Origin of the sequence: Dialister sp. (assembly GCF_036343215.1) — a bacterium.
Classification (GTDB): domain Bacteria; phylum Bacillota; class Negativicutes; order Veillonellales; family Dialisteraceae; genus Dialister.
The window spans coordinates 1-51,408 of the sequence record NZ_JAZASU010000006.1; the positions used below are offsets into that span (position 1 = coordinate 1).

Below are 51,408 nucleotides of genomic sequence, written 5' to 3' on the forward strand. Positions count from 1 at the left end.
AACGCATACGTATAAGCTAACGATTTCTGCACCGATTGAGCCGCACATACGGAAACCTGGCAAAATGCCATCCAGATGTTTCAAAAGGAGGGTTTTCTTATGCCCAAAAGCCCGAACCGAAAGGTCCGGGCTTTTTTTGTTGAAGGGATCACTCTGCTTACCGCTTCATTCCGGTATTTCCGGAGAGTTAAAGAGCCAGTACCATGATTTAAATACATGATCACAAGTCATTATGCCAAAAATGAAAATATGTTGCAAAAGCTATTGACAAAACAATGTCCATCCTGTATCATGACAGTCACATCAAACAAGTACATGCTGTGAACGAGAAGGAAACAGATGGGATGCTCCAGAGAGCCGGCGTATGGTGAAAGCCGGTGCGGAAAATCTGCGGACTATCACTCGCGAGCTTCCTGATTGAACTTTAGTAAATCAGGACGGAAGTCACCGTTACAGGACCATGCCTTCAGAGTATAATGCAGGGTGGTACCGCGAATTCGCCCCTGTCCCATAGTGGACAGGGGCTTTTATATGATCAGGTACCCGCATAGATTCTGGCGGCGGGAGTGATAAACCGGAGTGGTACCGCGCACTGCGCCTCTGTCTGCAATTGCAGGCAGAGGCTTTTTTATACCCCGGCAGAGTGAAGATTGCACATGTGCTATTTCATCAAAGGAGAAATCAATATGAAAAACTGGAAAAAATTACTGAAACTGGCAGGCGTCGGCTTTATGATGACAGCAGCATGTGCAGGTCTTGCAGGCTGCGGCGGGGGAAATAAATCTGCTGCGCCCGCAGGAGACAAAGTGGCCAAAGTAGGCTTCATCAATGGTGTCACCGGAGGGGTCGCTTCCTATGGCATCGCAGAAAAAGAAGGTCTCGATCTGGCCGTGGAAGAAATCAATAAAGAAGGCAAAGTCAAAATGGATGTGGAAATGGTGGATACCAAAGGAAATGTCCAGCAGGCTGTGGCAGCTGCTCAGAAAATGATTGCCGCCAAAAAAGTCCTGGTCGTAGGACCTTTGATTTCCGGCGAATATAAAGCCATCGGACCCCTCTTCCAGCAGGCAAAGATTCCGCTTCTGGGCTCTGCCACCACGGCGGAAGGACTCATCGAAATCGGGGATTACATGTTCAGAAACTGCGTACCGGAATCCCAGAATATTCCCCAGACCGTCAAGAAGACCCATAAACTTCTGGGCTACAAGAAAGTAGCAGTTCTCTACTCTCATAACAATGAACATCAGGTTTCCGCCTACAAGACTTTCAAAAAAGCCCTGGAGGATGAAGGGGTAGAAATCGTAGGAACCGAAACCTTTGCTGATAAAGATACGGACTTCTCCGCCCAGCTCACCAAGATTCATAACCTGAATCCGGACGTAGTTGTAGTAGCAGGTTACTACCAGGAAGGTGGTCTCATCCTGAAAAAGATGAGAGATATGGGTATGAACCAGCCGGTCCTCGGCGATAACGGATTCGTTTCCCCGGAACTGGTGAAGATTGCCGGCCCTGCTTCCGATAACGTCTACGTTTCCTCCATGTGGTCCCCGGACAGAGATTCCAAAGCCACCAAAGAATTCATCAAGAATTTCAAGGCAAAATACAACCATGATCCGGACAACTTCGCTGCCTGCGCTTACGTTTCCGCAAAGCTCGCAGCCAAAGCCATGGAAAATGCAGGCACCGTCACCGATTCGAAGAAAGTCCGCGACGCCCTGGCCAATATCAAGAATTTCGAAAGTGCCGTAGGCCCCATGACCTTCAAGAATACCGGTGATCCCGAAGTGGACCTGGTCCTCCTCAAAGTACAGGGCGGGAAATATACGGCTGTGAAAGTGTGAGTCATTTCTTCGAGGATTGATTGAGTCAATATCGTTTGTCGTGATTCGTGGTCCGTGGTCCGTAGTCCGTGAAGGCGCCCCGCTTTTTTCCGGCGTCCGGGAGCGGGGGAAGCTCCGCCGAAACGGGTGTTGAGGGGATGGGACTCCAGGGGAGTTCCATGCAAAAGGCCTGTTCATTTTAACGAATGAGACTTATAAATCAGAAACTATTTGCTTTCAATTTCCACCTTCGGGCGGAATTTGAAATAGATGGAGTATGGCAGGTTTTATGGAAGGATGGGAGCGCATGCAGGCTGGTAGGATGGTTTGCAGGATGGGACCGTCATATTGAGCAGAGGAGAATGGAAGGAAAGTAAAAGCAAAAATGGGAATGCCTTCGGGCAGAAAGGCTGAAAAGCCTGGCAGGATAGGAAATAAAAAGGCTGTGGAGCGCTTGCTTCACAGTCTTTTTATTATATACATATATTATAACTGGACATCTATTAGAGCATCAGATCCGATCGCTTCGCCATCCGGGTTCTGTGCCGGGGTGAAGGTCCATTTCTTTACGCAGTCTTCCGCATATTTCCCAAGGATTTTGAAATCGGAAGAAGAAATCCCGGCTCCTTCCGGTTTCACCGCTTCCGGCTTTCCTTCCATTTTTCCTTCTCCATTGATGTATGCGTTCACCTGAATGATGGGGTGGCCATTTCTTTCGGAAGCAGCTCGTACATCCTCATTCATGTCCTTCATCAACGGATTGACCGGAGAGGCAGGGATGGAAACCATAGCGGAAATAAAGTGAATCGGTACGGCAGCCCGGGAAACCACTGCTTTTTCGCCCCGCATGGCCGGCTTGAAAGACCAGGTTTCTACGGAAGAAGCGGCATACTGGTCCAGAATGAGGGAAGTGGAGCTTTCAATCAGTTCCGTATGAGTGACAGCTCCATCTTCATTGATGGTGAGCTGTAATACTGTATCGGAAGAGTGGGAGAGCATTTTCAAAGCTTCATGGACATTGGTATCCTCGGGAAGCATTTTTGCTTTTAAAAGCTGCGGGGGCTGTTCCTGCTCAGCGGTGACGGGAGAGCCGTCTTTATTGAGCCAGGTCCCCTCTTCCGGAAGGGGAGCGGCCAGGGCCGTATTTCCTAAAGCAAGAAGAAGGGTGAGAGAAGCAATCAGTTTTTTCATGGCATTTCCTTTCTGATTTCCAGTATTTATATTTTATTTTAATTGAAATTCAATGAAACATCAATGGTCATGACGAAGAAATTACAATACGTTCTGCAGGCTCGTGGTACAATAGGAAAAAGGAGGGCCTATGGTAACGGAAGAAAACTGGAAATCATTGGAAGAACTTGCCCTTTCCTCCGGCGCATCGGCCGTGAAACGGGTGGACGTGACAAAGGTAAAACGGGGCCAGTGGCCCCGAATGAAGTGCCAGTACGGCTGTGCCCAGTATGGAAACAGTCTCTGCTGTCCGCCTTACACGCCCACACTTTCAGAAATGAACCGGTTCCTCGATGAATATAAAGATGGCCTTCTGGTGCAGTACTCCATGCCATACCCGAAGGAAAAAGGACTGGACTGGCAGCAGTTCGATATCGACATCACCAATGGCCTTCACAAAGTCCTTCTGAAAGTGGAAAAAGCGGCCATGATGAAAAATTACTACAAAGCCTTCGCCCTGAAAGCAGGAAGATGCCGCCTCTGCAAAGTATGCAATCTCAAAAAATGCATCCATCCCGAAGAAGCCAGGCCGTCGCTGGAAGCCTGCGGCATCGACGTTTTTGCCCTGGCAAAAGACAATGGCTTCGATGCCGGCATGTTTACGGGAATCGTGGACAAAGTCTCTGTCTATGGGATGGTGCTGATCGAATGAGTCACTTGAGGCGCATGGGATAGGATAAACAATGAGGAAATAGTTATCAGTTCTCAGTTGGCAGAGCCTGAAGGCAGGCTGTATTTTTAATCGATGCGATGATATGGTCATCCGGGAATCCTGACTTAACTGAGAACCGATAACTGATAACTGAGAACTGATAACTGAGAACTTTTAAATGATTGGGAGAGAGTTATGACGACTATATATTTCGTCCGCCATGGCGAGACGCCCTGGAATGCGCTGCACCGGATGCAGGGGCGGGCAGATATTCTCTTAAGTGAAAGAGGGAAAAAGCAGGCCTCTTTTGCAGCGGAATATTTTAAAAACATTCATATCGATACCATCTATGCCAGCCCCCTGAAGCGGGCCTTTGAAACGGCTTCCATCATCCGGGGCTGCCGGAAAATCCTTCTCATTCCGGAAAAAGGCCTTCTGGAAGCGGCTCTGGGCCGCTGGGATGGGCATACGCCGGAGGAAATCGATGAGCTTTATCCCGAGGAATATGATATCTGGCGAAATGCGCCGGGGGAAGTCAGGGTAGACGGGGGAGAGACCTTTCAGCAGGTCCAGGACCGGGCCTGGGCGGCTTTTCAGAAAATCCTCGCCAGGGAAGAGGGCCATACGGTGCTCCTCGTGTCCCACATGGGCTGCCTTTCCACCATTCTCCTCAAAGCGGCAGGTCTTCCGCTGAACGATCTCTGGAAACACCCCATTAATAACTGCGGCCTGGCCCGGGTGGATGTGGAAAATGGAAAAATGACCATTTCCGACTGGGGAAAGGACGATTATATTCCAGAGGAATGGAAGATGAGTCAGCCTTTTGGCCGCGTTCAGAAGAAGAAAAATAATTGATACCTGACTTTTGAATCGGGGTTGTCGGGAATCTCGGGAAGGTGTGCCGCTGATGCGGTGAAAGACGGATTTCGGAAGGCGGATTGCGGATTGCGGGAAGGCGGCGGCCTGATGACCGCAGAATATATGGGGCCAATTCTCACATGGCACGGGCTCCATTTCCAAATGGTCAGCTCCCCGGCATACGGGACCTTTAAAGAACATAGCGATTAGCTATTACCCATTACCCATTAACCCCAATGTACAGTTTCCCGATGGACAGTTTCCTTTCGGACCAGAGTATTGTGGTCGATTACCCATTACCCCCAATGTACAGTTTCCCGACGGATAGTTTCCTTTCGGGCCAGGGTATCCCGGACGGAACCAATTAACTCCAACGTCCGGTTTCCTGCCACGAACGACTTCCTGCGAACTGCGAACTGATAACTGATTAACCAAAAAAGACCATGCCGATATCGACATAGTCTTTTTATTATGCTTTTTTTCCGGCTATCCCCGTCCGTTTGACGGTGAAGTTTTTCAGTTTCTGGCCTGTCATTTTCATGAGTTCTTCGATGGAGGGGGCTTTTGTTTCTTCCAGCGCTTTCCGGACGATGTATTCGCAGGCCCTGGCATCATCCAGTGCCTGATGGTGGTTAAAGTCAAAGCCCAGTTGTCCGGCTACGGTATTCAGTTTATGGTTGGGCATGTCTTTCCAGAGCTTTCTGGAAAGGACCACCGTATCTCCATAGCGGAAATGGATGTCCGGGAGATAGTATGTATCGAGGGCCGAGGAGAGGACGCCCATATCGAAATGGGCATTGTGAGCAAAAACGATGGTTCCTTCCAACCGGGAAGCGATCTCCTTCCAGAACCAGGGAAAGCTCTTTTCACCTTCCACGTCTTTCGGACGGATGTGATTGACCATCATGCAGCCTTTGTCAAATTCCATGGACAGGGGATGAATGAGATGGTACCATTCGTCAATGACTTTTTCTCCGTCGCTTACGACGATCCCCAGGGCGCAGGCATTGGCCGGTCCCCAGTAGGCTGTTTCAAAATCCAGTGCAGCGTATTTCATAGATCAGATGGTTGCGGTAAATTCGTAAGGCTTCACTTCAATCCAGCCTGTTTCCACGGACCGGTCAAAAGCGGTCTTCATGCGGCGGGCCAGTTCATTTCTGGCTGCGGCCACTTTCTTGCGGTTGTCGGCAAAACCGGTAATGAGGACCAGGATGTTTTCAGAATTTTCATCGATCAAAGCGGTATCGCCGTCTTCACAGAACCAGTGGCGGGTGGAAATTCCATTCCCCAGGGATACCACGATTTCATCCCCTTCTTTACGGACCATGAGAGGGGTCTTCCGGTCTCCCATATCGTAGGCATGGATATCCACATGGAATTTCAGCATGCCGCCGCGAACGATATCCATCACCGGATTTACCCGGGGCAGGGCATCGGATCCGGCCAGTTCATCCAGATTGGCTGCTTTCGGGGCGGAAAGGATTTCATATTTCCCTTCTTCCTTTGCTTCCTCTTCTTCCACAATGCCCAGATCTTTCTTGTATTCGGAAATGACGGTTTCCAGTGCGGAAGTCCCCTTCTGGCCCATATGGGTCAGGGCTTTTCTGTATTTGTCGATATCCGGTTCCGCCATGGCAGGATTCATTTTCAGGAGCAGGTTCGCTTCCGTGCAGCAGCGGCGGCGGAAAGCTTCCGCATCCAGATTGATTCCCCGGTTATCCACGGCCCGGATGGCCAGGATTCCGATGCAGAGACCGGGAATGGTATCAAATAAACTTTCATCATAAACGACTTTCATCTTAAAACCTCCGTTTCTCAACATTGATATTATAGCATATGAGTCAAAGAGAGGCTCTTATTATATACATATATATAGCTGTTAGTAGTTAGCCGTTAGCCGTTAGCAGTTAGCCGACAGGGTGGTCTTGATTCGTGGTCCGTGAAGGTGCGGGGCTGATGCGGCACGATTTTATAGGGGGAACAATCCTCAAATGGCGTTGTGAACCATTGCCGAATGTACGGATCGTGGTTCGCACTTTGCCTGCTGACAGCCATCAGCCATTCCCGGCCGGCCATTTTCTATATTGCTTATCAGGGGAGGGAGATGATTTTCGATGGATAGACGGATGCAGAAAAGTCAAAAAAGGGCCCGCTTATTCCACTAAGTGATAGGTTGCGGGAAATTCGTGCCGGGAGAGGGCTGTATTTCCTGTTTCCACAAAAATCGTGAAAAAATCAAAAGTTTAATGAAATTCTAACGTAAATAGGTACACACACGGATACGTGTTTATGTTAAAATAAGGAGCGCCTAAACGTGAAACTCCAGTGTTTATCGTTCATGCGGTATTTTGAAAAATATTTATTAAATTTTAATTAAAGACTTGCTTTTATAGAGCGAAAATAGTATGATTTAAAGGCTGAACGTTTACGGGCCTTTCGTACGAGGGCGAAGGACCCGCAGGAGAGTCAGTCAAAACTATGAAGTGGAAGGTGGCCTGCTTAGCAGGGGAATTTCCACGGAGCAGTTCATTCAGGAAATGAACGTAGGAGGTTTTATTCAATGTCGAAACAGGAAAAAATCAGAATTCGCCTGAAAGGCTATGATCACAAAGCTGTAGATCAGAGCGCAGCGAAGATTGCAGAGACTGCCAAGAGAACAGGCTCTCGTGTCTCCGGTCCGATTCCGCTTCCAACGGAACGGAATGTGTACACCATTCTCCGTTCTCCACATGTCAACAAAGACAGCCGTGAACAGTTTGAAATGCGTATTCACAAGAGACTTATTGACATCCTCGATCCGTCCAAGAAGACCGCGGATGCGCTGATGAGACTGGAACTGCCGGCCGGCGTCAGCATTGATATTAAACTGTAAGGAGGTGCAAAGATGTCTAAGGCTATTTTGGGAACAAAATTAGGAATGTCTCAGGTATTCGCTGAAAACGGCGACCTGATTCCGGTAAGTGTTATTGAAGTTCTGCCAAACGTTGTAGCAGCTGTAAAAACCGTTGAATCCGATGGTTACAATGCTGTTCAGCTCGGTTATGGCGCTGTCAAAGAAAAACATTTGACAAAACCTGTAAAGGGTCAGTTTGAAAAAGCTGGTATTGACCCGGTTAAATATCTGCGTGAATACAGACTCGCTGAAAAGCCGTCTTACACAGTAGGCCAAACTCTGGCTGCTGATATCTTCGCAGCAGGCGAGATTGTAGACGTAATCGGCACAAGCCGCGGCAAGGGTTTTGCCGGCACTATTAAACGCCACAATCACCAGCGTGGTCCGGAAAGCCACGGCTCCAAAAACCATCGTCAGACAGCATCCCTCGGTGCTCGTATGTCCGGCGGCGGCGGAAAAGTATTCAAAGGCAAGAAGATGCCGGGACAGCTGGGCGGCGTAAGAGTCACTGTTCAGCATCTTCAGGTAGTAAGAGTTGATACTGCCCGTAATCTTATGCTTGTCAAAGGCGGGATCCCCGGTGCCAAGGGAAGCCTCGTCATGGTACAGGACACCGTTAAACCTGTAAAATAATATTGTCTGGAACAACAGAAAATTGTTCTGATTAGGGAGGAACATCTCAATGCCGAAAGTAAAGCTGTATAATGTAGCCGGCCAGGAAACCGGTGAAATAGAGCTGAATGACAGTGTATTCGGTGTAGAATACAACGAAGCTGTTATTCATCAGGCAGTTGTGCGTCAGATGGCTAATGAACGTCTCGGCACACATGCCACATTGACCAGAGGCCTTGTTCGCGGCGGCGGCAAGAAACCCTGGAAACAGAAGGGCACCGGTCGTGCCCGTGTCGGATCCATCCGCTCCCCACTGTGGGTAGGCGGCGGTACAGTATTTGGACCGACCCCGAGAAGCCATGCAAAGAATATGCCGAGAAAGGCTCGTCAGCTGGCTGTTAAATCTGCACTCTCCGAAAAACTCCGTGCCAACGAACTGGTTGTCCTCGACGCAATCAACTTCGAAGCACCGAAGACCAAAGAAGTGGTTAAACTCCTTTCCGCATTTAATGCAGAAGGTAAAGCCCTCATCGTTGATGGCGGCGAATCTGTAAACAACACCGTTCTTTCCGCTAGAAACATCCCGGGCGTTAAGGCTTATGCTGCTAACGGAATCAACATCTATGATATCGTTAACTGTGATAAACTGTTCCTGACCCAGGAAGCTGCAAAGAAGATTGAGGAGGTACTGGCATAATGGAAGCACGCGAAATCCTCATGAAACCGATTATTACCGAAAAAACTACAGCTCTCATGGAAGAACGCAAGTACACTTTCCGTGTACCCCTTGCTGCAACCAAGGTTGAAATCCGTCAGGCAGTAGAACAGGTTTTCAAAGTTAAAGTTCAGGCTGTGAATACCATGCGTTATGAAGGCAAGATGAAACGTCTGGGCCGTACCCAGGGTCGTCGCAGTGATTGGAAGAAAGCAGTCGTTACCCTTAAACCGGGCGAAACGATTGAACTCTTCGAAGCGTAAGAGGAGGAGTAAAATAAATGGCTTATAAATCCTTTAAACCGTACACTCCCGGACGCCGTCAGATGACCGTTTCCACTTTTGAGGAAATCACAACAGATAAACCGGAAAAATCCCTTCTGGCTCCTGTTCATAATCATGGCGGTCGTAATGGTTCCGGCAAAATGACTGTTCGTCATCAGGGCGGCGGTCATAAACGTCAGTACAGAATCATTGATTTCAAGAGAAATAAAGACAACATCCCGGCTAAAGTAGCTACCATCGAATATGATCCGAACCGTACCTGCCGCATCGCTCTGCTGCAGTACGCTGATGGCGAAAAACGCTACATCCTCGCTCCGAAAGGCCTGCAGGTTGGCGACGTAGTTACCAGCGGTCCGGAATCCGATATTAAAGTAGGCAACTGCCTGCCATTCACCAATATTCCTCTCGGTACCATCGTTCACAATGTTGAACTGAAGATCGGCAAAGGCGGCCAGATGGTTCGTTCTGCCGGCGCTTCTGCTCAGCTGATGGCAAAAGAAGGGGACTATGCACTGCTCCGTCTGCCTTCCGGCGAACTTAGAAGAGTACACATCCGCTGCCGCGCAACCATTGGTGCTGTAGGCAATGAAGATCATGAAAACATCACCCTGGGCAAAGCCGGAAGAAACCGCTGGCTCGGCGTTCGTCCTGCTAACCGCGGCGTTGTAATGAACCCGAACGACCATCCGCATGGCGGCGGCGAAGGTAAAGCTCCTGTCGGACGTAAGCGTCCGGTAACCCCGTGGGGCAAACCGGCTTACGGCGTGAAGACCCGCGACAACAGAAAAGCGTCTACCAAACTGATTGTTAAGAGACGCAAGTAAGATAAGGAGGAGTAAAAGTGTCCAGATCTGTAAAAAAAGGCCCGTTCGTCGCTTTCTCTCTGGTAAAGAAGATCGATGCCATGAACGCAGCCGGCGATAAGAAAATTGTTAAAACCTGGTCCCGTGCTTCTACCATCCTTCCGAGCTTCGTAGGTCACACCATTGCGATTCACGACGGAAGAAAGCATGTACCGGTATACATCACTGAAGATATGGTTGGCCATAAACTTGGCGAATTCGCTCCGACCCGTACATTCAAGGGCCATAACAAGAGCGATAAAGCTGCTGCGAAATAACAGGGAGGAATAAAATGGAAGTTCAGGCTATTTCTAGGAATGTCCGCATTTCTCCCCGTAAGGTCAGAGTCGTTGCTGACCTTGTCCGCGGCAAAAAAGCGGGAGAAGCAATCTCCATTCTGCGCAACACCCATAAAGCTGCATCCATCGTCGTTGAAAAGACCCTGAGAAGCGCTATGGCTAATGCAGAAAACAACAACAATATGAACATTGACAATCTCTACATCTCCACCATTTTTGTAGATGCAGGCCCGATCATGAAGCGCGTACATCCACGTTCCCGTGGACAGGCTTTCGGGATTATGAAACGTACCAGCACACTGACGGTAAAAGTTTCTGAAAAAGAGTAATCGAAGGAGGGAAACGTTTTGGGTCAGAAAGTTAATCCGCATGGAATGCGCGTAGGCGTAATCAATGACTGGGATTCCAAATGGTTTGCAGAAAAAGATTATGCTGCACAGCTTGTGGAAGATGCCAAAATCCGCCAGTTCTTAAAGAAGCACCTGTTCGTAGCAGGTATTTCCAAAATTGGCATTAAACGTGTAGGCAAGAGAGTAAAGCTCGCTATCTACACTGCTAAGCCGGGTATGGTCATCGGCCGTGGCGGTACGGGCATTGAAGATATTAAAAAAGCCCTTGCTGCTGTTACTGATAAAGAAGTCGACATCGACATCCTTGAAATTAAATCCACTGATTTGAGCGCTATCCTGGTGGGCGAAAACATCGCTTCCCAGCTTGAAAGACGTATCGGTTTCCGCCGTGCTGTTAAGCAGGCTGTCGGCAGAACCATGCGTGCCGGCGCAAAGGGTATCAAAGTAACCGTTTCCGGTCGTCTCGGCGGCGCAGAAATTGCCCGTTCCGAAAGCTACCGTGAAGGTTCCATTCCTCTGCAGACCCTCCGCGCAAACATCGATTACGGTGTAACCGCTGCTCATACCACTTATGGCGCTATCGGCATCAAAGTATGGATCTACAAGGGCGAACTCGCACCGGGACAGATGGTCGATGAAAATGAAAACATCCGCACCGCAAAAGACCGTAATAACCGTCATGAGGGCGGCAACAGAAGAGGCGGCCGTCGTGGAGATCGCAGAGATCGCAGACAGAAATCCGCTGAAAGGAGTGATTCCTGATGTTAATTCCAAAGCGTACAAAATATCGTAAACAGTTCCGCGGCCGTATGAAAGGCAAAGAACATCGTGGAACCACCGTTACTTACGGTGAATATGGTCTGGTAGCTCTGGAACCATCCTGGATCACCAGCCGTCAGATCGAAGCTGCCCGTATCGCTATGACCCGTTACACCAAGCGTGGCGGCAAAGTATGGATCAAGATTTTCCCGGACAAACCGGTTACCGCAAAACCGATCGGCACCCGTCAGGGTTCCGGTAAAGGCGCAGTTGAATACTGGGTAGCAGTAGTAAGACCGGGCCGTGTAATGTTCGAAATGGGCGGCATCCCGATCGAAGCTGCAAAAGAAGCTATGCGTCTTGCAGGTCATAAACTGCCAATCAAGACAAAATTTGTAGTTAAAGGTCAGGAAGTGGCAGGTGAATAAAAATGAAGGTCAATGAAATTCGTAACCTCAGCACTGCCGAATTAGACGAAAAAGTTGCCGGCTTAAAGGAAGAACTGTTTAACCTCCGTTTTCAGCTCGCTACAGGTCAGCTTGAAAATCCGATGCGTATCCGTGAAGTAAAGAAAACCATCGCAAGAATCAAGACTGTTCAGCGTGAAGAAGAATTGAAGGCTGCCAAGAAGGCATAACGGTTTATCCAAAGGAGGATCTCAACGTGGCAGAAGAAAGAAAGTTGCGCAAAGTGCGCCAGGGAATCGTTGTTAGCGACAAAATGGATAAGACCGTTGTTGTTGCTGTAGAACGCAAGGTTCCTCACAAGCTGTACAAAAAATCCATTAATACCACAACCAAGTTCAAAGCGCATGACGAAAACAACGAATGCCGTGTCGGTGATACCGTACGCATCGTCGAAACCCGCCCGCTGTCTCACGACAAGCGTTGGAGAGTTGAAAAGATCGTTGCCCGTCAGAACTGATAAAAGAAAGAATATAGGAGGATAGGCACGATGATTCAGCAGGAAAGCAGACTCAACGTTGCGGATAATACCGGTGCTAAGAACGTCCTGGTTATTAAAGTCCTGGGCGGCAGCTTCCGTAAGAGCGGAAATATCGGTGATATTTGCGTTTGCACGGTCAAAGATGCAACCCCCGGCGGCGTTGTTAAGAAAGGCCAGGTAGTCAAGGCCGTTGTAGTTCGTTCTGTAAACGGTGTAAGCCGTCCGGACGGTTCCCACATCCGCTTTGATGAAAACGCAGTTGTTATCATTAAAGACGACAAGAGCCCGGTAGGAACACGTATTTTTGGACCGGTAGCAAGAGAACTTCGTGAAAGAGATTTCATGAAGATCATTTCCCTGGCTCCGGAAGTGCTCTAATAGGGAGGCAAATGATGAGTCAGAAACTGCACGTAAAGACCGGAGACACCGTAATCGTTATTTCCGGCAAAGATAAAGGCAAGCAGGGCAAGATTAAAGCTGCTATGCCGAAAGAAGGCCGCGTTGTCGTTGAAGGCGTCAACGTAGTCAAGAGACACACAAAACCGACCCAGGCTAACCCGAAGGGCGGCATCATTGAAAAAGAAGCCCCAATTTATTCTTCCAAGGTTATGCTCCTGGATCCGGAATCCAAGAAACCGACCCGCGTAAAGAAAGTCCAGCAGAAGGACGGCTCTTACGTAAGAGCAGCCGTTAAGAGCGGCGCTATCATTGACAAGGCTTAAGCGGGAAGGAGGATAACAAGTGTCCAGATTAAACGATTTGTACAAAGCGCAGATTAAGAACAGCATGCGCGAAAAATTCGGCTACAAGAATGACATGGAAATCCCGAAACTGGAAAAGATTGTCATCAACATCGGCGTAGGCGAAGCTACTGAAAACTCTAAAGCAGTTGATGCTGCTGCATCTGACCTCGCAGCTATCACCGGCCAGCAGCCGATGATCTGCAAGGCTCATAAATCCCTGGCTGCATGGCATATCCGTGAAGGGATGCCCCTGGGCTGCAAAGTTACCCTTCGCGGTGACAGGATGTATGAATTCCTCGATCGTCTGATTAACATCGCTCTTCCGCGCGTACGCGATTTCCGCGGTATCAGCGATCAGAGCTTCGACGGCCGCGGCAACTATGCATTCGGCGTTAAAGAACAGCTGATTTTCCCGGAAGTTGATTATGAAAAAATCGACCGTATCCGCGGCATGGATATCATTGTAGTAACCACGGCTAAGACTGATGAAGAAGCTCGTGAACTTCTGAGACAGTTCGGAATGCCGTTCAAGAAATAAGACGGAGGACAATATGGCAAAGAAGTCTATGTTGGAACGCGAAAAGAAGAGAGAACTCTGCGTTCAGAAATTCGCAGCTAAACGCCAGGCTCTGAAAGAAGCAGGCGACTGGGAAGCCCTTTCCAAGCTCCCGCGCAACGCTTCCCCAACCCGTCTGCACAACCGCTGCAAACTGACTGGCCGTCCCCACGGCTATATGCGTAAATTCGGTATCTGCCGTAACCAGTTCCGTGACCTGGCTTACGCAGGTGAAATTCCGGGTATTAGAAAAGCCAGCTGGTAATACGAAGGAGGATTAAATAATGGTAACAACCGATCCGATTGCGGATATGCTTACCCGTATTCGTAATGCGAACGATGCATATCATGATACTGTTGATATGCCTGCTTCCAGAGTGAAGGCAGCTGTGCTTACAATTCTGAAAAACGAAGGTTTCATCAGAAACGTAGAACAGATCGAAGTAGAAGGCCACCAGGTACTCCGTGTTTCCCTGAAATACGGCGCTAACCGTGAAAAGGTTATTAAAGGCCTGAAGAGAATTTCCAAGCCCGGTCTGCGTACCTATGCAGGCAAGGAAGAACTGCCGAAGGTTCTTGGCGGACTTGGTATCGCAATTATCTCCACATCCCAGGGCATCATGACCGACAAGGCAGCTCGTAAAGCAGGCCTCGGCGGAGAAGTGCTCGCTTTCGTCTGGTAATCACAGGAGGATATAGCATGTCAAGAATTGGCAGAAAACCGATTGCGGTACCGGCTGGTGTGGAAGTCAAGATTGACGGACATACAGTCACCGTAAAAGGTCCGAAGGGTACTCTTACCCGTACACTTAATCCTGAAATGGACATTAAGCTGGAAAATAATGAAATCACAGTTTCCCGTCCTAATGATGATATTAAAGAACGTTCCCTGCACGGTCTTACCCGCACCCTCGTTAACAACATGGTTGTCGGCGTAACCCAGGGCTTTGAAAAGAAACTGGAAATCCAGGGCGTAGGCTACAATGCCCAGATGCAGGGCAAGAACCTGAAACTGGCTCTCGGTTTCTCCCATCCGGTCATCATCACTCCTCCGGAAGGAATCACAATTACTACCCCGTCTTCCGTTGTCATCGTGGTATCCGGCTGCGATAAGGAAAAGGTCGGCCAGATTGCGGCTGAAATCCGCTCCTGGCGTGAACCGGAACCTTACAAAGGCAAAGGTATCCGTTATTCCGGTGAATACGTACGCCGTAAGGCTGGTAAGACCGGCGCAACAAAGTAAGACAGGAGGTAAAAATATATGCGTAAAAATGCAAGCAGAAATGCGGTTATCCGCCGTCATCTGCGTCTTCGTAAGAAAATCTCCGGTACTGCAGCGTGCCCGCGTCTCAATGTATTCCGTTCCCTGGCTAACATCTATGCACAGGTCATTGATGATGAAGCCGGCGTAACCCTGGTATCTGCAAATACCTTAGATAAAGAAATCAAGGCTCAGTTCCCCTACGGCGGCAATGCTGAAGCAGCTAAAGCAGTAGGCGCTCTCGTAGCCAAGAGAGCTCTGGAAAAGGGCATTGAAACAGTCGTATTCGATCGCGGCGGTTATATCTATCATGGCAGAGTAGCAGCTCTGGCTGAAGGTGCCCGCGAAGCCGGACTGAAATTTTAAGGTAAAGGAGAAATCACATGCCAAGATTTGAAAAACAGGAATCCGACTTACAGGAAAACGTCGTTTTCATTAACCGCGTTGCTAAAGTCGTAAAAGGCGGCCGTCGTTTTTCCTTTGCTGCAGTCGTAGTAGTCGGTGATGGCAAAGGCAAGGTAGGAGCAGGCCTCGGCAAAGCAGCTGAAGTTCCGGAAGCTATCCGTAAAGGTGTTGAAGACGCAAAGAAGAACATGATTACCGTGGCTCTGAAAAACGGAACCATCCCGCATCCGATGCTCGGCATCTATGGCGCAGGCAAGGTTATTATGAAACCGGCTGCCGAAGGTACCGGCGTCAAAGCCGGCGGTCCGGTTCGTGCCGTACTCGCCATGGCAGGTATCAGAAATATTCTGACCAAGTCCCTTGGTTCCTCCAACCCGATCAACATGGTTAGAGCTACCATGGATGGTCTCTCCAAACTGGAAAATGCAGAAACCGTAGCAGCTCTTCGTGGAAAGACCCTGGACGAAATTTACAATTAATGAAAGGAGCCCCTCATGAAAGTTATTATTACACTGAAAAAAAGCGTGATTGGCTCCAGACCTGAGCATATCGCTACTATCAAGGCTCTCGGTCTTCACAAGACCCACTCCTCGGTAGAAAAAGAACTTACCCCACAGATTAAAGGCATGATTCACTCTGTCCGTCATCTGATTGACTGCAAAGAAGCAGAATAATTAAGAAGGAGGTGCACTGATGAAACTGCATGAAATGAAACCGGCTGAAGGTTCCACAAGAGCTCGCCGTCGCGTAGGCAGAGGCCTGGGAAGCGGTATGGGCAAACAGGCTACCCGCGGTGCCAAGGGCCAGAACGCAAGAACCGGTGGCGGCACCCGTCCGGGATTCGAAGGCGGCCAGATGCCACTGTACCGTCGTCTCCCGAAGCGCGGCTTTAAAAATGTACTTGCTAAAGAATACGCTGTAGTCAATGTAGAAGATCTGAACCGTTTCGACGATAATGCTGTCGTTGATCCGGCTGCTCTCGTTGAAGCAGGCGTTCTGAAGAACGTTCTCGATGGTGTACGTGTACTGGGAAATGGTGAACTGAAAAAGGCTCTGACTGTTAGAGCCCAGGGCTTCACCAAGACCGCTCAGCAGAAAATCGAAGCAGCAGGTGGAAAAGTAGAGGTGCTGTAATATGGGATCTACTTTGTCAAATCTTTTTGCAAATAAAGAACTCAAAGACCGCATCCTCTTCACTTTCCTGATGTTTGTCATCTTCCGTCTCGGGGTACACATCCCCGTGCCGGGGGTTGATTCAACCGTTATCGAAAGTCTTTTCACACAGGGAAACCTTTTTGGCTTCCTCGACCTCTTTGCCGGCGGCGCACTCAGCAAATTTTCCATTTTTGCCATGAGTATCACCCCGTACATCAACTCATCCATTATTATGCAGCTCCTAACCGCCGTCATCCCCACCCTGGAAGAATGGAGAAAAGACGGTGCCGAAGGATACAAGAGAATCCAGAAAGTCACCAGATATTTCACGGTTTTCCTGGCAGCTGTCCAGGCCTTCGGCATGACCTATGCACTCCGCATCAATAATGCCCTGGTTGATAACAGCTGGCTGTATTTCATCTTCGTTATCGTAGTCCTCTGCGCCGGCACCTGCCTGCTCATGTGGATTGGCGATAAAATTACGGAACATGGTATCGGCAACGGTATTTCCCTGATTATCTTCTGTGGTATCGTATCCCGCTTCCCGCAGGCCCTGACCACTGTATATGATTATCTGAAAGTCGGCACCATTTCTCCCTTCCAGCTTCTCCTTTTCCTCGTGATTGCCCTGGCCATGATTCTTCTGGTTATCGAAATCAACGAAGGACAGAGAAGAATTCCGATTCAGTACGCTAAACGCGTGATCGGACGCAGAATGTATGGCGGACATTCCACCTACCTGCCGCTCAAAGTGAATCAGGCCGGCGTTATCCCCATCATTTTCGCATCCTCCATCCTCATGCTGCCGATTACACTGGCACAGTTCATCCATGTGAGCTGGGTACAGTCCATCGGTTCATTCTTCGGATGGGGCACCTGGCCGAATACCATCTGCTATGGCATCCTGATCTTTATCTTCACCTATTTCTACACAGCTATCTCCGTCAACATCAAAGATCTGGCAGATAACATGAAGAAATACGGCGGATTCATTCCCGGCATCCGTCCGGGGCAGCCGACCATGATGTACGTGGACAAGGTACTCTCCAGAATCACACTGACCGGCGCCGTATTCCTGGCATTCATCGCAATCCTTCCGAACTTCATCGGAAATATCACCGGCATCCAGGGCGTGTACTTCGGTGGTACATCCCTCCTCATTATCGTCGGCGTTGCGCTGGACACCATGAGACAGGCCCAGTCCTATATGGTTACAAGAAACTATCAGGGCTTTATCAAATAAGCTTTTTATAAAAAAGGAGTAAGGGATATGTATATCTTATTAATGGGACCTCCAGGTGCCGGCAAAGGCACCCAGGCAGAAAGACTCATTCGTGATTACGGCATCCCCCAGATTGCCACTGGCGACATGTTCCGTGCCGCAGTGAAATCAGGAACTGCTCTCGGCAAGGAAGCTAAAAGCTATATGGACAAGGGAGCCCTTGTTCCGGATAGTGTAACTGTGGGCATCGTAAAAGAAAGACTGGCCCAGGACGACTGCAAAAAGGGATGGATCCTCGACGGATTCCCCCGCACCACCGCCCAGGCCTCTGCTCTTGATGCCATCCTCCATGAACTCGGCATTCATCTCACCGCTGTCATCGGCATCAAAGCCAACAGGGATGACATCGTGAAGAGAGTTTCCGGCAGACTTGTCTGCCGCAAATGCGGAGCTTCCTTCCATAAAGAATTCCGTCCGCCGAAGCAGGCAGGGATCTGCGATAACTGCGGAGGAGAACTGTATCAGCGCGCTGATGACAATGAGAAGACAATCGGCCAGAGACTGGATGTTTATGAAACTTCCACAAAACCCCTGATTGACTACTATAAAGTCAGCGGCCGTTACTATGAAATCGACGGAGACCAGTCCATGGACAAGGTGTATGAAGATATCGTGGCAGCTCTGAAGAAGGCTTCCAAATGATCATCATCAAAACACCGGAAGAAATAGAGAAAATCGCCGCAGCCAGCCGTCTGACTGCGGATACTCTCTCTATGCTGGAAAAAGCCGTAAAGCCGGGTATGAGCACACTCGACCTGGACCAGATGGCTGAAAAATTCATCAGGGACCGGGGTGGAATCCCCGCGGAAAAAGGATTCGAAGGCTTCACCGGATCCATCTGCGCTTCCGTCAATGACACGGTGGTTCATGGAATTCCTTCAGCGAAAAAAATTTTAAAAAAAGGTGATATCATTTCTATCGATCTTGTGGTAGAATTAAATGGTTACATGGGTGACTCCTGTATCACCGTTCCTGTAGGTCACACGAACAAGAAGAACCTTCAGCTCATCAAGGCTACGGAAGGTGCCCTTTTTGCGGGCATCAAACAGGCAGTAGTGGGAAATCATGTGGGCGATATCGGCCATGCGGTGGAAAGCTATGTCAAGCCTTACGGCTATGGGGTGCTTCGCGAATACGTAGGCCACGGGATTGGTACCGACATGCATGAAGATCCGGAGATTCCGAACTACGGAACGCCAGGTCATGGACCCCGCCTTGAAGAAGGCATGGTTATCTGCATCGAACCGATGATTACCATGGGAAGTCCCGATATCATCACTCTTCGTGATGGCTGGGGTGTAGTCACTGTTGACGGAAAACCCTCCGCCCACATCGAACACACCATTGCCATAACAAAAGATGGTCCGAGAATTCTGACGCTGCGAAACTGATTCCCGGCGGACAGTATATGATAAGCCAAAGGAGGCTCTCATGAGCAAGGCAGACGTTATTGAAGTGGAAGGCAAAGTTACAGAAAAACTTCCAAACGCCATGTTCCGTGTAAAACTGGAAAACGGAGGCCATATCGTACTGGCTACAATTTCCGGCAAAATGAGGATGAACTTCATCCGTATACTGCCCGGGGATAAAGTAACCGTAGAACTGACCCCCTACGATCTGGAGCACGGCAGGATTACCTATCGTTACAAGTAAGTAAGGAGGAACCAAGATGAAGGTCAGACCGTCCGTTAAAAAGATGTGCGACAAATGCAAGATCATCAAACGCAAAGGCCGTGTAATGGTCATTTGTGAAAATCCGAAACATAAGCAGAGACAAGGTTAATTTAAAAGGAGGTTAAAGAGTAGATGGCACGTATAGCTGGTGTAGACTTACCAAGAGATAAGCGCGTTGAGATCGGCTTAACTTATATTTATGGAATTGGCCCCACTCTTTCCAAAGAAATTTTAAACAAGACAGGAATCAATCCTGACGTTCGTGTAAGAGACCTGACAGAAGACGACGTTGCAAAGATCCGCAACGCCCTTGCTGACTACAAAACTGAAGGCGATCTCCGTAGAGAAGAATCCCTCAACATTAAACGGCTGGTAGAAATCGGCTCCTATAGAGGCAAACGTCATCGTGAAGGACTGCCGGTACGTGGTCAGAGAACAAAGACCAACGCTCGTACCCGTAAAGGACCGAAGAAGACCATTGCAGGCAAAAAGACTGCAACCAAGAAGTAATGTTGAAGGAGGGATAGGATAAAATGGCTACGGTAAAAGCTAAAGTTAAAAGAAAAGAAAGAAAACATGTAGAATCCGGTGCAGCTCATATTCGTTCTACTTTCAACAACACGATTGTAACGATTACTGACTCCAATGGCAACACCATCGCCTGGGCATCTGCCGGCGGACTCGGATTCAAAGGCTCCAGAAAGAGCACTCCATTTGCAGCACAGATGGCTGCTGAACAGGCAGCAAAGATTGCTATCGATCAGGGCATGCGTTCTGCTGACGTATTCGTCAAAGGACCGGGCGCAGGCCGTGAAGCAGCTATTCGTGCACTGCAGGCAGCAGGCATTGAAGTCAGCAGCATTAAGGACGTTACCCCGATTCCTCATAACGGCTGCCGTCCTCCGAAACGCAGAAGAGTATAATAGGTATAGGGAATTCCCCTTTGACCCGTATACCATTCTGTACTATATTGGCGCCGCAAGGCGCAGAAGGAGGACTTTCGGATGATCGAAAATACAAGCTTCACTATTAAGACTGTGGAACTCAGTGATGATAAACGTCATGGCAAGTTTGAATGCGAACCGCTCGAAAGAGGCTACGGTATCACACTGGGGAACAGTTTGAGACGCGTGTTGCTTTCATCTTTAGACGGTGTGGCTATTACGTCTATCAAGATCGACAATGTGCTTCATGAATTTACTACAATTGCCGGCGTCAGAGAAGATGTAACAGATATGATCCTGAACTTGAAGAAGATTCGTTTCATCGCCCATGAAGAAGCGGTTTTCCCGATTCAGGTCAGAATCGATATCACTAAAGAAGGTATTTTCCATGCCGGTGATATGCAGTTACCGGCAGAAATAGATGTTCTCAACAAAGATCTGGCCATCTGCACCCTGGATTCCAATGCCCATCTGGGTATGGTAATGACCATCAACCGTGGACATGGCTATGTACCTTTTACAAAGAACAAACGGGAGGACGACGTAATCGGCGTTATCCCGATCGATTCCATTTATTCTCCTGTTGTTAAATGCAATTATACAGTCAGCGATACCCGTGTCGGAAACGAAATGGATTTCGATAAACTGACTCTTGAACTGGATACTGACGGCTCCGTCAATGCGGATGATGCAGTAGCAACTGCTGCAAACATCCTCATCTCCTGCTTCGAAAACTTCAAGAAAATCGGTATCAGCCAGCCAGGCAGTGAACCGGTAGAAGGCCCGGAAGCACAACCGGATCCGGAGCCCCCGAAGGATAAAGTCGATGAAGAAGCAATCCGCAATCTCCCCATCGATGAACTTGAACTTTCTGTCCGCGCATTTAACTGCCTGAAGAGAGCTGAAATCAATACAATCGGCGAACTCACAGACAAGACAGAAGATGAATTGACCCGTGTACGCAACCTTGGTAAGAAATCCGTAGATGAAATCAAAGAGAAACTGGCTAACTTCAGGAGCCTTGGACTTCATCTCAAAGACCCCAGGGATTGATTAATTAGGAGGAAAGAAATGGCTCGTAGTAGATTGAGAAGAATCAGCGGCGCCCGCAAGGCACTGCTGCGCAGTCTCGTAACTTCCCTTTTCCAGTATGGCAAGATTACCACCACTGAATCCAAAGCCAAGGAACTCCGCCGTGTAGCTGACAAAATGATCACCCTCGCCAAGAGAGGCGATCTCCATGCCCGCCGCCAGGCTGAAGCTTTCATCATGGATAAAGCTGTTACAAAGAAACTGTTCGACGAAATCGCAAAGAAATACACAGAACGCAATGGCGGTTACACCACCATGGCTAAACTGGAAGGCCGTCTCGGCGATAATGCACCGCAGGTTATTATCGCTCTGGTTGACTGATAACATCTGAAAAAACTGTGACCCTCGTGGTCACAGTTTTTTATTGTTTTCGACAGGCGTTTTTGTCTATTTCTTCCAGGGAGAATCGTGAATCCTTTTCCGCTCCTTACGGTTCGGTGAGATGGGCCGCTGCATATTTGGACTGTGCACGGGCAGGACAATCATTATTTTCCTCTGAAAAGAGGCAGATGCGAAGTGGAAATTCTTTTTCCGGTTCATTAACCACAATAATAAGTTTTTCACTCTGCCAGAAATACCGTTTCAAGGCCTGTTGATCATTCATTTTAATGTACAATTTCCTGCTTTGAGCGGGAAAGCCCTGTTTCTGACCAGGAAACCATGAATCCTTATGGAAAGTTTTGCATATCCTTTGTTTTGCAGCCTCTCCCTGCTTTATGTTTTTTCTTTTCTATTGTCAAAAGACAGCCAGGCTACTACAATAGGTACATATGAAGGAAGGTGAGCTTATGGAAGGAAAAGGTGGAAGTACTTTGACGGCCGGGATTGTGGCGACGTTCCTGTGCTCCATTTTCTTTACGGCCATGAGCGGGTGCGCCCGGATGCTTTCACCTATGCCTTCGGGGGAGCTCACTTTTTTCCGGGGATTATTCGGGCTGCTTTTTATTCCTCTCATTGCTCATCAGAATGAGCAGAGGATTTTTTCAGGAACTCATGTGGGGCTTTTGACGCTGCGAGGCGTTTTCGGGTCCATTGCGCTGTACCTGTATTTCCTCTCCATTGAGGGATTGACTCTGGGAGACGGGCAGATTCTGGGGCAGCTTTCGGCTTTTTTCATGTGCATCCTGGCGCCTCTGTTTCTGAAGCAGAAAATGCCAAAACGGGTCATTCCGGCTCTTTTCCTCATTGCCCTGGGAGCCATGACGGTGATGCAGGTATGGAATTTTTCGGGCTTTAACCGGTATGCCCTTTATGGGGCCCTGGGAGGGCTTTCCTGTGCGGGAGCTTATATCACGATCGGCATGCTGGGGGAGCGGGGATTCCGGTCGGATACGGAAATTGTCTTTTATTTTCAGCTCTGGAGCCTCATTACGGGTCTTCTGCTTATGGCAAAGGAAGATTTCCTCATTCCCCATGGCATACAGTGGTTTTGGGCTATCGCCATCGGCCTTACCGCCCTGATTGCTCAGATGCTCATGACCTGGGCTTTCCAGCATATTCATTCTGTGATTGTTTCTTTCATCATGTTCAGCCAAATCCTTTTCCATATCCTCATGGGCTGGATTTTCTGGGATGAGGTGATGACTCTCTGGTCCTGGATTGGCGGCGTATCCATTGTGGCGGGGTCCATGCTGCTGCTTCTGCTGAAGCCATCGGGAAATCAATGATTGTAAAAGGCCCTTCGGGGCTTTTTGTCTGGAAAAAGTCAGTTTTTGAATTTTATACGGTATCGGATGAATGCTCTGAACTGAACATTGGTTTATTATTTTAAAAATCATAAAATAAAATAATAAAAAATGTGCAGTAAAGGAGTCTTTCATTTGTATCAGACGAGAATAGCCTACAATCCGCTGGCCCGTTTCAAGATGGCCATCAAATCCCAGAAGCGAAAAAGGAGCAGTATTGCACTGGGCATTATCAGTACTCTGGCGGCCGCTCTTTCTTTTGCTTTCATGAGCGGCTGCGCCCGTCTGCTGGAACCCATGCCCTCGGGGGAAATGACATTTTTCCGCGGACTTTTCGGCATCCTCTTTATTCCTGTCCTGACCTGGCAGAGCGGAGAGAAATTCTATACCGGAAAGCACCGGTTCATGCTATCGCTCAGGGGCCTATTCGGGAGTATCGCGCTTTTCTTTTATTTTGTTTCCATCGAAGGCCTGACCCTTGGGGATGCGCAGATCCTGTCCCAGCTGGCCGCTTTTTTCATGTGTATCCTGTCGCCCCTTTTTCTTCATGACAAATTGCCGAAGGAGGCTATCCCGGGACTTTTTGCCATTGCCCTGGGGACTCTGGTGGTGGTGCAGATCTGGAATTATTCTTCCTTTAATTTATATGCCCTCTATGGCATAGGAGGAGGATTTTTCTCTGCCGCCGCCTACATCGTGATCAGCCGGCTGGCGGAGAAAGGGTTTAAATCGAATACGGAAATCGTCTTTTATTTCCAGATTTTCAGCCTCATTGTAGGGATTACCATGATGCAGAAAGAAGCCTTTGCCATGCCTTCCGGCCCGGAATGGCTCTGGGCGGCGGGCCTCGGCCTCTTTGCCCTGTCGGCCCAGATGTTCATGACCTGGGCTTTCCAGCATGTGAATTCGGTGGTCGTATCGTTCCTCATGTACAGTGAAATATTATTTCATGCCCTTTTCGGGTGGATTTTCTGGGATGAAGTGCTGACGGTATGGTCCTGGATCGGAGGGCTTATGATCGTGGCCGGTTCTATCATGCTTCTTGTATTCAAACCGAAAGGAAATACGGCCGATACCCATCATCATGTCCATCGATCGGCGGGGCTTAATGAAAAAACGGCATAACCATGAAATATATTTCCTTCCGGACCCTGTCCATGATACAATAGAATGGTTAGAACAGGGACGACCCTGAAAAGGAGTATATAAATATGGCCATGGATTTTGAAATACCGGATATTACAGAAAATGCAGGAAAAGCCGCCACTGGCAGGAAGCAGAGAAAGCCCAGAAAAGCGGGAACGCTGCGGCTGGGTGAAACGCTGCGCCAGATTTCCCATAATTACACCGCTACCCGGGAAAGTGAAGACGAAGACAAACATGTGGAATTCTATTCCCTTTCCGAAGGAGAGGAAAAATTTGATTTCTACGGCACGGAAGTCGCTATCGTAGGCGTGTGCATCAGAAATAAAAAGACTGCCGCCATTTACATGGAACTGCCCGTTAAAGACAGAGAAGGTTTTATCAAGACTGCAGCAAAGAGTGAGGGAGAGCCCCAGGATGCGGCAGGCATGACTATTTTTGCGGATACGGTGACATCCATTTTCATCACAAAACCGCAGAAAGGGGAAAATGTGGTGACCATTGCCCTCATGGACAGTGAGGATGCCAAAGCCCTTTCCAACAATGCAGCTATCGAAGAAAGAGAAGCAGAAGAAAAGAAGGGCATCAGTCACAAGATCATCAAGACCTGGTTTGACCCTGTGGGACGGATGAGCCGGAAAACTTACATCAAGAGAATGTTGGGCATGCTCATCCCTTCGGTCATTCTTTTCGTGATTACCGTTCTTCGTCCGGAGCTTTTCATCGGCGAAGCCAATCCCTTCATTGTAGGTTTCCTCATTCTGGGGACTCTCTGCTTTATTTCCCTCATCAGTCTGGGCATGAGACGGCTTTCGGATATCGGGAAATCCCACTGGTATTACTGGATTTTCTTCCTTATCCTTCTGGCCATCAATCAGCTGGGCGGAAATTTCCTGGGCAGCCAGCTCAATGCCACCCGTACGGTAGCCGTGATTTTCTTCATCGCCATCGTAGTCCTTGCTTTCTTCCCGGGAGAGGCAAAGAAAAACAAGTATGGACCAGTGCCGAAAGACTGATCGCTGGTGTCCTGGAGGGCTGAGTTTCACATAAGTGGAAAACTTCAGGTGAAAAAGTTATCAGTTATCAGTTCATAGTTCTCAGTAAAGGTGGCCCGCATCTGTTTAGATGGCGGGCCCTTTTTTATATATGTGTTCCCTATGGAGATATTCATATAAAATACGCCCGAAGGGCGTCACATTCACAGATGACTGATAACTTTAACATCCGGTATTCCGCTTGAATTTCAGTTATTCTCTATATTCAGATTACGTGGATAACTGTATGTGGAAAGTTATCAGTGATCAGTTCATAGTTATCAGTGAAGGTGGGCCCGCATCAGATTGGATGGCGGGCCATTTTTTATATGTATTCATTATGACTGTATTGATATATTGCGCCCGAAGGGCGCCACCTTCACTGTGAACTGATAACTGGTAACTGATAACTTTCGATATCCGGTATTCCGTCCTGGATGGGTTTCAAGTTATTCATAAAAAATCACGCAAAAGAAAAACGCTTTGAGGATTCCTCAAAGCGTTATTTTTATGGAGGCGGTGCCCGGAGTTGAACACGGGGATAAGGGCCTTGCGGGGCCCACGCCTTGGCGCTTGGCTACACCGCCATAAGTGTGACTTCAAATAGTATATCGCATATTTTCGAAAAAGTAAAGGAGGTTTTTGGAGATGATTGGCAGTTACTGTGGTCTGTGTCAGTTACGGTTTTCGGGTTTTAGCCTCACCGCGGCATGCCACCATAGTGTCCATTTCGAGATTTCGGGGAGCGGGGTGCGGGAAGGTGGCGGCCCTGATGGGCCGCGGAGTATAGATTGGGATGGAGACAATTGGCAGTTACTGTGATTTGTGTCAGTTACGGTTTTCGGGTTTTAGCCTCACCGCGGCATGCCACCGTAGTGTCCATTGCGAGATTTCGGGGAGCGAGATGCGGGGTGCGGGAAGGTGCGGGGCTGAGGCGGCACGATTTTTTATGGGGCCAATTCAAACATGGTGCTATTAATTATGAACCTCAATGTACAGCTTTTCATTCTTATATGGCTCATTAGCCCGGCGTCCTACGCATTAATCCGAATGAACAGTTTTCAGGTCATAAAGGTATCTTTTATTGTCCCACATATTGCCATGAACCGTTAGTATACCCCTTTACCCGCTTCGCGGGAGTTTCCCCCCGATGGGGGACACTGGGGCAAGAGTGCCTGGGGAATTTACCGTCGAAAGTGCAGTTCACCCTCACCGGCTGCGCCGGAGCTCCGCTGCCCTTTTCCGCATTCCTTTTGAGGCATTTGGAGTAAAAACGGTATGTCATTAGTCCTGAAATCTGCAAGGCACCTATGAGGCTGATTGATGAAATGTACTTGAGAGGTTGGACTCTATCAGTAAGCAAGAGCCCCCGAACTTCGGGGGCCTGTGAGGGGAGCGTTTCCGCGGGATGTGAGGCATTTCTATCTGTACGGGCTTTTCAATCCCGTTTGTGCTGATTTTCCATAGGAAATGATTGGCGCACCAGCGCCGATACCTTCCCGACAGCCCCGATTTTCCCGATATCCCCGAACCAAAAGTTTTCGAAGAAGAAAGAGATCCTGTTCCGCAAATGGCAAATATTCCCCCTTTATTCTCCTGTCATTTCGATGTATACTAAAAAATACTAATAATAAGAAACTTTCTCAAAAGAATACAAAAGGGGTTTTTATGACGGTATTATCTATTGTATGGAACGACATCATGCCGCTTCTGGTCTTTATCTGGGCAGGCTGGTTCCTGGACAGCAAATTCAAGCTGGATCTTGGAACTTACAGCAAACTCATCGTACTGATTATGCTGCCCTGCTTTATTTTCTTTAATCTGTACCGGTATGAGGGAAGTGAGGCGGATTTGCTGCTCCTTCCGGCGGCCATCATTCTGATTGTTCTGCAGTATATTCTTTCTGCCGGACTTTCCCATGCACTGGGTCTCCGAAAGGAAGTAAGGGATGAATTCAAGGCGGTTTCCACCTTTTCCAATTCCGGCCATATCGGGGCTGCCCTCATCATGCTTATTTTCACCCATCCGCCTTTTGCGGAAGGGGCAAGTCATCCTTATCTTTCGGAAGCCATGGGAGCTATGGCGATTCTGATGATTATCATGAATATCTGTGTCAATGTCTTTGGCGCAGCCCTCATCCGGAGCCATGGCGCTTCTGTTTCCGAATTTTTCCTGTACCTTCTGAAAATGCCTGCCCTTTATGCGGCTGTGCTGGCTTTCATCCTGAAAATGGCGGAAATTCCGCTTCAGCATACTTTCCTCTGGCCTGTCTTTATCCATTTCAATGGAGCTTTCTTTATTCTTGTCACCATCACGATCGGAATCCAGCTTCATCGGAGCCGACTGAAAAAGCCGGATTTTTCCATGATTTCTTCCATGGCCTTAAAGCTCATCGTGATGCCCCTTCTGGCCTTCTGCCTGCTGGAAATACCTGGATCTGCCCTGGGCATCCGGAATGCGGTGGCGGAGCAGGTTTTCTTCCTTTTTGCCGCCATTCCTTCTTCCATGACCCTCATCATTTACGGGGCGGAATACAAGGACGATTCTTCCTATATTACCCAGTCCGTGCTCTTTAATACGGTGTGCGGCATCATTACGGTGACCGGAGCGATTTATATTTCCCGGCTGCTTTTCCCGCTGGGAATGTAAGGAGGGACTATGGCATTTCTTCAGATTATTTCCGATAATATCCTGCCCCTTCTGGTTTTCGTCCTCATCGGATACCTGCTGGACAGGAAATATAAAATGGATGTGGCTTCTTTTACGAAGCTCACTTTCTTCATCGTGCTGCCCTGCTTTATTTTTTACAGTATTTATGTGGCAAAAATCGATATGTCCATGCTCCACGTATTTCTGATTTCCTTCGTGGTTATGGTCTGTATTGGAATTCTGGCCACCATCGTGGGCAGAATGAGGGGATTTTCATCGTCCAAAATCGAAGCTTTCAAGAACGGTACCATGTTTTCAAACAATGGAAATATCGGCATCGCCCTGATTGCTCTTGTTTTTTCCAATGCTCCCTATATTGTGGATGGAAAAACTCCCTATCTGGCAGTAGCTTCTGCGGCAGCCACCATGATGCTTGTCCAGATGAATATGTTCCTGAATACCCTGGGCCTTTACCAGGCAGGAAAGGGGCGCCTCACGCCCAGGGATGCGCTTTCCGTGGTTTTCCATATGCCTGTCATTTATACATTGGTGGCCGTTTTTTCCATCAAGTATTCAGGCTTTGATATGTCTACCACTTTCGTATGGCCGATCCTTCAGAATTCTGCCGCTGCTTTGGTTGCCATAGTCATGGTTGCTTTAGGAATGCAGATTCACCGGAGCAAACTTTCCTTCTCGGATCCCGATGCCTGGCTGGGCTGCGCACTTCGTCTCATCGGGGGACCGGTGATGGCATACATCCTCATCCGGGTATGGGGATTCTTTGGAATCACTTTTGAACCCACCATTTCCCAGACCATCCTCATCATGTGTTCCGTACCGGCAGCAGTCAATTCCGTCCTTTATGCCGTGGAATTTCATAACTGTGAAGACTTTGCTACTGAACTGGTCATGATGAGCACTTTCCTCTCCTGCATCACTATGACAGGGACTATTTATCTGGCCAGGGTGCTTTTCCCGATTATGTGAAGAAGTTATTAGTTATCAGTGCAGGTGGACCCGCTTCAGGATAGGAAAGCGGGTCTTTTCTATGTTTATTTTGGTACAACCGGTATTCTCAAACTTGCAGGAGGAATTGGGGATTAGGAATCAGGGGCGGTGCGGCGCAGAATTGATTTAAAGAGCCGCCTTTTTATACGGGATTTATTCTAACATGTGAAAACCACTGACTGTCGAAAAAACTCAATTACCTATTGCATCGACAGTTGAGGGCCAAAGGCAAAATAAAAAAGCGTCCCGACAGGGACGCTATCTACACGAACAACGAAGAACGATTAACGGATAATGGTTAAAAGCTAACGGCTAACGGCTCTCAAATCCTTTTCCCGGAAATAATATCTCTCACTACCTCGTCCAGTTTCCATTTCCATACGAGAAATGGTCCGAATACAACGCCCAGAAGGGCCTGGAGGATCTGGCAGGGGAGCTTCACCCAGGCATAGGCAGGAGTGCTGTAAATAAAAGCCCGGCCCAGGGAATAGCCGATGACCATAATAGCCGCACCAATCAGGACAGCACCAAGAGTGGTCATTTTTTTATTTTTCCCGACGTGATGGACAAGGTAAGAAATCACGAGAGCCTGCAGGCCGTGGGTGATAAGGGATACGAACATGGGAAGGGGATAGAAGAAGAAATCTCCAAGAAATGCCCCGATGCCGCCTACGATAAAAGCGCCCATAGGGTCTAAAAGTAATGCCGATGCCACAATGATTATATCATTCAGGTATAAATGGCCTCCCGGGACGGGAATTCCGAAGGATGAAAGGCCGATATTCAGTGCCATGAGAAGGCCCGAAAGGGTGAGCCACTGTACGTTATGGGCGGGTAAAGTATATTCTGCCATGGGAAAGACTCCTTTGCTTTTTATTGCAAAAGATTATAATATAAAACTGAGCATATAAAAATAATCAAAAATGAAATAAAAAATATGACCAGTGGCGATGCATAAGAAAGGATGGCTTCAGGGATAAGGACTTTTGAATCGTGGATTTCGGGGATATCGGGGGTATCGGGAATGCGTGCTGCTGATGCGGCATGAAGTTTATATGGGGGATATGGAAAATTGAAAAAACGGGGTGCGGGATGCGGGGTGCGGGAAGGTGTCGGCGCTGATGCGCCGACGAATTTTATATGGGGGATGTGGACAGGCGGGGAAATCGGATTTGGGACTTCGGATTTGGGATTTCGGGAAGGTGTGCCGCTGATGCGGCACGAAATTTATATTGGGAATGAGCAAAGGCAGTGTTGAACCCCTATACAGTTGGAGGCAGCCATGAAAGCTTACATGAATCTTTATATTTCCCTCCGTGAGAAAATCACGGACGGCACCTATCCTTATGGGACGAAAATTCCTTCGAAGCGGCAGCTGGCGGAGGATTATGGGGTGAGCGTCATTACGGCGGAGCATTCGCTGGACCTCCTTTCGGAGGAAGGCTATGTGGAAATGAAAGAGCGGAGCGGCTGCTTTGTCATTTACCGGGAGAAGGAATCCTACCCCGTAGGAAATGGCGGGCAGTCCCTTCCCATGGAGCGGGTGCCTGTGGAAATGCGGGAGCAGGGAGAAAGTGATTTATTTCCATTTTCCGCTTTTGCAAAGACTATGCGCTCCGTCCTTTCCCTTTACGGGGAAAAACTCCTGGCCCCTTCGCCTCACCAGGGCATGAGGGAGCTCCAGAGGGCTCTTTCGGACTACCTGGCCCGGAGTCGGAATATGAAAGTCACGCCGGAGCAGATTCTGATCGGTTCCGGGGCGGAATATCTCTATGGCCTTAATGTGCAGGCCCTGGGGCGGGAGAGACTCTATGCCCTGGAAAATCCATCCTATGAAAAAATCCGGAAAGTCTACGAGGCCAATCTGGCCCGCACGGATTTACTTACGATGGGACCCCGCGGCATCGAAACGGAAGAACTTTCCCGCACGAAAGCGTCCGTCCTTCATGTGACTCCTTTCAACAGTTATCCTTCCGGAATTACGGCGAATGCATCGAAACGGGCGGAATACATCCGCTGGGCCTGTGAAAGAAATGGATACATCATCGAAGATGATTTCGACAGCGAATTCACCCTTCTTTCGAAGCCGGAAGATACCCTCTATTCCCTGGACCGGGAGGGGCGGGTCATTTACATGAACAGTTTCACGAAAACCATTGCGCCTTCTCTCCGTGCTGCCTACCTGGTGCTGCCGGAAAAACTTCTCCCCCGGTATGAAGAAAAGGTGGGTTTTTATACCTGTACCGTTCCGGTTTATGACCAGCTGGTACTGGCGGAATTCATAGACAGTGGACTTTTCGAACGGCATATCAACCGCGTACGCAGGAGGCGCAGGGCTGCCTTGAAGAGAGAAGAGGAACGGTCCGGGAAATAAGAAATCCATATTTCCCACAAATTTTCCCTGTTCCCCATACAGGGGAAAAACTGGTTTAACCATGGATTAAAAAGGAATATAATATAGATAGAAAAGTATTTTTCAGTCAAGGAGGCCATTATGAAAAAAGCAGCGCTTCTCATTTTATCCGCCCTGTTCTTTGCCTTCGGCGGACTTTGTGCCCATGCGGCAGGGCCCATCAACAGTGACGGTTATTTCAAAAATATCCGCCTGGCCGGGCGGGTGAAGGTGGTGGATTCCTTCCCGGATATCAAAGTGCGGGTGGTTTCCTCCTTCCCGGACCTCAAGGTGAAAACCGTTTCTTCCTTCCCTGATGACATCGGAGAGTGGCAGTTTGTGGACTATGGTGAAGATTTTACCGTGAAATTCGTGGATTCCTTCGAAGATATCCGCATCGAATTTGTGGATCACTTCCCCGGAGTCTGCTAGAAATATTTCTAAAGGAGGAAATATGGCTAAGAAACAGGTACTCTTCGTAGTCGCAGAAATGCCTGACTCCGGCCTGGCCAATGAAATCCTCCATCTCATTCGGGAGGAGGAAAAGAAAAAAGCCGATGTGGAAGGCCATTTCCAGGTAGTCACCATGAATGAGGAACAGTGGCAGCTGAACAAGAGCGCATTCCTGTCCGACGGGCGGGTCCTTTTTCTGGGACCGGTGCTTCGAAATAACCTTTTTCCCAACCCCCTTCCCGTGAAATTTGAAAAATACGGAATCTGTTACGGCTGGGAAGGGCCTTATGCCTACCTCATGGCAGACCGGAACAGTCTGAAAGATGAAAAGGTATATAATGAATTCCTGAAGGAAATGAAAGTACTCTGCACGGAAGATGATCTGACACAAGGTCCCCGTCGTCTCGATATCCTCCAGATACTGGGCATGCTCTGTGTGGCTCTCCTCGTTCCCTTCGGAAGTGTCCTCGTGGGAGGAAAACTGCTGGCCGACTGGTATATGAACGATAGCTATACGGAAAAACAGCAGTACCTCTATGGCATCCTTCATCTCTACAAATATCATCTGAAAGAATTCATGACGAGCCCTCTGGAAAGAGAAGGGGAGTAAAAGAAAGGAAAAACAAATGACTGATTACGAATTCACACCAAAAGGCGTATGCTCCAGGAAAATCACGCTGTCCCTGGACGATGAAAACAAAATCCATAACCTGAAATTCCGGGGCGGCTGCCCGGGAAATCTCTCCGCCATCGGGCGGCTCCTCGAAGGAAGAGATGCGAAAGAAGCGGCTGACATCTTACGGGGTAATGACTGCGCCGGAAAAGGAACTTCCTGTGCCGATCAGCTGGCAAGGGGACTGGATGAAATTTTAGCGGCAAGAGAGAGCCGGTGAACCCAGTCACCTTCGGCTTTCGGGTCTTGGCAAACCATGGCACGCTCCGCCCGAGCCTTATTCGAAATTTCGGGGTGCGGGAAGGCGGCGGCACTGATGGGCCGCTCATTTTTTATGGGAATTCCGGACAGACGGGGGATTCGTACTATGTCTGAAATCCACAGGCCCGGCCGGCATAAAAGGGCAGAATAAAAGCAGAAATAAAACCAGTGGCTTTATTTCTGCTTTTTGATTTCCGGTTCAGGGACAGGACTTTAAACCGGTAAGACTTCCGGAATACGATTCCTTAAAGATGGATGAAAACTGACAGCTGATGGCTCCCTTATTTCCCAAAGGGCTTATATCCGTTTTTGAAAAGGCTCATCATCTCGTTGGTCAGCGAAAAGTCGTCGCTCTGGAGGATGATTTCTTCTCTTTTGGCCCAGAAGGCGTGGTCCAGTTCCATGCCGTCCACATGGATTTCCGGATTTCCATGGACCTCACACCAGAAACCGGAGAGGATATCTGCTGCCGTGGCCCAGGGCTGGGATTTGTAGTATTTGAGGTTTTTGACGGAAAGGCCTGTTTCTTCCATTACTTCCCGTTTCGCCGTTTCTTCCAGGGTTTCCCCGATTTCCGTGTACCCGGCCACCAGGGCATACTGTGCCTGCGGTCGATTGGCATAATGGGTGAGGAGGAGTCTGTCTTCCCACACTACGGCGGCAATGATGGCAGGATTGAGGCGGGGGTATATCGTATTTCCACAATGAGGACAAATTCTTGCCCTTTCGATGGGGGAGGGCTCCGTCTCACATCCGCAGGCGCCGCAGAAACGGGTATTTCTCATCCACCTTTCGATGTGCCCCGCCGTCCAGACGGCATAGATTTCCTCTTTGGGGAGATTTTTCCGGCTCCGAAGGTTCCGGAGGGTCAGCCATTCCCCTTCCGGGAAGACCTGCCGCTCGCTTTCAGCAAGAAAACAGGAAATGCCGTCCAGGGAAAAGAGGTAAGTCACCTTTTCCGAGGGAAGCTCATTATACAAAGGCAGCATGGAAGGGCGGCGGGTCTGGAGGAATATTTTATTTCCATGAAAATAAAAAATCCGGCTCCTGTCATCGGGCATGGCCTTTGGGTTATAATGATTATCGAGATGATGAGGGAAAATGTCCTGTATCATGGCTGGTCCTTTCGTTTTTTCTATAGTCTACGGGAGAAACCGCTCCCCTGCAAGGAGGAAATATGAAATCTTTCAAGAAGACCATTCTTGCTTTTGCCGCCCTTTTGGCCCTGTCCGTGCCTTCCGCCTTCGCCTGCACCCTCTGGGGCGCCAATGGAAGTGAAGTAGAGGGAGGAGGGACCATTCTCGTCAAGAATCGGGACTGGGTGCCCCAGTATCAGGAAATGAAGTATGGCAAAGGGGAAAAATACCGATACTACGGCCTTTATGGGGGAGACGAAAAGAAAATGTTCCTCCGCGGCGGGGTCAATGAAAAAGGACTTGCCGTCTTCTCGGCGGCTGCCAGCGTGATCCCGAGAAAAGAAAGAAAGGAAATGGGACATTCGAAGAAAAGCGCCCTCCGCGAAATCCTTGGCTCCTGCGCCACGGTAGAAGAAGCGCTGGAAAAGACAGGGTATTTCAAAGGACCGAAATTCCTCATGATCGGCGACGCCCATTCCCTGGTCTATGTGGAAATAGGGGCTGACGGCGCCTATCAGATCAAACGGGTGGAAAACGGGACTCTCGCCCATACGAACCACTACCTTTCCCCGGACTTCGGCGCATTGAACAGAAGACTCCGTCCCTCCACCACGAAGCGCCTTTCCCGTATTTCCGAACTTCTTTCTGAAAATCATGAACCCTGGGCCCTCTGGGACATGACCGCCTTCGGCGCCGATCCCGTCCTCTGGCGGAAAGGAGAAAAAGTGGAAACCCTCGCCACCATCGGCGTGTGGCTCCATGAAGACGCATTGCCCGATATTTACGTGAAAGTTCGCTACAACCCCTGGGACGAAACAGAAGACGTCTACGAACTGGAAGGAAAAGATTTATTCCCTGCGGAATGAGATTCTTTCGGACCTGTGATAAAATAAAGAAAAACATATTTTAAATGGAGGATATGATGGACGCAATTACCTGCCTCATTTCAAGAAGAAGCATCAGAGAATATACAGCAGAAAAGCTGACCGAAACGGATATCGAAAACGTAGTGGAAATGGCCCAGATGGCCTCCTGCTGGGAAAACACCCAGCCCATCCGCTATGTAGCCATCCTGGATGAAGACCTGAAAAACCGGATTGCCGACGAAGCCGCGAAGAAATACCCCTGGAACCGGGAAAATATCCATGCCGCCCCGGCCCTGGTCATTCTCTGCTGTATCAAAGGCCTCTCGGGCTATGAACCGGACGGAAAACCATCCACGAAAAAAGGCACCCACTGGCAGTCCTTTGACGCCGGCGTGGCGTCGGCTCATTTCTGCCTCGCCGCCACAGCTCTGGGACTGGGGACTCTCATCATGGGACGATATGAAGAAGATAAAATCAAGGAAATACTGGACCTCCCCGAAAATTACGACGTCTCCGCATTAATCGCCATCGGCCACCCCGAAGTCATTCCGGCAGCCAACGAAAGAAAACCGCTCTCTGAAGTGCTTTGCTTTAAGTAAACATTGTCCTGATCATGACCTGAGTCAGTTACGGTATTCGTGAGTTAGCCCCGCCACGGCAAGCCCCGCTTGAGTCTTATTCGAAATTTCGTGATTCGTGACTCGTGGTTCGTGAAGGTGGCAGCCCTGATGGGCTGCCGATTTTTTATGGGAATGTACACAGGCGAGTGGAAAGCGGATTTCGGACTTCGGATTTGGGACTTCGGGAAGGTGGCGCTGCTGATGCAGCGCGAAATTTATATGGGGACTGTATACAGACGAGTTTGAAAATCTCGTACAAGTCGAAAATCATCTGCCCCCTTGGCCAGGGGGCGGCGAGCGGAGCGAGCAGGGGGGTACTATCGCTGCACAGCACATATGAGGCTGACTGATGAAAGGTACCAGAGATCATTGACTCTATCGGAAAAAGCGGGCCCTCCTCGATAGGAGGGCTCCGCGAAGCGGTGGGAGGACGAACTTGTCGAAACCATTCATGGCTGTATCGACGGAAAACGTTCAGAATGATAATCGCCAGGAACTATGATTACGTAACGCATGAAGCTTCTGTGAAACCTGGTATTCTAGCGATAGATAGCCCCCTTCACCGCCTTTGGCGGAGCTTCCCCCGATGGGGGCAGGACATTATCGAGGGCACCATTTTTTAGACATAGTGCCGTTCGTCCCCTCACCGGCTTCGCCGGAGCTCCCCTTTCGAGGGGGCCTTTTCGCGTACCGTTTTCGTCAATTCCGAAGAAAACCGTACGGCATAAGTCTCATTTTCTCCACGGCACATACGAGGCTCATTGCCAAAAGTTACCAGGGATCATTGACTCTATCGGAAAAAGCGTGGCCCTCCTCTCAGCCTCCCCGAAGTTCGGGCAGTCGCCGAAGGCGACGGAGGGGCTGTACTATCGTACAAGTCGAAAATAAGATAAAAGGTACAAGCATCTCGGAGGGCTCCAAGTGAAGCGGTGGGAGGGAACAAGTCGAAAAGATTCAAGGCTGTATCGACGGAAAAAGATCAGAATGATAGTTACTAAGGGATTCATTGTTACGTAATGCATGAAACTTTCGAATCACTTCCCGTTTATGTGATAGACAGCCCCTTCCGCGCCGAAGGAGATCTAGTGGGTCCATGACAGGTCAAAAGGGGATTGAAAGAAAGGGCCCATAAAAATTTCCACTGTATGAGACTTACGATATATGATAAAATATGAAAAATATTAAATTAATTTTGGGAGAGGAAAGTATGGATCTGATTTCTATCGTGGTGCCTATGGCTATAACGGATAATCTTCCTGTCGGTGTAAGTCTGCCGAAAAAATCGGGGGGGTAGCGCATAACTTTTCCTCTGCCCTCTATGGGAGAAAATCAGAATTTCATGGCAGCCGGACTTCTACAAGTGACTATCTGCGGGATGGGCTGTCTTTATTGTTCGAATTCAATAAAAAAGAGGCAGACTGTGAGTCTGCCATAAAAAGGCGTGTGAAACGAGCCGGATCTTCGGTACGTTCTGTGTTCACAAGCCTTTTTTATCGTGCAATGAACATTGCCTTCGGGAAGGAGGCAGTGATTCCGTGAATTACGATAAAGTCATCATTGGTGCGGGACTTTATGGTCTCTATGCTGCTTTGCAGAGTGCCAGGCAGGATGAAAGGCAGCGGATTCTGGTTCTGGAAAAGGACAGCGCTCCTTTTATGCGGGCCACTTTTATCAATCAGGCCAGAGTACATATGGGCTATCACTATCCCCGTTCCCTTTCTACGGCTTCCAAGTCAGCCCATTATTTCAAGCGGTTTATGCATGACTTCGCTTTCTGCTGTCTCACGACTTTTGATCAGGTCTATGCGACAAGCAGTCAGTTTTCCTGGACCAATGCCGAGGAGTTCAGGAAATTCTGCTGGGCAGCAGGGATTCGGTGTGATGATATCAGCCCAACGAAATATTTCCGCCCTGGCATGTGCGATGGCACTTTTCTGACGGAGGAATATACCTATGATGCCCATATCCTTCGGGATTATCTGCTATCTGAAATTTCCAATTATCCCGGGATCGAAATCGGTTATGGCGTAAGGCCGGAAATGATTGAGCAAAAGGGAAATGTGTACAGCATCAGGATTGGAAATGATGAAATCTGCACACCCTACCTTTTGAATGCCACTTATGCAAGTACCAATGAAATCAATACCATGCTGGGCTTTGAACCTTTCAAGATCAAGTATGAACTTTGTGAAATCATCCTTTGTACGGTCAATGATGCACTTCGGAATGTCGGACTGACTGTGATGGATGGGCCCTTTTTCTCCATTATGCCCTTCGGCAAAACAGGTTATCACTCATTGACTTCCGTCACTTTTACCCCTCATGTGACCAGTTATGATACACTGCCGACTTTTGACTGTCAGAAAGCTTCCAACGGTTATTGCTGCCCAGAATGTCTGGGCAACTGCAATGAATGTCCGGCGAAACCAAAGAGTGCCTGGCCCTATATGAGCAGCCTGGCAAGGAAATACATGAGGCCGGAGTATGAATTCCACTACGATCATTCCCTGTTTTCCATGAAGCCAATCCTTAAAGCTTCGGAAATAGATGATTCCCGGCCCACCGTTGTCCGAGTCTTTTCCACGAATCCGACTTATGTCGCGGTTTTATCAGGCAAAATCAATACGGTCTATGATCTGGATGAGGTGCTGTCAATATGAAAGAAAAGAATTTCGTTTCCGCAGTAGTTTATGCACGAAACTGTGAGACAAATATTAAGCCGTTTCTGACCCATATCTGCGATTATCTCGATTCCAATTTCCTGAATTATGAAGTGGTATGTGTCAATGATGCGTCAGAAGATAAGACGGCAGAAGAAATAAAATCTTTCGCTTCAGAAGGGCATGGGACAGTCACCCTGCTCACCATGAGCTATTTCCAGGGACTCGAACTGGCCATGGATGCCGGTGTCGATCTGGCTATAGGCGATTTTGTATATGAATTTGACAGTACCATTCTTTCCTGGGGAGAAGGGCTGCTGCGAAAAGTTTATGATCACTCTCTAACCGGATTTGACATCGTTTCAGCCTGCCCTGAAAACAGCGGGCATAAGGAAGCAGCTCTCTTTTATCAACTGTATAACAAGTATTCCCGTTCGCAGTATAAAATCCGTACTGAAAGTTTCCGTCTGTTGTCCCGCCGGGCTATCAACAGAGTCCGTGCCATGAGTCGTACATTACCCTATCGTAAAGCAGTCTATGCAAATTGCGGCCTCAAGACAGACGCTATCATGTATGCTCCTCTCTGCCCGATTCCAAAGGCAACTGATGTGGAACGAACTAAACAGAAAGAAATCGCTGTAGACGCATTAATCCTGTATACAGATACTTTTTATCGTCTATCCCTTGGCTTTTCAATTTTCATGATGCTTGTGGCGATACTGACGGGCCTTTATACGGTAGTACTTTACCTCACGGCTCATCCTGTAGCCGGGTGGACGACCACCATGTTATTTCTGGCGGTAGGATTCTTTGTACTGATTTTGACATTAACCATCGCTATTCGCTATCTGTCACTGATTTTAAAAACAGTCTTTACCAGACAGAAATATGTGGTGGAATCCATCGATAAATTATCATGAAGATATTAAATAACCGGCTCGCTGAAATCATTCGGTTCTGTATCGCAGGGGGCATAGGGTTTATCGTTGATTATGGCGTTCTCTACCTTGCCACAGAATATCTGGGGATACCGTATCTCGTTTCTGCAGCTATATCATTTACACTGGCAGTCATACTGAACTACTGGCTTTGCCTCGTTTTCGTTTTCAAATCATCCGGCAGGCAGACTGTAAAACAGATACTCGCATTCTTCATCGTCAGTGTGATCGGCCTGGGACTGAACCAGCTTTGCATGTGGTTCCTCGTAGAGCAATGCGGACTGTGGTATATGATTGCAAAATTGGTGGCAACAGCAATAGTAACAATCTGGAATTATGTGATGAAACGAATCACCATAAAAAGCTGATGATTGAAATAAAAGGAGTTTCCACGATGACTAAATTCTTGGTAGGATCAACAGGTTTTGTCGGGCAGAACATTGCCAGTGCGACGGATTTTGATGGCTTGTTCCATTCCACAAACATTACTGATGCCTATGGCGCTAAACCGGATTTGCTCGTTTATGCAGGAGTCAGGGCTGAAAAGTTCCTGGCGAATCGGGATGTCAATGCCGATTGGGCTGAAGTGAGCAAAGCAGTAGAAAATATACGTCAGATTGCACCCCGGCAGCTTGTACTTATTTCCACAATCGATGTATGGAAAGATCCTGTCAGGGTCTATGAGGATGACGCCGTCACTACCGAAGGACTTCATCCTTATGGCCTGAATCGATATAAACTGGAGCTGGCTGTCCGTGAACTGGTGCCGGACTGCCTGATTGTTCGCTTGCCGGCACTTTACGGGAAAGGCCTCAAAAAGAATTTTCTCTATGATATGATGACGCTTGTTCCATCGATGCTTAAGAATGAAAAATATCAGGAGTTGAGTAGCGAATCAGTACTTATTTCGAAAAGTTATACTCCGCAGAACAATGGCTTTTGGAAATGTCTCTATAAATCCGGGGATCCAACCAATGCGGAATTGAAGAAAGAGTTTGAAAATCTTGGCTTTACTTCTTTAGCATTTACAGACAGTCGGGCTCAATACCAATTTTATAATTTGTCTCATTTATGGAAAGATATTCAGTTTGCTCTGGATCATCATATCCGTTTGCTTCATTTGGCAACAGAACCGGTTAAAGCTGCCGAGATATTCAAGTATGTATATGGGAAAGAATTTACTAATCAATTATCTGGTCCGGTTCCCTGCTATGATTATCGGACCCGGTATGCGTCAGGCTTTGGTGGCAGGGACGGTTACATAGAAAATAAAGAGTCCGTTTTAGCTGGGATTCTTGGTTTTGTAAAATCACAGGGAGGTAAAGAGTCATGAAGCTGGCAGCATCAAATATTGGATGGCTGGCAAAGGATGATCATGAAGTATTGTCCTTCCTGCAGGCTCAGGGATTTTCAGGACTCGAAGTGGCTCCCGGCCGTGTGGTAGAGGGGAATCCATACGACCATTGGCAGGAAGCATCTGATTTCGCAAAGAAAGTTCATCGGGATTTTGGATTGAAAATCGCCTCCATGCAGTCCATCTGGTTTGGTCGACAGGAAAATATATTTCGCAGCAAAGAGGAACGGGAAACTCTTTTGAAAGTAACTTTCAAAGCTATCGATTTTGCTTCGGCTATGGAATGTACCAATCTTGTTTTCGGCTGCCCGGGACAGAGAAATATGGAACCTCTGGGACAGGAAGAAATAGCAAAAGAATTTTTTCTTAAAATTGGTGATTATGCAGCTTCTCATGGTGTGGTTTTTGCGCTGGAAGCGAATCCGCCTATTTATCATACCAATTTTATGAATCATACAAAGGATGTGCTGGAATGGGCATCCATGCTGAATCATCCGGGAATTGCAGTCAATCTGGATATTGGGACTATGGTAGAAAATAAGGAATCTGCAGAGCTCCTTCAGGGGAAAGTCAATCTGATTCATCATGTTCATTTAAGTCATCCTTACCTGGAACCAGTGCCTGCTTTGGAACTGCATAACGAAGTCAAAGAAGGGCTTCAGGCAGAAAATTATAAAAATTATGTATCTCTGGAAATGAAGGCTGGAGATTTGATAGTTTGGAAAAAATCTGCTGCTTACCTTGCGGAGGTATTTCAGAAATGATGCATGAGAGAATCCCCGGTATCCCAAGGTTTGAAGAAGATTCCTGGCATGATAAGCGTCATGATTATGCTTTGTGCATACCTGTCATTAATGAGGGAAAACGGATATATCATGAACTGGAACGCGCCCAGGCTGCTGGAGTAGACAAGGCTGTTGACATCATCATATGTGATGGTGGGTCGAAAGATGGAAGCACAAGTCGTGAAATTCTGGATCCGCTAGGAGTGAATACTCTACTGACCAAAAGAGATTCCGGTAAGCAGGGAGCCCAGCTTCGTATGGGCTTTTACTGGGCTCTCCAACGTGGATACAAAGGAATCGTTACTATTGATGGCAATGATAAAGACAGCATTGAAGATGTGCCCAAATTTGTTGATAAGCTTGAGGAAGGCTACGATTTCGTACAGGGATCACGGTTTCTTCCCGGAGGGACAGCAGTCAGGACTCCGAAAATCCGTTATGTGGCAGTACGGCTGATTCATGCGCCGGTTATCTCGCTCACTGCGGGGAAATGGTATACCGATACCACCAATGCATATAGGGCTTATTCAAGAAGATATCTGATAGATAGCAGGGTTCAACCATTGCGGGATGTATTTCAGTCCTATGAATTACTGGCTTATCTTTCTGTAAGAGCAGACCAGTTGGGCATGAAGACTTGTGAAATCCCGGTGAAGAGAATTTATCCACCGGCCGGCAAAACGCCAACGAAAATCAGCTTCTTCGGCGGGAATTGGGATTTGTTGCGGACACTTTTTAAAAACCTTTTTGGGGCTTATAAGCCTTCGAAAGGTAAGTAATTCATAATCAGGAGGTATTTTAGATGCCCAGGATACACTCGACCAGGGTATATTGGTTTATTCTTTTTGTCTTTTTCACTATAGTATTCAAATTTAACTGTCTGGATCCCTATGATAAGGTAGCAAATTTCCAGCTTGACAGTGAGGAACTGGCAGTTGGGTCTTATGCGGCTTCATACTATCAATTGGATAAAAAATGGTTTGGTCTGGGAAGGCTGAACAGCAAGGACGTTAAGAGCACAACAGAAAAAGGCAATAGAGATTGGAACACAAGTGAAAAAATATACAGGCAGAAAGATGCAGATAAAAATCATCTGTCTTTTGGCCCCTATGGAAGCCAATTGGGTTGGCAGGGGCAGTTTTATTCCTTGATTAGCAAGCACATTTACTTCAAAAATATCAAATCCATTTTTCAGTACATGAACTGCTTGCTGCTGTCAGCAACGATACTAGGAATCGTTTATTTATTGATTTCGAAATACGGGAAAAAACTGGCCGCCATTTGGGGAATTGTATTTATCCTATCGCCATGGATCGTTAATTTTGCCAAAAATCTGTATTGGGTAGAATTTACCTGGTTCCTGCCTATGCTGGTGGGCCTTGCTGCAGTTTCGCCCCAAATACATATAAAGCATAAAAATATGGTTTTGGCTTTACTGGCATTCTTAACTATTGGAATAAAAGCTTCTTGTGGTTATGAATATATTTCCACCGTTATGGCAGGCATGGTTTTATTTCCTGCAACCGATATGATTTATTATGCGGCTTCTGGGGATAAGAACAAGGCGAAAGAACTCCTGAAAATCATTCTTTCACTGGCACTGGGAGGACTTGCCGGATTCTTTGCTGTCATGTGCATTCATGCTTATTACAGGGGGAATGGAAATATAATCTCCGGACTCATCAATATCTATCATCGGGACATTCTGAGGCGGACCGTATTGGGAAGCCAAAATAATTTCAATAGTACGAATCCATCTACGATGAGATCGATTAATGCTTCCGTTTTCAGCGTAATACTTACGTATTTCAAGTTTTATACAAATGCTTTCAAGACGGATATCATACTGGGAATCCGGGGCGGTTATTTCATATTGATGACGTTGCTGGCTTTTGGTTTTGCCTGGTTCCGTCACAAAGGAGAACCTATCTTCAGCTATTTGAAAGATAAGGAAATTGTTCTCCTGGTATTGTCTATGATGGCTACGTTATCCTGGATCGTTTTAGCGAAGTCTCATTCCTATATTCATATTCATATGAATTTTGTCCTTTGGTATTTTGGCTATGTGCAGATGTGTATGTATCTCATTGTGGTAGAGACTTTAAGATATCTGAAATTGTATTTAAATAGAAATTAATAGTGTAATCAAATCAAAAAGGACTGAGTAAAATGTTCGCACATTTTACTCAGTCCTTTTTGTGACTTGTTCTTCTCACTTCCGGAAATTCATCCGGAGCTCCCGGGGAATGGTTTCAGGGATCCCGGGTGAATCGTCTTTTGGGATATTTCCACCTTATGAAGATTTGGATATCAACGGCCCATACCTGTGGGGCCCATCTGTGGCCGGCAGGTTTTGCCTTTCCCTTTGCGGAGAGTTCAGGCTATCCTCCGTACCGTCCAACTCTCACATAAACGGATTCCCATCAAATGGATTCATCCCATCCGGTCCTTCCCCTGGGGTTCCGAAGTTTGAGGGAAAGGGGGAGGGGCCGTTGGCGGGGAAATTTCTTTTGTCCTGGTTCCCCGGGGAGGCTGGCTTTGGTTTTCCTCCTTTCTTTCCTTCCCATTCCCAGCTGCCCAGGGGGCAGGCGATGAAGTTCGTATTCACTTCGGTGATGTATTTCCTGATTCCTTCGGGGGTGTCCCAGGTTCTGTTGGTGTACCGTCCCAGGACGAATACCCGGCTTCCTTTTTTGAGATAATTTCCTGCGGCTTCGGCGGTCTGGCCCCAGGCGACGACGGTAATAAAGTCGGTGAGGGTTTTTGTTTCGCCGCCCAGGGTGGTATAGGAGCGGTCTACGGCGACGGAGAAGCGGGCCATCATTTTTCCTGTGTTGGTGGCTTTGATGACGGGGTCTTTGGTGAGGTTTCCCACGATTTCTACCTGATTCATGATGACCTCCTCAGACGGCTTCCCAGGTTTCTTTGCTGCTCATGATCCGGGGGAGGGCTGCCCTGGCATAGATGTCGCAGCGATTGATGAAATCATCTCCCATGAATCCGCGGTCGGAAACGGTGTATTTGAAATTTTTCTTTCCGAAAAGGTCGGCGACCGCACGCCAGAGGTCGATATTTTTCACGGTGCTGCCTTTGGTGGTTTTCCATCCGTTTTCATTCCAGCGGCGGAACCAGCGGTAACGGACTCCGGATTTCACATAGTCTTCGTCGGTGTCGATGAAGACTGTCTTTGCACCGCCTACTTTTTCAATCACGTTCAGCGCTTCTCTAAGTCCCATGAGGTACATTCTGTTCATGGTGGTCCGGACCTGGCCTCCGGAGATGGCTGCGACGCAGGCGCCTTTTTCGTTCAGGATCACTGCGGTATAGGCTCCGGTGTGTTCTCCGTTTTCGTCTACGATGCTGTGGATGCAGATGGTCGGTCTTTCAGGCATTTTTTCGGAGTAAGCCTTGTCCAGCATTTTTACATGGGGTGCCACCGGCGGGACTTTATTCTTCCTGCCGCGGGAGCCGTTTCCTTTCGCTCCGGAGAAGGTTTTCTCTGCGGATACGGGAGTTCTGTTTCCAGAATTTCTTCCAAAGCTTTCATTGACCATTCCTTTGCCAAAGGAACCATTTCTGTTCATTTCATTTCTTTCCATGATAGTCTCCTTCCGGGTTTCCCCGATGACTGGAAAGAGAAAAGCCGCTTTGCATATGCAGTCCAACTGTCCTTATGCCTCAGCTCCGGGGATGTCCCCTTCCTCTCACAGTCCAGGCCCTTGCGGGCTTTCGTCATTACTTAAACCTATATCTTCTACAGTTCAACCGCCGTGCAAAACGGCTTTTATCCCGGGGCGCCTCCTTTTCTCGCCCTTTCACTCTATATAATCGGAAGGACTTTTCATTTATGGGGATATTTTTGGAAATATTTTTCAAAATTTTCCGAATTTTTTTCACTGGGACACTTTTGGTCCCAGTCTGCTATAATAGAAATAAAGATTTCCCATGAAAGAAAGGCGGGATACCTATGAATGAGAAAAGGGAAAAGGACGATCTGAAGACGGAACATATGATGTACCTCTGGGATATTCTCTCCCGGGGCGGCGTGCTGACAAAGGCGGAAGTGGCGGAAAAATTCAATATCCATATCCGCACGGTGAGCCGGTATTTCGAAGATATCAGGCGCCATCTGGACCGGAAGAATACGGAAACCGGTCTTCGGCAGCAGCTCATTTATGACAGGAACCGGAAAGTCTATCGCATAGAGAATCTGGAAAATTCCATGATTTCTCCCGGGGAACTCCTGGGAATCTGCAAAATCCTCATCGCCAGCCGGGCCCTCAGCAAAAAGAAACTGACTTCTCTCATGAGCCGTCTTCTGCAGACCGCAGTCTGCCAGAGCGGTCAGGAAGATGTGAAGACTTATATGAAACATGAGCTTTTCGATTACAGAGATCCCTGCCACGCGGAACCGGATGTGGAATCCATGTGGCATATGATCGGTGCCATCAATAAACATCATGTGATCCGTTTCCGCTACAAAGGAATCCATGATGTGAGGGGGAAAATCAAAGAAGTCCAGCCTGAGGGCATGGTCTTTTCGGAATATTATTTCTACCTTCTCGGCACACCCACGGAAAGCGGTGCAAAGGGGAAGGAGGAGACCCGGGTATACCGGGTGGACCGGATGCATCATATCGAAGATACGGGAGAAACTTTCGATGTGGCCTACAGCAGCCGTCTCCGGGAAGGGGTTTTCAAAAACAGTATCCAGTACATGTATCCCGGCGAATTGCAGCAGGTGCGGTTTATTTACAGCGGACCTTCCCTGGAAGCCGTCCTGGACCGCCTTCCTACAGCAGAAGCCAGGCAGCAGAAAGACGGGACCTGGCTTGTTACGGATATGATTCAGGGAGACGGCATCGTCATGTGGTTCCTTTCCCAGGGAAGCATGGTGGAAGTCCTCTATCCCGAAAGCCTCAGGAAGAAATGGCTGGCCGAGGCGGAGAAGATTGTGGAAATGGGGAAGTGCGGCAGGGCAGGAAAAGCCTGACTGCTATTCCGTAAAACGACGGATTTGGGATTTCGGATTGGGGACTGCGGGAAGGATATGGACCCTTCGGGAAACCAATCTTATGAAGCGGCCTTTCGGCCGCGGGCCATTGGCCCTGTTACAGATTCTGGGACAGCAGGAGAAATTTCTTATGATTTGAAATTGTCAAGGCTGACCAAGTGGGTGAATTTTCTTCATACAACAGGCGGGCTTCCATTTCTGATGCCCGCCACCACCCCGAAATCCGCAATCCGATTTCGCAATGAGGCTTCGCACATTTGTGACCCTGACAGTCACTTGTCACTTAAAGAGGTGAGCCCTATGAATCATAAAGAATGGGCCGATGCGGTGCTGGGGATTTCTCTCCTCACTGCCCTGGCGTCGGCGCCTTTTCGGGAAATCCTTCCGGTGGACGGACTTTTTCATCTGTCCTTTGCTGCTGCCGTGGGAGGCATGGCAGACTGGTTCGGGGTGACTTCCCTTTTCAGAAAACCCCTGGGTATTTCAAAGCGCACCGATCTCATTGCAGGGAAACGGGATGAAATCGTCCTTCTCGCCAAAGATATGGTGAAAGAAGTCCTGGGACCTTCTGCCTTCCGCCGCCTTCTGACGCAGCATGAACCGGCTGCCGTTATCCGGAGCTGGCTTTTTTACCATCGTCCCGGCGTGGAAAAACTTCTCCGGGCCGGAGCCCTCCTGGCCGTGGAATCGGTGGACCGGAAATGGCTTTCTTCCCTTTTTGAAGAATGGGCGGGAAAAGGGGCCCTCACCATGGACTGGGCCGGCATCATCGCCCATGTGATGAAATCTTACGCCGCCTATCCGGGAAAGCGGGAAATCTCCCTTTCCCTTGCCGCGGAAATTCAGGTATTTCTGGAAGATGAACTGACGAAAGAGGAAATAGGGAAAATTTATCTCGACGCCTGGAGCCGGTACCGGGATGAAAAGATGCTGGGTGGTCTGGCCCGTTGGGTCATGGAAAGCAAAGATGAATTCGTGATTTCCCTCATTCAGAAGAAAATCCGGGAAACCGCATCGTCCATCGGCAATCCGGAAAGCCCTCTCTCCCGGAGAATCGGGGAAGAATATGACGCCTGGCAGCAGAAACTGGAAAGCGATGAAGAACTGAGAAAGAAAGTGAATGATTTCATCGGAAATCATGTGACCCGCTTCCTTTCCTCCGGCGGCGCGGGGTGGCTGGAAAAGCTGTGGGACAAAAACAGGGAAACCCTGGCAGACCAGCTGGCAAAGTCGGCGCTTGCCATGGTGGACAAAGGCCTTCGGAATGACCATTTCCGAAGGGATTTCGATGCCTTCATCATTCATCATGTCCTGTCCCACATGGACTTCATTCATGAAGAAATGGACAAAGCCGTGGAAATGAAACTGAAAGAATATGACGGACGAAAACTTTCAGAACTGGCAGAAAAAGGAGTCTCCGAAGATGTGGCCGTCATCCGGCTGAACGGTTCCTTCTTTGGCGCCATCCTGGGCCTCCTTTTCTTCCTCTTGTCCCTCACAGGAGGCATACTATGAGAAAACGATATCAGACGGCCAATGGTATTTTTCTGATTTCCTTCCTCCTCTTTGCGGTTTTCCTTGTCCTTTATTACTTCACGCCCCTGGGACAGGAACGATGGGTGGCAGTCCTTTATTTCCTGACCCAGTCCTGTTTCATCGGCTGCTGCGCGGACTGGGTGGCAGTGGAAGCCCTTTTCCGGAGACGTCTTTCCCTTCCGTATCGTCCCCTGGTGCCGAAAAACAGGGAACAGATCATCAGGAGTCTGGGGGACGTGAATCACAGCCTGCTTCCGAGAGAAAAAATCATCGGCGCCATCCGGCAGTTTTCGGTGTCCGGGCTTTTTTTCAAAGCCTGGCCGGAGGGAAGCGAAAAAAGGAAGGCTCTGGAAAAAGAAATCGCCTGGAGCACTGCCGGCTTTCTCCTTCTGTTTCTGAAGAAACAGGAAAAAGAAATGCCCCTTCTGGCGGAGAAGGGACTCTACTCCCTGGGCGGGAAATTTGGGAATTTCGTGAAGGGGAAAGTGGAATCCCTGGCCGTCCGCACCCTGTGGATGGACAAGCTTCTTGCTGCGCTGGAAGAAAAACTCTCGGAAAAGGAAACGGAGAGGACTCTCTCCGCCTTCCTCAGAAACTCAGGAGAAAAAGAAGCAGAAAAACTGAATTTTATCGAGCGTTTTACCTATAAAGCCATGACTCTGGGCGGGGCTGTCATTGATTATGATGTCATGGCATCTTCTCTCATCGGCGCTTTCCGGGCGGAAATCCATACCTGGCGGGACCCGGAAAATCCCTTCCGGGAGCTCCTTGCGGACCGGTGGGAAGACATGATGAAAGCTTTCCTCGAATCTTCTCCGGCAGAGACCGGGATTCATGATTTCTGCCTCTCCCTTTTGAAGGAAATCCCGATTCGGGAAAAATCCGAAGAAGCTCTTGCCCTTTTCCGTAAAAACTGGGTGGAAGATGGAAATCTGGAAAGAAAACTGGTGCCTGAAATGGAAAAGGCCATTTCCCGGACCTTTGAAAAACTGGAAGGTGAAAAAGGGCTGCGGGATGAACTGGACGAAAGCGCGAAAGGCCTCCTTTCGGACATTGTTACCTATGAACACGGATTCCTGGCTGAAATCATCTGCAGAGAACTTTCCGGAAAGAGCGAAAGAGACCTCAATGAATTTATAGAATCCAGGGTCCATCAGGAACTGGAAGGCATCCGGATCAACGGGGCTATCGTAGGCCTCGCTGCCGGGGGAGTGCTGTACCTGTTTATTAGTTTTATATATGTTCCTTTGATAAAAACTTTGATATAGCCTTTAGCTATCAGCCGTTAGCAGTTAGCCGTTAAAAGTCAGCCATTTGCGGTGAAGGTGCGGCAGCGGTCAAAGGGAGGAATCTTTATTTCTACCATTAAAAAAGAACCCGTTTTCAGCACGAAAACGGGCCTTTTTTGATGCTAAAAAACTAACGGCTGATGGCTTTCCCACTATCAATACCTGTGGCCGAAGGCCGCCACCTTAACGAAGAACGAACAACGAATCACGAAGAACGAAAAGCACTATGTGAGACCGGCCGTGAACCGCTGATTTTCACTCACTTGATCTCATTCAGTCTCTTTGCGAGAACTTCAGCTGACGGATCGTCACCGGTGGGCGTCAGGATGGCCTGATTTCCAAGATAGACAGTACCGCCCGAAGCAGTGGCATTGTTTTTATTCTGGCCATGGTCATAGGCAGCGGCCAGATTTCCAAGGACGAAATATTTCCTTTCCGCGCCGCTCATAGAAGAAGTGGCAGAAGGAGCAATGAAATCCTTTCCGTTCACCTGGACCATATCGGTTCCCTTTTTGATGGACGCATGTTTTCCCGAGAGAGCCACCAGCTTCTTTGTATAATTGTCCCGGCGTTCTTCATGGCCCGGGTGGTCATTGGGTGAGAAAATTTCGCCCAGCAGGTTATTTTTGAATTCCCCCTCTTTTTCGAACACCCGCTGCCAGAGAGCCGCTCCGGCGCCGGGATTGTAACCTGCCTGGTAGCAGTAATCAAAGGAAAGATTATCCGCTTCCCATTCATTTTTCTTCGTAATCTGGACATTATTGATCTGGCCCACCATGGCACTCATGGCCATATTGGCGAGCTGTCCCCCGCCCAGAGCACCGGCTGCAATCTGGGCGCCGATGATGGTATTTAATTTCTTCCTTGTTCCTTTGACTACATGATCCTTCATGCCGTGTCCCATTTCATGGCCCAGCACGAAAGCCACCTCGTCAATATTGTCGGAAATGCTGAAAAGCCCGATATTCACAGTCATGCAGTGACCGAGGCCGCAGGCCGCGTTGAAAGAGGTATCGGCATTCAGGAAATAAAGAAATGGCTTGTCATTGATGGAGGGGTCCGATGCCGCAATGCCATTGGAGAGATTTGTCATGATTTCATCCAGCATGGAATTGTAGTAAGCATCATAGGATACACCCTGTTCTTCCTTCATTTTGGCGAAATACTGCTGCCGCCCTTCTTCCGTGTTATTGACATAATCCATCTGCTGGTCAATCTGTTTGTAAGCGGAAGCGCCGCCAATGACAGCGCCGATAATGGAACCCCAGTCCGCAGAAGCTTCTACCGGAATTGGCATGGCCATGGGAAGGCCGAGAGAAAGGCCAAGCAGAGAAGCAGTCAAAGCGAGTTTTATTTTTCTGGTCATCATAAACCTCCTTGCTCGAATCTATATCTATTTTACTCCATCCCTTATAATAAAAGAAATAGGAAAGGAGAAACTTATGATCATCAATACAGGACAGCGCACCGATATCCCTGCTTTTTACAGCCGCTGGTTTCTGAACCGTCTGAAAGCAGGCTTCGTCCTGGTGCGGAATCCATTCAATCCCATCCAGGTCACCCGCTATGCACTGGATCCGTCCAAAGTGGATGCCCTCTGCTTCTGCACGAAAAATCCGGCGCCCCTCCTGCCCTTTATAGAAAAAATCCCTTTCCGCCAGGTCTGGCATGTCACCATCACCCCTTATGGAAAGGAAATAGAACCTCATGTCCCGCCCAAAGAAGAAGTGATTGCCTCTTTTCGCGGCCTTTCAGGAAAAGTTGGAAATAAGGCCCTCACCTGGAGGTACGATCCCATATTTCTATCTGAAAAATATGATTTCGACTTCCATCTGCAGGCTTTCGACCATATGGCCTCTGAAATGAAAGGGAATACGGAAACGGTCATTATCAGCTTCATTGATTTATACAGCAAAATTCACCGGAACTTTCCTGAAGTGACCCGGGTTTCCCATACGGATCAGTACAGGCTCGCCGCTGCCTTTGTTTCCATCGCGAAAAAATACGGTATGGAAGTCGTCTCCTGCCACGAAGACCCCGGCCTTGAAAGAGTGGGGATCCATGTGGATGGCTGCTTTACGAAAGAACGAATCGAAAAAGCCATCGGCGAAAAACTGAAAGTACCGGCCGGTGCAAATATGGAAGCCAGGGAAGGCTGTTCCTGTCTTCTGGGCCACGATATAGGCGCCTACAATTCCTGCCGGCATCTATGCCGGTACTGCTATGCAAACTATGATAAGAATCTGGTCCTGTCCAGCTGGCAGCACCATGACGATGATTCGCCCTTCCTCATAGGAAACAGCCTCCCCGGAGATATCCTAACCGAGGCCAGGGAAGAAAGCTGGATCGAAAGAGAAGTGAGCCTCTTTTAGGAATTTTTATCAGATAACAAAAAAGCCGCCCATCACATGGTGATGAGCGGCTTTTGAGCACGAAAACAAGTCCTCCTGTAAATGAAGGACTGGAGGATAGAGCCGGGTTCCCAGAATTCCGGGACATACTGATCAATCGGCAGCAGAAATCGTAATGAGCGTATGCTTC

At 48.5% G+C, this 51,408-nt stretch carries 64 protein-coding genes, 1 tRNA gene and 1 other annotated feature; of the genes, 55 read left to right on the plus strand and 10 right to left on the minus strand.

Going from position 1 to position 51,408, the window contains the following annotated elements:
- Positions 1-311 precede the first annotated feature (311 nt).
- Positions 312-508: a binding site (T-box leader), on the plus strand.
- Between the two features lie 178 nt (positions 509-686).
- Entirely contained in the window at positions 687-1,841 is a 1,155-nt protein-coding gene (locus tag VZT47_RS03050; RefSeq protein ID WP_330223509.1) for an ABC transporter substrate-binding protein, read from the plus strand.
- Between the two features lie 465 nt (positions 1,842-2,306).
- Here the strand turns inward: VZT47_RS03050 and VZT47_RS03055 are convergent, their stop codons facing one another.
- Entirely contained in the window at positions 2,307-3,011 is a 705-nt protein-coding gene (locus tag VZT47_RS03055) for an energy transducer TonB (protein WP_330223510.1), read from the minus strand.
- A 130-nt stretch (positions 3,012-3,141) separates the two neighbouring features.
- On the opposite strand from VZT47_RS03055, the gene VZT47_RS03060 reads away from it, so the two are divergent.
- Both VZT47_RS03060 and VZT47_RS03065 read left to right on the plus strand, forming a co-directional pair.
- On the plus strand, positions 3,142-3,702 hold the full coding sequence (locus tag VZT47_RS03060) for a DUF2284 domain-containing protein (protein WP_330223511.1): 561 nt from the start codon (positions 3,142-3,144) through the stop codon (positions 3,700-3,702).
- A gap of 195 nt (positions 3,703-3,897) precedes the next feature.
- Positions 3,898-4,557 (plus strand): histidine phosphatase family protein, encoded by a 660-nt coding sequence (locus tag VZT47_RS03065; RefSeq protein WP_330223512.1) that lies wholly within the window; start codon positions 3,898-3,900, stop codon positions 4,555-4,557.
- A gap of 472 nt (positions 4,558-5,029) precedes the next feature.
- Here the strand turns inward: VZT47_RS03065 and VZT47_RS03070 are convergent, their stop codons facing one another.
- Positions 5,030-5,617 (minus strand): exonuclease domain-containing protein, encoded by a 588-nt coding sequence (locus VZT47_RS03070; protein WP_330223513.1) that lies wholly within the window; start codon positions 5,615-5,617, stop codon positions 5,030-5,032.
- Positions 5,618-5,620: 3 nt separating this feature from the next.
- Positions 5,621-6,358 (minus strand): hypothetical protein, encoded by a 738-nt coding sequence (locus VZT47_RS03075; protein ID WP_330223514.1) that lies wholly within the window; start codon positions 6,356-6,358, stop codon positions 5,621-5,623.
- A 762-nt stretch (positions 6,359-7,120) separates the two neighbouring features.
- Here VZT47_RS03075 and rpsJ point away from each other — a divergent pair.
- The 30 genes from rpsJ (at position 7,121) to rplQ (ending at position 21,692) form a co-directional block, all read left to right on the plus strand.
- Positions 7,121-7,432: a 30S ribosomal protein S10 gene (gene rpsJ, locus VZT47_RS03080; RefSeq protein WP_008859800.1), complete on the plus strand. Its 312-nt coding sequence runs from the start codon at positions 7,121-7,123 to the stop codon at positions 7,430-7,432.
- Positions 7,433-7,444: 12 nt separating this feature from the next.
- On the plus strand, positions 7,445-8,086 hold the full coding sequence (gene rplC / locus VZT47_RS03085; protein WP_330223515.1) for a 50S ribosomal protein L3: 642 nt from the start codon (positions 7,445-7,447) through the stop codon (positions 8,084-8,086).
- Between the two features lie 49 nt (positions 8,087-8,135).
- Complete coding sequence (rplD, locus tag VZT47_RS03090; RefSeq protein ID WP_330223516.1) at positions 8,136-8,762, plus strand: 50S ribosomal protein L4; 627 nt, start codon at positions 8,136-8,138, stop codon at positions 8,760-8,762.
- Positions 8,762-9,043, plus strand: a complete 282-nt coding sequence (gene rplW, locus VZT47_RS03095; RefSeq protein ID WP_330223517.1) for a 50S ribosomal protein L23 — start codon at positions 8,762-8,764, stop codon at positions 9,041-9,043. Before rplD ends, rplW begins: the two co-directional genes overlap by 1 nt.
- A 17-nt stretch (positions 9,044-9,060) precedes the next feature.
- Complete coding sequence (gene rplB, locus VZT47_RS03100) at positions 9,061-9,888, plus strand: 50S ribosomal protein L2 (RefSeq protein WP_330223518.1); 828 nt, start codon at positions 9,061-9,063, stop codon at positions 9,886-9,888.
- A 17-nt stretch (positions 9,889-9,905) separates the two neighbouring features.
- The gene (gene rpsS / locus VZT47_RS03105; protein WP_330223519.1) at positions 9,906-10,184 is read left to right on the plus strand and encodes a 30S ribosomal protein S19; all 279 of its coding nucleotides are present in this window, start codon (positions 9,906-9,908) and stop codon (positions 10,182-10,184) included.
- Between the two features lie 14 nt (positions 10,185-10,198).
- Positions 10,199-10,534: a 50S ribosomal protein L22 gene (rplV, locus tag VZT47_RS03110; RefSeq protein WP_330223520.1), complete on the plus strand. Its 336-nt coding sequence runs from the start codon at positions 10,199-10,201 to the stop codon at positions 10,532-10,534.
- 18 nt (positions 10,535-10,552) lie between these two features.
- Positions 10,553-11,317 (plus strand): 30S ribosomal protein S3, encoded by a 765-nt coding sequence (gene rpsC, locus VZT47_RS03115; protein WP_330223521.1) that lies wholly within the window; start codon positions 10,553-10,555, stop codon positions 11,315-11,317.
- On the plus strand, positions 11,317-11,742 hold the full coding sequence (gene rplP / locus VZT47_RS03120) for a 50S ribosomal protein L16 (RefSeq protein ID WP_296955868.1): 426 nt from the start codon (positions 11,317-11,319) through the stop codon (positions 11,740-11,742). Before rpsC ends, rplP begins: the two co-directional genes overlap by 1 nt.
- Before the next feature lie 2 nt (positions 11,743-11,744).
- Positions 11,745-11,951 (plus strand): 50S ribosomal protein L29, encoded by a 207-nt coding sequence (gene rpmC / locus VZT47_RS03125; RefSeq protein WP_291057848.1) that lies wholly within the window; start codon positions 11,745-11,747, stop codon positions 11,949-11,951.
- Between the two features lie 26 nt (positions 11,952-11,977).
- Positions 11,978-12,238: a 30S ribosomal protein S17 gene (gene rpsQ, locus VZT47_RS03130; protein WP_022105777.1), complete on the plus strand. Its 261-nt coding sequence runs from the start codon at positions 11,978-11,980 to the stop codon at positions 12,236-12,238.
- A 30-nt stretch (positions 12,239-12,268) separates the two neighbouring features.
- Positions 12,269-12,637, plus strand: coding sequence for a 50S ribosomal protein L14 (rplN, locus tag VZT47_RS03135; RefSeq protein WP_296955862.1), 369 nt, complete (start codon positions 12,269-12,271; stop codon positions 12,635-12,637).
- A gap of 14 nt (positions 12,638-12,651) precedes the next feature.
- Positions 12,652-12,981: a 50S ribosomal protein L24 gene (rplX, locus tag VZT47_RS03140; RefSeq protein ID WP_442877415.1), complete on the plus strand. Its 330-nt coding sequence runs from the start codon at positions 12,652-12,654 to the stop codon at positions 12,979-12,981.
- 19 nt (positions 12,982-13,000) lie between these two features.
- Entirely contained in the window at positions 13,001-13,540 is a 540-nt protein-coding gene (rplE, locus tag VZT47_RS03145; RefSeq protein WP_008859813.1) for a 50S ribosomal protein L5, read from the plus strand.
- 13 nt (positions 13,541-13,553) lie between these two features.
- A complete protein-coding gene (gene rpsN, locus VZT47_RS03150; RefSeq protein WP_330223522.1) occupies positions 13,554-13,823 on the plus strand; it encodes a 30S ribosomal protein S14 in 270 nt (89 codons plus the stop codon).
- A 19-nt stretch (positions 13,824-13,842) separates the two neighbouring features.
- Complete coding sequence (gene rpsH / locus VZT47_RS03155; RefSeq protein ID WP_330223523.1) at positions 13,843-14,241, plus strand: 30S ribosomal protein S8; 399 nt, start codon at positions 13,843-13,845, stop codon at positions 14,239-14,241.
- 17 nt (positions 14,242-14,258) lie between these two features.
- Positions 14,259-14,801: a 50S ribosomal protein L6 gene (gene rplF / locus VZT47_RS03160; RefSeq protein ID WP_330223524.1), complete on the plus strand. Its 543-nt coding sequence runs from the start codon at positions 14,259-14,261 to the stop codon at positions 14,799-14,801.
- 18 nt (positions 14,802-14,819) lie between these two features.
- The gene (gene rplR, locus VZT47_RS03165; RefSeq protein WP_330223525.1) at positions 14,820-15,185 is read left to right on the plus strand and encodes a 50S ribosomal protein L18; all 366 of its coding nucleotides are present in this window, start codon (positions 14,820-14,822) and stop codon (positions 15,183-15,185) included.
- A gap of 17 nt (positions 15,186-15,202) precedes the next feature.
- A complete protein-coding gene (rpsE, locus tag VZT47_RS03170; protein WP_330223526.1) occupies positions 15,203-15,703 on the plus strand; it encodes a 30S ribosomal protein S5 in 501 nt (166 codons plus the stop codon).
- Positions 15,704-15,718: 15 nt separating this feature from the next.
- A complete protein-coding gene (gene rpmD, locus VZT47_RS03175) occupies positions 15,719-15,898 on the plus strand; it encodes a 50S ribosomal protein L30 (RefSeq protein WP_330223527.1) in 180 nt (59 codons plus the stop codon).
- A gap of 19 nt (positions 15,899-15,917) precedes the next feature.
- Positions 15,918-16,358: a 50S ribosomal protein L15 gene (gene rplO, locus VZT47_RS03180; RefSeq protein WP_330223528.1), complete on the plus strand. Its 441-nt coding sequence runs from the start codon at positions 15,918-15,920 to the stop codon at positions 16,356-16,358.
- A gap of 1 nt (position 16,359) precedes the next feature.
- Positions 16,360-17,622: a preprotein translocase subunit SecY gene (secY, locus tag VZT47_RS03185; protein ID WP_330223529.1), complete on the plus strand. Its 1,263-nt coding sequence runs from the start codon at positions 16,360-16,362 to the stop codon at positions 17,620-17,622.
- Between the two features lie 27 nt (positions 17,623-17,649).
- Positions 17,650-18,303 carry an adenylate kinase gene (locus VZT47_RS03190; RefSeq protein WP_330223530.1) on the plus strand — a complete coding sequence of 218 codons (654 nt, stop codon included), beginning with the start codon at positions 17,650-17,652 and terminating at the stop codon, positions 18,301-18,303.
- Positions 18,300-19,052, plus strand: a complete 753-nt coding sequence (gene map / locus VZT47_RS03195) for a type I methionyl aminopeptidase (RefSeq protein ID WP_330223531.1) — start codon at positions 18,300-18,302, stop codon at positions 19,050-19,052. Before VZT47_RS03190 ends, map begins: the two co-directional genes overlap by 4 nt.
- Positions 19,053-19,092: 40 nt before the next feature.
- Positions 19,093-19,314 carry a translation initiation factor IF-1 gene (infA, locus tag VZT47_RS03200; protein ID WP_296955833.1) on the plus strand — a complete coding sequence of 74 codons (222 nt, stop codon included), beginning with the start codon at positions 19,093-19,095 and terminating at the stop codon, positions 19,312-19,314.
- 16 nt (positions 19,315-19,330) lie between these two features.
- Positions 19,331-19,444: a 50S ribosomal protein L36 gene (rpmJ, locus tag VZT47_RS03205; protein WP_008859825.1), complete on the plus strand. Its 114-nt coding sequence runs from the start codon at positions 19,331-19,333 to the stop codon at positions 19,442-19,444.
- Positions 19,445-19,467: 23 nt separating this feature from the next.
- The gene (rpsM, locus tag VZT47_RS03210) at positions 19,468-19,845 is read left to right on the plus strand and encodes a 30S ribosomal protein S13 (protein ID WP_330223532.1); all 378 of its coding nucleotides are present in this window, start codon (positions 19,468-19,470) and stop codon (positions 19,843-19,845) included.
- Between the two features lie 23 nt (positions 19,846-19,868).
- Positions 19,869-20,258 carry a 30S ribosomal protein S11 gene (gene rpsK / locus VZT47_RS03215; RefSeq protein WP_330223533.1) on the plus strand — a complete coding sequence of 130 codons (390 nt, stop codon included), beginning with the start codon at positions 19,869-19,871 and terminating at the stop codon, positions 20,256-20,258.
- Positions 20,259-20,339: 81 nt separating this feature from the next.
- Entirely contained in the window at positions 20,340-21,332 is a 993-nt protein-coding gene (locus VZT47_RS03220) for a DNA-directed RNA polymerase subunit alpha (protein WP_330223534.1), read from the plus strand.
- A gap of 18 nt (positions 21,333-21,350) precedes the next feature.
- Positions 21,351-21,692, plus strand: a complete 342-nt coding sequence (rplQ, locus tag VZT47_RS03225; RefSeq protein ID WP_330223535.1) for a 50S ribosomal protein L17 — start codon at positions 21,351-21,353, stop codon at positions 21,690-21,692.
- Positions 21,693-21,798: 106 nt separating this feature from the next.
- Here the strand turns inward: rplQ and VZT47_RS03230 are convergent, their stop codons facing one another.
- Positions 21,799-21,975 (minus strand): hypothetical protein, encoded by a 177-nt coding sequence (locus VZT47_RS03230; RefSeq protein ID WP_330223536.1) that lies wholly within the window; start codon positions 21,973-21,975, stop codon positions 21,799-21,801.
- A 184-nt stretch (positions 21,976-22,159) separates the two neighbouring features.
- On the opposite strand from VZT47_RS03230, the gene VZT47_RS03235 reads away from it, so the two are divergent.
- The 3 genes from VZT47_RS03235 to VZT47_RS03245 all read left to right on the plus strand — a co-directional run bounded on the left by VZT47_RS03235 (position 22,160) and on the right by VZT47_RS03245 (position 25,215).
- Entirely contained in the window at positions 22,160-23,038 is an 879-nt protein-coding gene (locus tag VZT47_RS03235; RefSeq protein WP_330223537.1) for a DMT family transporter, read from the plus strand.
- Positions 23,039-23,191: 153 nt separating this feature from the next.
- The gene (locus tag VZT47_RS03240; protein WP_330223538.1) at positions 23,192-24,181 is read left to right on the plus strand and encodes a DMT family transporter; all 990 of its coding nucleotides are present in this window, start codon (positions 23,192-23,194) and stop codon (positions 24,179-24,181) included.
- 86 nt (positions 24,182-24,267) lie between these two features.
- Positions 24,268-25,215: a DUF805 domain-containing protein gene (locus VZT47_RS03245; RefSeq protein ID WP_330223539.1), complete on the plus strand. Its 948-nt coding sequence runs from the start codon at positions 24,268-24,270 to the stop codon at positions 25,213-25,215.
- 529 nt (positions 25,216-25,744) lie between these two features.
- On the opposite strand, the gene VZT47_RS03250 is transcribed toward VZT47_RS03245, so the two are convergent.
- A tRNA-Ala gene (locus VZT47_RS03250) sits at positions 25,745-25,820 on the minus strand.
- Positions 25,821-26,901: 1,081 nt separating this feature from the next.
- Here VZT47_RS03250 and VZT47_RS03255 point away from each other — a divergent pair.
- Positions 26,902-27,882 (plus strand): AEC family transporter, encoded by a 981-nt coding sequence (locus VZT47_RS03255; RefSeq protein ID WP_330223540.1) that lies wholly within the window; start codon positions 26,902-26,904, stop codon positions 27,880-27,882.
- 9 nt (positions 27,883-27,891) lie between these two features.
- Positions 27,892-28,869: an AEC family transporter gene (locus VZT47_RS03260; protein ID WP_330223541.1), complete on the plus strand. Its 978-nt coding sequence runs from the start codon at positions 27,892-27,894 to the stop codon at positions 28,867-28,869.
- 343 nt (positions 28,870-29,212) lie between these two features.
- On the opposite strand, the gene VZT47_RS03265 is transcribed toward VZT47_RS03260, so the two are convergent.
- A complete protein-coding gene (locus VZT47_RS03265) occupies positions 29,213-29,743 on the minus strand; it encodes an ECF transporter S component (RefSeq protein ID WP_330223542.1) in 531 nt (176 codons plus the stop codon).
- Positions 29,744-30,172: 429 nt separating this feature from the next.
- Here VZT47_RS03265 and pdxR point away from each other — a divergent pair, with 429 nt between their 5' ends.
- The 4 genes from pdxR to VZT47_RS03285 all read left to right on the plus strand — a co-directional run bounded on the left by pdxR (position 30,173) and on the right by VZT47_RS03285 (position 32,628).
- Positions 30,173-31,264: a MocR-like pyridoxine biosynthesis transcription factor PdxR gene (gene pdxR, locus VZT47_RS03270; RefSeq protein WP_330223543.1), complete on the plus strand. Its 1,092-nt coding sequence runs from the start codon at positions 30,173-30,175 to the stop codon at positions 31,262-31,264.
- A 120-nt stretch (positions 31,265-31,384) separates the two neighbouring features.
- Complete coding sequence (locus VZT47_RS03275) at positions 31,385-31,714, plus strand: hypothetical protein (RefSeq protein ID WP_330223544.1); 330 nt, start codon at positions 31,385-31,387, stop codon at positions 31,712-31,714.
- 22 nt (positions 31,715-31,736) lie between these two features.
- Positions 31,737-32,345: a hypothetical protein gene (locus VZT47_RS03280; RefSeq protein WP_330223545.1), complete on the plus strand. Its 609-nt coding sequence runs from the start codon at positions 31,737-31,739 to the stop codon at positions 32,343-32,345.
- A 16-nt stretch (positions 32,346-32,361) separates the two neighbouring features.
- Positions 32,362-32,628 (plus strand): TIGR03905 family TSCPD domain-containing protein, encoded by a 267-nt coding sequence (locus VZT47_RS03285; RefSeq protein ID WP_330223546.1) that lies wholly within the window; start codon positions 32,362-32,364, stop codon positions 32,626-32,628.
- A gap of 322 nt (positions 32,629-32,950) precedes the next feature.
- Here the strand turns inward: VZT47_RS03285 and nudC are convergent, their stop codons facing one another.
- Positions 32,951-33,784, minus strand: a complete 834-nt coding sequence (gene nudC / locus VZT47_RS03290; protein WP_330223547.1) for an NAD(+) diphosphatase — start codon at positions 33,782-33,784, stop codon at positions 32,951-32,953.
- Positions 33,785-33,846: 62 nt separating this feature from the next.
- Here nudC and VZT47_RS03295 point away from each other — a divergent pair, with 62 nt between their 5' ends.
- From VZT47_RS03295 to VZT47_RS03335, 9 genes are all read left to right on the plus strand, one after another.
- A complete protein-coding gene (locus tag VZT47_RS03295; RefSeq protein WP_330223548.1) occupies positions 33,847-34,671 on the plus strand; it encodes a carcinine hydrolase/isopenicillin-N N-acyltransferase family protein in 825 nt (274 codons plus the stop codon).
- A gap of 53 nt (positions 34,672-34,724) precedes the next feature.
- Positions 34,725-35,270, plus strand: a complete 546-nt coding sequence (locus tag VZT47_RS03300) for a nitroreductase family protein (protein WP_330223549.1) — start codon at positions 34,725-34,727, stop codon at positions 35,268-35,270.
- Between the two features lie 1,556 nt (positions 35,271-36,826).
- Complete coding sequence (locus VZT47_RS03305; protein ID WP_330223550.1) at positions 36,827-37,951, plus strand: FAD/NAD(P)-binding protein; 1,125 nt, start codon at positions 36,827-36,829, stop codon at positions 37,949-37,951.
- On the plus strand, positions 37,948-38,871 hold the full coding sequence (locus VZT47_RS03310; protein WP_330223551.1) for a glycosyltransferase: 924 nt from the start codon (positions 37,948-37,950) through the stop codon (positions 38,869-38,871). Before VZT47_RS03305 ends, VZT47_RS03310 begins: the two co-directional genes overlap by 4 nt.
- On the plus strand, positions 38,868-39,257 hold the full coding sequence (locus VZT47_RS03315; protein WP_330223552.1) for a GtrA family protein: 390 nt from the start codon (positions 38,868-38,870) through the stop codon (positions 39,255-39,257). Before VZT47_RS03310 ends, VZT47_RS03315 begins: the two co-directional genes overlap by 4 nt.
- A 26-nt stretch (positions 39,258-39,283) precedes the next feature.
- Positions 39,284-40,222, plus strand: a complete 939-nt coding sequence (locus VZT47_RS03320) for a hypothetical protein (protein WP_330223553.1) — start codon at positions 39,284-39,286, stop codon at positions 40,220-40,222.
- Positions 40,219-41,007, plus strand: coding sequence for a sugar phosphate isomerase/epimerase family protein (locus tag VZT47_RS03325; RefSeq protein ID WP_330223554.1), 789 nt, complete (start codon positions 40,219-40,221; stop codon positions 41,005-41,007). The genes VZT47_RS03320 and VZT47_RS03325 overlap by 4 nt, the downstream gene beginning before the upstream one ends.
- Complete coding sequence (locus tag VZT47_RS03330) at positions 40,962-41,807, plus strand: glycosyltransferase family 2 protein (protein WP_330223555.1); 846 nt, start codon at positions 40,962-40,964, stop codon at positions 41,805-41,807. Before VZT47_RS03325 ends, VZT47_RS03330 begins: the two co-directional genes overlap by 46 nt.
- Before the next feature lie 185 nt (positions 41,808-41,992).
- Positions 41,993-43,165: a hypothetical protein gene (locus VZT47_RS03335; protein WP_330223556.1), complete on the plus strand. Its 1,173-nt coding sequence runs from the start codon at positions 41,993-41,995 to the stop codon at positions 43,163-43,165.
- 267 nt (positions 43,166-43,432) lie between these two features.
- On the opposite strand, the gene VZT47_RS03340 is transcribed toward VZT47_RS03335, so the two are convergent.
- Both VZT47_RS03340 and VZT47_RS03345 read right to left on the minus strand, forming a co-directional pair.
- Positions 43,433-43,921, minus strand: coding sequence for a single-stranded DNA-binding protein (locus VZT47_RS03340; RefSeq protein WP_330223557.1), 489 nt, complete (start codon positions 43,919-43,921; stop codon positions 43,433-43,435).
- A gap of 10 nt (positions 43,922-43,931) precedes the next feature.
- Positions 43,932-44,627, minus strand: coding sequence for an RNase H family protein (locus tag VZT47_RS03345; protein ID WP_330223558.1), 696 nt, complete (start codon positions 44,625-44,627; stop codon positions 43,932-43,934).
- A 368-nt stretch (positions 44,628-44,995) separates the two neighbouring features.
- On the opposite strand from VZT47_RS03345, the gene VZT47_RS03350 reads away from it, so the two are divergent.
- The 3 genes from VZT47_RS03350 (at position 44,996) to VZT47_RS03360 (ending at position 48,846) form a co-directional block, all read left to right on the plus strand.
- Positions 44,996-46,021 carry a helix-turn-helix transcriptional regulator gene (locus VZT47_RS03350; RefSeq protein ID WP_330223559.1) on the plus strand — a complete coding sequence of 342 codons (1,026 nt, stop codon included), beginning with the start codon at positions 44,996-44,998 and terminating at the stop codon, positions 46,019-46,021.
- 321 nt (positions 46,022-46,342) lie between these two features.
- Positions 46,343-47,557 (plus strand): DUF445 family protein, encoded by a 1,215-nt coding sequence (locus VZT47_RS03355; protein WP_330223560.1) that lies wholly within the window; start codon positions 46,343-46,345, stop codon positions 47,555-47,557.
- Positions 47,554-48,846 (plus strand): DUF445 family protein, encoded by a 1,293-nt coding sequence (locus tag VZT47_RS03360; RefSeq protein WP_330223561.1) that lies wholly within the window; start codon positions 47,554-47,556, stop codon positions 48,844-48,846. Before VZT47_RS03355 ends, VZT47_RS03360 begins: the two co-directional genes overlap by 4 nt.
- A 280-nt stretch (positions 48,847-49,126) precedes the next feature.
- Here VZT47_RS03360 and VZT47_RS03365 read toward each other — a convergent pair whose 3' ends face one another.
- Positions 49,127-50,236: a M48 family metallopeptidase gene (locus VZT47_RS03365; RefSeq protein WP_330223562.1), complete on the minus strand. Its 1,110-nt coding sequence runs from the start codon at positions 50,234-50,236 to the stop codon at positions 49,127-49,129.
- A 73-nt stretch (positions 50,237-50,309) separates the two neighbouring features.
- Here VZT47_RS03365 and VZT47_RS03370 point away from each other — a divergent pair, with 73 nt between their 5' ends.
- Positions 50,310-51,239, plus strand: coding sequence for a DUF1848 domain-containing protein (locus VZT47_RS03370; RefSeq protein WP_330223563.1), 930 nt, complete (start codon positions 50,310-50,312; stop codon positions 51,237-51,239).
- Positions 51,240-51,408 lie beyond the last annotated feature (169 nt).

What these genes read in the sequence shown, in the direction of transcription:
- VZT47_RS03320 (WP_330223553.1), top strand. Translation starts at nt 39,284, where the DNA reads ATGACTAAATTCTTGGTAGGATCAACAGGTTTTGTCGGGCAGAACATT.
- VZT47_RS03355 (WP_330223560.1), top strand. Translation starts at nt 46,343, where the DNA reads ATGAATCATAAAGAATGGGCCGATGCGGTGCTGGGGATTTCTCTCCTC.
- VZT47_RS03370 (WP_330223563.1), top strand. Translation starts at nt 50,310, where the DNA reads ATGATCATCAATACAGGACAGCGCACCGATATCCCTGCTTTTTACAGC.
- VZT47_RS03255 (WP_330223540.1), top strand. Translation starts at nt 26,902, where the DNA reads ATGACGGTATTATCTATTGTATGGAACGACATCATGCCGCTTCTGGTC.
- VZT47_RS03235 (WP_330223537.1), top strand. Translation starts at nt 22,160, where the DNA reads ATGGAAGGAAAAGGTGGAAGTACTTTGACGGCCGGGATTGTGGCGACG.
- VZT47_RS03060 (WP_330223511.1), top strand. Translation starts at nt 3,142, where the DNA reads ATGGTAACGGAAGAAAACTGGAAATCATTGGAAGAACTTGCCCTTTCC.
- rplW (WP_330223517.1), top strand. Translation starts at nt 8,762, where the DNA reads ATGGAAGCACGCGAAATCCTCATGAAACCGATTATTACCGAAAAAACT.
- VZT47_RS03365 (WP_330223562.1), bottom strand. Translation starts at nt 50,236, where the DNA reads ATGATGACCAGAAAAATAAAACTCGCTTTGACTGCTTCTCTGCTTGGC.
- VZT47_RS03230 (WP_330223536.1), bottom strand. Translation starts at nt 21,975, where the DNA reads ATGAATGATCAACAGGCCTTGAAACGGTATTTCTGGCAGAGTGAAAAA.
- VZT47_RS03345 (WP_330223558.1), bottom strand. Translation starts at nt 44,627, where the DNA reads ATGGAAAGAAATGAAATGAACAGAAATGGTTCCTTTGGCAAAGGAATG.
- rplP (WP_296955868.1), top strand. Translation starts at nt 11,317, where the DNA reads ATGTTAATTCCAAAGCGTACAAAATATCGTAAACAGTTCCGCGGCCGT.
- VZT47_RS03245 (WP_330223539.1), top strand. Translation starts at nt 24,268, where the DNA reads ATGGCCATGGATTTTGAAATACCGGATATTACAGAAAATGCAGGAAAA.
- VZT47_RS03315 (WP_330223552.1), top strand. Translation starts at nt 38,868, where the DNA reads ATGAAGATATTAAATAACCGGCTCGCTGAAATCATTCGGTTCTGTATC.
- VZT47_RS03055 (WP_330223510.1), bottom strand. Translation starts at nt 3,011, where the DNA reads ATGAAAAAACTGATTGCTTCTCTCACCCTTCTTCTTGCTTTAGGAAAT.
- rplQ (WP_330223535.1), top strand. Translation starts at nt 21,351, where the DNA reads ATGGCTCGTAGTAGATTGAGAAGAATCAGCGGCGCCCGCAAGGCACTG.
- rpmD (WP_330223527.1), top strand. Translation starts at nt 15,719, where the DNA reads ATGAAAGTTATTATTACACTGAAAAAAAGCGTGATTGGCTCCAGACCT.
- map (WP_330223531.1), top strand. Translation starts at nt 18,300, where the DNA reads ATGATCATCATCAAAACACCGGAAGAAATAGAGAAAATCGCCGCAGCC.
- rpmC (WP_291057848.1), top strand. Translation starts at nt 11,745, where the DNA reads ATGAAGGTCAATGAAATTCGTAACCTCAGCACTGCCGAATTAGACGAA.
- secY (WP_330223529.1), top strand. Translation starts at nt 16,360, where the DNA reads ATGGGATCTACTTTGTCAAATCTTTTTGCAAATAAAGAACTCAAAGAC.
- VZT47_RS03070 (WP_330223513.1), bottom strand. Translation starts at nt 5,617, where the DNA reads ATGAAATACGCTGCACTGGATTTTGAAACAGCCTACTGGGGACCGGCC.
- rpsH (WP_330223523.1), top strand. Translation starts at nt 13,843, where the DNA reads ATGGTAACAACCGATCCGATTGCGGATATGCTTACCCGTATTCGTAAT.
- pdxR (WP_330223543.1), top strand. Translation starts at nt 30,173, where the DNA reads ATGAAAGCTTACATGAATCTTTATATTTCCCTCCGTGAGAAAATCACG.
- VZT47_RS03295 (WP_330223548.1), top strand. Translation starts at nt 33,847, where the DNA reads ATGAAATCTTTCAAGAAGACCATTCTTGCTTTTGCCGCCCTTTTGGCC.
- rplR (WP_330223525.1), top strand. Translation starts at nt 14,820, where the DNA reads ATGCGTAAAAATGCAAGCAGAAATGCGGTTATCCGCCGTCATCTGCGT.
- VZT47_RS03280 (WP_330223545.1), top strand. Translation starts at nt 31,737, where the DNA reads ATGGCTAAGAAACAGGTACTCTTCGTAGTCGCAGAAATGCCTGACTCC.
- rpsM (WP_330223532.1), top strand. Translation starts at nt 19,468, where the DNA reads ATGGCACGTATAGCTGGTGTAGACTTACCAAGAGATAAGCGCGTTGAG.
- VZT47_RS03075 (WP_330223514.1), bottom strand. Translation starts at nt 6,358, where the DNA reads ATGAAAGTCGTTTATGATGAAAGTTTATTTGATACCATTCCCGGTCTC.
- VZT47_RS03300 (WP_330223549.1), top strand. Translation starts at nt 34,725, where the DNA reads ATGATGGACGCAATTACCTGCCTCATTTCAAGAAGAAGCATCAGAGAA.
- VZT47_RS03310 (WP_330223551.1), top strand. Translation starts at nt 37,948, where the DNA reads ATGAAAGAAAAGAATTTCGTTTCCGCAGTAGTTTATGCACGAAACTGT.
- rpmJ (WP_008859825.1), top strand. Translation starts at nt 19,331, where the DNA reads ATGAAGGTCAGACCGTCCGTTAAAAAGATGTGCGACAAATGCAAGATC.
- rpsJ (WP_008859800.1), top strand. Translation starts at nt 7,121, where the DNA reads ATGTCGAAACAGGAAAAAATCAGAATTCGCCTGAAAGGCTATGATCAC.
- VZT47_RS03260 (WP_330223541.1), top strand. Translation starts at nt 27,892, where the DNA reads ATGGCATTTCTTCAGATTATTTCCGATAATATCCTGCCCCTTCTGGTT.
- rplD (WP_330223516.1), top strand. Translation starts at nt 8,136, where the DNA reads ATGCCGAAAGTAAAGCTGTATAATGTAGCCGGCCAGGAAACCGGTGAA.
- rplO (WP_330223528.1), top strand. Translation starts at nt 15,918, where the DNA reads ATGAAACTGCATGAAATGAAACCGGCTGAAGGTTCCACAAGAGCTCGC.
- VZT47_RS03285 (WP_330223546.1), top strand. Translation starts at nt 32,362, where the DNA reads ATGACTGATTACGAATTCACACCAAAAGGCGTATGCTCCAGGAAAATC.
- VZT47_RS03325 (WP_330223554.1), top strand. Translation starts at nt 40,219, where the DNA reads ATGAAGCTGGCAGCATCAAATATTGGATGGCTGGCAAAGGATGATCAT.
- VZT47_RS03065 (WP_330223512.1), top strand. Translation starts at nt 3,898, where the DNA reads ATGACGACTATATATTTCGTCCGCCATGGCGAGACGCCCTGGAATGCG.
- VZT47_RS03340 (WP_330223557.1), bottom strand. Translation starts at nt 43,921, where the DNA reads ATGAATCAGGTAGAAATCGTGGGAAACCTCACCAAAGACCCCGTCATC.
- rplX (WP_442877415.1), top strand. Translation starts at nt 12,652, where the DNA reads ATGAGTCAGAAACTGCACGTAAAGACCGGAGACACCGTAATCGTTATT.
- VZT47_RS03350 (WP_330223559.1), top strand. Translation starts at nt 44,996, where the DNA reads ATGAATGAGAAAAGGGAAAAGGACGATCTGAAGACGGAACATATGATG.
- rpsK (WP_330223533.1), top strand. Translation starts at nt 19,869, where the DNA reads ATGGCTACGGTAAAAGCTAAAGTTAAAAGAAAAGAAAGAAAACATGTA.
- rplC (WP_330223515.1), top strand. Translation starts at nt 7,445, where the DNA reads ATGTCTAAGGCTATTTTGGGAACAAAATTAGGAATGTCTCAGGTATTC.
- VZT47_RS03220 (WP_330223534.1), top strand. Translation starts at nt 20,340, where the DNA reads ATGATCGAAAATACAAGCTTCACTATTAAGACTGTGGAACTCAGTGAT.
- VZT47_RS03275 (WP_330223544.1), top strand. Translation starts at nt 31,385, where the DNA reads ATGAAAAAAGCAGCGCTTCTCATTTTATCCGCCCTGTTCTTTGCCTTC.
- rplB (WP_330223518.1), top strand. Translation starts at nt 9,061, where the DNA reads ATGGCTTATAAATCCTTTAAACCGTACACTCCCGGACGCCGTCAGATG.
- nudC (WP_330223547.1), bottom strand. Translation starts at nt 33,784, where the DNA reads ATGATACAGGACATTTTCCCTCATCATCTCGATAATCATTATAACCCA.
- rpsE (WP_330223526.1), top strand. Translation starts at nt 15,203, where the DNA reads ATGCCAAGATTTGAAAAACAGGAATCCGACTTACAGGAAAACGTCGTT.
- rplF (WP_330223524.1), top strand. Translation starts at nt 14,259, where the DNA reads ATGTCAAGAATTGGCAGAAAACCGATTGCGGTACCGGCTGGTGTGGAA.
- rplV (WP_330223520.1), top strand. Translation starts at nt 10,199, where the DNA reads ATGGAAGTTCAGGCTATTTCTAGGAATGTCCGCATTTCTCCCCGTAAG.
- VZT47_RS03050 (WP_330223509.1), top strand. Translation starts at nt 687, where the DNA reads ATGAAAAACTGGAAAAAATTACTGAAACTGGCAGGCGTCGGCTTTATG.
- VZT47_RS03360 (WP_330223561.1), top strand. Translation starts at nt 47,554, where the DNA reads ATGAGAAAACGATATCAGACGGCCAATGGTATTTTTCTGATTTCCTTC.
- VZT47_RS03265 (WP_330223542.1), bottom strand. Translation starts at nt 29,743, where the DNA reads ATGGCAGAATATACTTTACCCGCCCATAACGTACAGTGGCTCACCCTT.
- VZT47_RS03190 (WP_330223530.1), top strand. Translation starts at nt 17,650, where the DNA reads ATGTATATCTTATTAATGGGACCTCCAGGTGCCGGCAAAGGCACCCAG.
- rpsN (WP_330223522.1), top strand. Translation starts at nt 13,554, where the DNA reads ATGGCAAAGAAGTCTATGTTGGAACGCGAAAAGAAGAGAGAACTCTGC.
- infA (WP_296955833.1), top strand. Translation starts at nt 19,093, where the DNA reads ATGAGCAAGGCAGACGTTATTGAAGTGGAAGGCAAAGTTACAGAAAAA.
- rplN (WP_296955862.1), top strand. Translation starts at nt 12,269, where the DNA reads ATGATTCAGCAGGAAAGCAGACTCAACGTTGCGGATAATACCGGTGCT.